Origin of the sequence: Mesorhizobium sp. B2-8-3, from assembly GCF_006440815.1 — a bacterium.
GTDB lineage: Bacteria > Pseudomonadota > Alphaproteobacteria > Rhizobiales > Rhizobiaceae > Mesorhizobium.
On sequence record NZ_VFTW01000040.1, the window covers coordinates 1 to 40,709 of the forward strand.

Sequence of the window (40,709 nt, forward strand, 5' to 3'; positions counted from 1 at the left end):
TTGCTCTCCTCGCAAAGGGCCGAAAGTGTAACCCATCTATCCGGAATGAACTGTCACCCATCTCTCGGGAAGGGCACCGCGAGTTGCCAAACATCACAGTGGGCTTCGCCATGGGCTGAGCTACGCCCGATCTGCGGTTATATTAGCAATAAACGATATGTTAACGGCTGAAGCGCAGCCTGTTCGAATCGGGAGGTCCCCGATCGACGATCCGGCACCCAGTATGCCGAGACGCCCGACCGATGCGGAGCAAACGCATGAGTGTCGAAACGGCATTGGCGCAGCTGTTGCGCATGATCCATCGTCGCGCGCTGAATTTGGCGACGATGCCGGACGATGAGAGAGATCCATACTACGACAGCATCCGCCGGTCATGCTGCGGAGCGGCCGAGCATATCGGGCAGTCTCCCGACAATGCAGCCATGACGGCAAACAGCATGGTCGAATTTACCCGGGCGATGGTCGGTATCATCGAGGCGGGACGTGGATAAATCGCACGTCGACACGCTCGCGACGAGCTCAGGAGGTGCCGAGAAGCGCGGCTACGGCGCGTTGCCTGCAGCTCGCGAGGTGATGATTGCGATGCGCAGGTCGACGATCGGGCTTCCGAGCGATCGCTGTCTCAGATCCCGCCCCAGATGTTCGAGGACAGATGCTTGGTTGTCGGCATCACCGGCCAGCAAATATCGAGCTGATTGTCGGACGGCATGCCGTTCCGCATCCGCGTTGGGTTGCGGGCATCCTGCGCATATTTCAACGCCGCGCCCATGCGGTTCAATGTCTTCAGGATCGACATAAAGTTATCCTCAATTCGCCATGGCTGTAACGGGGGGATCCCGCCTTCATGATCGCGCCTTAGATGACCGACGATCGTTTCCGCCGCATTGCACGCAAGCGCAAGGCTCGTAACGAGAACGGCTGCCTTTGAAACATTTGTATGCAAACAACCCGTCATATGTTGCGAGGCGTCCGGCAAGCTTGGCTACGGCCGTTGCCGTTTCGAAACAAATTTGCGCTCAAGCGCCATCAAACCGAAACCAAACTGCAGGAAAACCGCCATCGACCGGCTCGACCGGAATTTAAACATAGGAAAAATCGAAATGTCCAAGATTGTTCGCAATGCAATTCTCGCCATTGTTGCTGTCGCTGGCTTTGCTGGTTCGGCTTATGCTCAGCAGGCGGCCCTCAATTCGTGCAGCAACCATGACGATTACTATGCCATGTGCCTGGGCGCGAACAACGGCGGTCACCATGATGGTCGCGGAAGCGATCGTCGGTAACCGACACGTCCGCTGAAAGAGCCCCGCAGGCATCTCGCCGGCGGGGCTCTTTCTGTTCGAAGTGCTGTCGGGCCGCTCGCCGCCCTCACCCAGCAAGGCCAACCTCCCGGTCGGCATCGATATCTGGGCACGACCTGCGCGGCTGTCCGATGGGCAACGCCTCCACATGGATGCGGAGCAGCAGCAAATGAGCTGGCCCGGATCGCGAGATGGTGCCGGATTGACGGGGAATAGAGGGGGCATATTTCCCACCAGCGTCCCGCTGACGTCTCGCATTCAAAGCATGATGCGTGGACGCCAGTCGCCTTGCCGGCAGTTTGATCCATCGCCGCATTACAGCAATTTTTCCCAAGCCCGGAACCGGCAACGCTGCGAGGGTTGTCAGCGCATGGCCGCTGCGCTGCCGTTCCGTTGGAGAAAGATCATGCCAATGTCCTCGTTTTTCACCGCTCTTACCTCCGAAGGTCCTCCAACCGAGCGGCGGAAGGAGATGCGTCTCTACGGATGGCTGATCGGCAGTTGGGACATGGACACGGTCCATCATCTGGGAGATGGCGCTATCCAGAACTGGGATGGCGAATGCCATTTCGGCTGGGTGCTCGAAGGCCGCGCCATCCAGGACCTCTGGATTAGGCCCAAGCGCCCTGCCCGGTCCACCATGTACGGCACGACCCTGCGCGTCTTCGATCCCGGGATCGGCGGCTGGCACATCATCTGGAGCGATCCGCTCAACCAGGATTATTCGCGCCAGATCGGACGGGCCGAGGGCTACGACATCGTCCAGATCGGCGCGGACTCGCGCGGCCTGCAGGCGCGTTGGCGCTTCACCGAGATCACCGCCGACAGTTTTCACTGGATCGGTGAAGAGAGAGCAGTCGAGAGCGACCCATGGCGCGTGACCTATGAGCATTTCGCGTGGCGGACGGACTCGTGAAGCGTTGCCGGCACGGATCGGCGGTGGCCGTCCGGGAATTGCGGAGGGCTTCTGTGGATCGCTATTGGAACTCGGTCAGCGGCAGACTGATGTCATTGCATAGATTGCTGCAGAAGCTTTGCAGGGAGGGGCGGTCTATGCCGATCTGACGGGCGCGCGCGAAAGCCTCCTTCGCCTCTTTGGTCTTGTTCGCTTTCAGATAGTCGGACGATTTGACCAACCACGCGGTCGTCACCAGCGAACGGCTCCAGCCGGATGGATAAAGCGAATACGCCTTCTCTCCGTATTTGATGGCGCCGTCGATGTCGCGAAAGCGGAACAGCCTCAATCCCGCATAAGTGGCGTTGGCCGGGCCTGAGGTCGCGTTCACTTCCAGGTCGCGCAGGTAGATCCTGTCGGCGACATTGCGGTCGCCTCCCCAGTCATAGGCGAGCGCCAGCAGGGTGTCCTCGGGAAGCCTGCGCCTTTGGTAGAGGTTCATCACGTCGACATATCGGCCCTGCGCAAACAGCAGTTGCGCTTCGTGATAGCCGATCGTCGTGGCGTCGTAGCCTTTGAGCCCAGCTTCATCGAGAAGCCTGGTCATGGCCGCAACGTCGCCGAGACTGAGGGCCAGGTCATATCGGGTGTTCCATATTTTCTCCGCCAGTTGCGGATCACCCCCTATCTTGTCGAGGATTTCGGTTGCGGCCGCGACATAGTCCGGCCGGTATCGGGGCATGACGCCATCGTTGTACATATAGCCAAGGGTGAGATTGAGGCGCGCGACCTCGTACCAGAAAGTGTTTGACGGGGTCTGCTTGGCTTGAACCCGCTGAATGATCTCGGTCAGCACTTCCAGCAGACCGGGCTGGTAGTTGTAGCTCGACAGGCATCCGTCGATGACCTCGGCGAGCTTGTCCACGTCCGGTGCAAGCGCCTGTATCTGATCGGCCAGCGCAATTACCGCGTCGTGGTTGGTTGCACCCTGCAGGTTGGTGATCGCGAGGATTGCGCCGACCATCGCCTTGGTATTGCCGGCCGTCTTGGGCAGCGCCGTCTTCGCCCACACCAGCGCATCCTGACGGTGATCCAGCCGTTCAAGCATCAGGGACCAGGTGAGGTCGACCCAGGGGTTGGCGGCGTCGAGGGCGAGTGCCTTGTCGAGTTGCTTGCGCGCGCCGGCCGGATAGCCTGAATAAATATATGTCCGCGCCGCATAGACGTAAGCCGGCGGATAGGAAGGGTCGAGACGCTCCAGTTCCTCGAAGACGATGAAGAAGGATTTGCTCGACAGGGCTATCCCCATGCCGCTGGCAATCCTCATCCACTCCGCCCGAGTCGCCTCGACCTTGGCGGGAACGAAATCCGGGTGTGCGTCGACGAAGGCCTTGAGGTCGGCCTTGATCTTGTCAGCCTTGTCGGCTGTCCAGCCATCGACCGTGCCGACCAATTGCGTGAACTTTTGCCGGTCCGGCTCGCCGAGCTTTTCCAGCCACGGCTGCGCTGCCCGGGCGGCGCCCAACTGGGCGCCCAACACCAGGATGGATGCCAGGAAAGACGCAACCCATGTTTTGACTGTCAACAGACGCATGCGGTTCCCACGGATTTTAATGCGGCAAGAATGCACCGTGCCCCGTTAACGCCAACGCAAACCGATTGTTCGAGTTTTACTGAGTTATTCGTGATGGTTATTCTTTTGGCACAACAACCGTAACTATAGCATGTTCTAATATGCAGAGGCGCATGCAGGCTTGATTACAGGCTGGGGTATTGAAGGGATGTTCCTTCGCTCTTCAAACACGCTCGATGCCCTGGGACGGCCAGGTCATTTCACGCAGCTTTGAGAGAACCGCATTCTCGAATTGCGACGGCTGGTGAAACTCGCTGGTGACCACGCCCAGCTTTCTCGGCGGCAGGCCATCGCGCAAGGGAACAACGGCAAGGCCGGGCAGCGGGCACGATCTGGCGGCGATCTCGGGGACGACGGTCAGGCCGATGTTCTGCTGCGCGAGCTGGCAGCCGGTCATAAGCTGGCGCACCTCGACGACGGTTCTCGGCTGCAGGCCGGACCGCTCCGACATCATGGCCAGCCAATTGCCCGATGTCGTTCCCGAGGGAAAGCGGATGAAAGGTTCGGCAAGCACCTCTTCGTCGGCAAGCTCAGATCTGGCGGCGAGAGAATGCGATGTCGACAGGACGACGCAGGCGCCGTCCTGGCAGAGCAGCTCGAACAGCAGACCGGGCGACGGAACGAACACGCTGCTGATGCCGAAATCGATCTCGTTCGACCTCACGAGCTGAAACGTTTCCTCGCTGTCGATCTCCACGATATCGAGCACATGGTTCGGGAACCGGGGCCGCAGCGCATGGAAGGCGGGGCCAATGAACATCGCGGCGAAGGACGCCACACTTGCAACCCGCAGGATCTGCTCGGTGCCCAGGCTGAGCGAAGCGAGCTGATCGACGATCGCCTCGTTGCCCGCAACAAGCCGCCGCAGCCCGGGCAGCAGCGAACTGCCGGCGGGGCTGAGCCGAAGCCCTTCGCGGTCGCGGACCAGAAGCGTGAAGCCCAATTGCTTTTCCAGTTGCGTGACGTGCTGCGAAATGGCCGGCTGGGTAAGGCCCAGCTCTTCCGCGGCCTGGGTGAACGAGTTCAGTTCCAGCACCGTCAGCAGGCTGCGCACACGGCGCACGGATATCTCACCGCGTCGGGAAAGCATGACGGGCACCTTCATAAGCGTCTTTGGATGACCATAACGAAACGCTATTTCCTGGCGCATTCATAAGCAACTAGCTTCGCCGCAACGATGTGCGGAGATTTGGATGACGGCTCGCGATTCAGGGGTTCAACGAATTCATGCCCGCAAAAATCATTCCTGCTATGGAATGGGCCTTGGCATCATCATCCTGGACGAGGTGTATCCCGGGTTCCCCGGCGACGTGCGGAACGCCAGCGCCTATCCGTTCCCGATCCAATATGAAATCGCCGAAGGCGTCGACATCCAGAACCTCGTCCGCGGCGACGACAAGAAAGCCCTGCTCGAGCCGATCGTCAGGGCCGCGCGGAAGCTGGAACGCATGGGATGCCGGGCGATCGCCGCCGAATGCGGCTACTTCGCCTGGTTCCAGAAGGAGATTGCGGCCAGCGTCGATGTGCCGGTTTTCGCGTCGAGCCTGCTGCAGGTGCCTCTCGCCCAGATGATCATCGGTCCCGAAAGGGTCGTCGGCATTCTCGTCGCCGAGGGCGACCGGCTCAGTGACCGGCACCTGACTTCGGTCGGCGTGACGCTCGGAACGAACTATATCGTCCACGGCGCCAAGGATGACGGCAAGACCCCACAATTCGACAATCTCTGGACAAAGGACATCCGGCCCGAAATCCCTACCGCGGATTATGACCTGGCCGAGCGCGACATCGTCAAGGTCGCGAAGGATTTCGCCGCCGCCCATTCGGACATGGGAGCCATGGTCCTGGAGTGCACCGGGTTTCAGCCCTTTGGCCGGGCGATACAGCGCGAAATCGACATGCCCGTGTTCAGCTGGTCGACCTTGCTGGACTATGCCTATTCCGTCGCCGTGCACCGGGATTTCTACGGCCACGTCTGACCTGCGAGGTCAGTCCAAATGAAAAGGCGCGGCCGAGGCCGCGCCCTTCTTAAGCTTCTTCGGAGGCCTGGTTCGACCCGTGATGCCTACTCCGCCGCCTCGTACCCGGCGATACCCTTGATCTCGAGGAAATCCTCCAGGCCGTATTCGGCATATTCGCGGCCGTTACCGGACTGCTTGTAGCCTCCGAAGGGCAGGCCCGCGTCCCAGGCCGGGTAGTTGATGTAGACATTGCCGGAACGCATGCGGGCAGCCACGTCGCGCGCCTTCTCGATGTCCTTGGCCTGGATGTAGGAGGCAAGGCCGAAGACGGTGTCGTTGGCCTGCTCGACCGCCTGCTCGACCGTGTCGTAAGGCATGATCGACAGCACCGGCCCGAAGATTTCCTCGCTGGCGATGCGCATGTCGTGCGTGACATTGGCGAAGACGGTCGGGCGGACGTAGTAGCCGCGGTTGAGCTCGGCCGGGCGGCCGGGGCCGCCGGCCACCAGCGTGGCGCCCTCGTCGATGCCGCTCTGGATCAAACCTTGAATCTTGTCGAACTGGATCTGGCTGACCACCGGGCCGAGCTTGGACGCGGGCGCGTCGGCCGGACCGACGGTGAATTTCTCCGCCGCCTTCTTCGCATAGCCCGCCGCCTCGTCGTGACGGTCGCGCGGCACGAACATGCGGGTCGGCGCGTTGCAGGACTGGCCGCTGTTGCTGAAGCAGCCGGCAACACCCTTGGTGACGGCCCGCTCCAGATCGACATCGGGGAACAGGATGTTGGCCGACTTGCCCCCGAGCTCCTGATGCACGCGCTTGACCGTGTCGGCCGCCGCCTTGGCGACCAGGATGCCGGCGCGGGTAGAGCCGGTGAAGGACATCATGTCGACATCGGGATGGCTGGCCAACGCCTGGCCGACGCCCGGACCGTCGCCGTTGACGAGGTTGAACACGCCCTTCGGCACGCCGGCTTCGTCGATGATCTCGGCGAAGATGATGGCGTCGAGCGGCGCGATCTCCGACGGCTTCAGCACCATGGTGCAGCCGGCGGCAAGCGCCGGGCCGACCTTGCAGGTGATCTGGTTGAGCGGCCAGTTCCACGGCGTGATCAGGCCGACGACGCCGATCGGTTCCTTGACGATGAGCGAGGAGCCTTTGACATGACGGAACTGGAAGCTCTTCAGCACCTCTGCCATCTTTTCCAGATGCGCCTGGCCGACCCCGACCTGGCTGTCCAGCGCCATCTGACGCGGCGCGCCCATCTCGCGCGAAACGGCGAGCGCAAGGTCCTTGCTGCGCTTCTTGTAGACTTCGATGACGCGGTTGAGGATATCGAGCCGTTCCTCGACCGAGGTGAAGCCGAAAGTGGCGAAAGCGCGCTTGGCGGCGGCCACCGCCTTGTCGACATCGGCCTTGGAGCCGAGTGAAATCTGGGCGAAAGCGTCTTCGTTCGAGGGGTCGATGACGTCGAGAGTATTCGGCACCACGGGATCGACCCAGGCGCCGTCGATATAGAATTGCAGATCGTGTGACATGGTTTCGCTCCCTGCGGGCCGCTTTTGGTCGATTGTGGTGAGGTGGTCGTCGTATATCGCCAGAAATAACGATGCGACATGTGCTCTGTCAAACGCAAGCTTGAAGTGTTTGAGCCAGCGCGTCAGGCGTTGCGCCAGAGCGAATGCCGCCGCCACAGAGTTAGAACAGTGTGTGTCCTGCTTCGCCCAGCAACCGGATCGCCGCGGCCCCGTCCGAGGCCTTCACCAACAGGTGGTCGCCGTCGAAGGTAGAGACGACGAAGATGCCCAGAGCATTTTCCGACAGCGGTCTGATTACCGACAGCACGATGCCGGTTTCGCCGAAAGCAAATGGGCCTTCGAATTTGAAGGCGACCCAGTCGTTGTCCTGCCTGACGGCAGCCGGGACACGCTCCTGCAAACAGGCGATCGACAGTTCGTCGTCCGTCCTGCTGATGCTGACGAAGCCTGGTCCGTCTGCCCAGTCAGGAATAGTTTCTCCAGCTTCAAGCCGTGCAATCGCATAAAGACCGGGAAGTTGCTTCAATCTGATCCGGGCAGGCATTCGTCGAATTCCGTCTCTGGTTGCCGTGGTCATGGAAGGCTCTTGCTCATATAGACCGTCGTGCCGTTCATGAACGGCTCCTCACGATCGATGGCATAGCCGAGCCTTTTGTACAGCGACACATTTGTCACGAAGGCACTGTTGGTCAGCAGGCGAAGCTCGCGAAGGCCTGCTTCAACGGCTTTGCGCTCGGCGCTGTCGAGCAGCTTGCGCCCGATGCTCCTGCCCTGCGCCTCGGGAGCCACGGCGACATTCTCGATCCAGATATGATCGTCACGCGCAATGGTTTCGATCAGGCCGATGATGCGGCCGTTCTCGACAGCGAGCTCGAACCGATGCTCGCGGATGGCCTTGTCGTAGTCGGCGCGCATCGGCAAGGGCTCGCGGCCGATCACCGGCACCCATTTGGCATAGGCTTCGCGCACGACGGCCTTGATTGCCGCGGCGTCCGCCGGCTCGGCCGGCCGAAACTCCAGGGAAGAGACGACGCTCATTCAGACACTCCAAGATGCAAAAAACCCGCCGATCGTTGCGATGGGCGGGGCTGGGACGGACGAACCGGGCGACTTGCTAGCCGGCCTTTGTCTTCACGCAATCAGCTTGCCGCTCCTTCGAACGGCGGCGTCGCTGCGGATTTGCGAAAAAGGCGGTCATGACCGGAAATTGGACCGGGAGCCGAGACGCTGTCAAGCCGGCAGCGTCGACACGGCAGGCACCTCGCCCGATCCGGCGAACCTCTCCCGCATCGTTCGTAAAAATCGATCATTATAACCCGAATAATTCGTTGGAAAGATTGGTTCTGGAATGGCATTCCGGCTGCGAAGCGCCTGGAGAATTGAATTGTCCTTCCTCCCCGCCACCGCGAACGATCTTCCAAATCGCCTGAACTCGGCCAACGCCGAGCGCAAGCGCCCTGCCCCAACCTCGATCTCAACCGGCGTCGTGCCGGGACTGGTGCTGGTGGCGATGATCACCAGTGTCGCCTACTCTGCGCGCGGTTTCTCCGGCCTCACCTTATTCAGCCCGATGATCCTGGCGGTCGTCGCCGGCATGGTCTATTCCAACGTGCTCGGCCTTCCCGCCCATGCCAAGGCCGGCATCGCCTTTTCGCAAAAGCGCCTGCTGCGCTTCGCCATCGTGCTGCTGGGTTTCCAGCTCACGCTCGGCCAGGTAGCGGGCATCGGCCTTGGCGGCGTCGGCATCGTCGCCGCCACGCTCGGCGCCACCTTCCTCTTCACCGTCACGCTCGGCCGGCTGATCGGCGTCGACCGGAAGCTCGCGCAGCTCATCGCCGCCGGCACCTCGATCTGCGGCGCCTCGGCGATCGTCGCCACCAACATCGTCACCGATGCGCGCGACGAGGACGTCACCTACGCCGTTGCCGCGATCACGCTGTTCGGAACCGTCGCCATGCTCGGCTTTCCGCTGCTGGCGCCGGTTCTTGGGCTCGATCAGCACGCCTTCGGTCTGTGGGCAGGAGCCTCGATCCACGAGGTGGCGCAGGTGATCGGCGCCGGCTTCCAGAACGGCACGCTCTCCGGCCAGACCGCGACCGTCGCCAAGCTGACGCGGGTCGCCATGCTGGCGCCGATGGTGATCGCGCTCGGCCTGATGGCGCGCCGTGGCAGCACCGACGCATCCGGAGCCAAGCCGCCGATGCCCTGGTTCGTGGCTGCCTTCGTCGCGGTCGTGGCGCTGAACAGCCTGGTCGCGATCCCGGCTCAGCTCCACTCAGCAATTGCTTTGGCCGCGCAGGTGATGTTGACCATGGGGCTTGCCGCCATGGGCCTTCAGGCCGACATTTCCGAGCTGCGCTCGCGCGGTCTTCGGCCGCTGATGCTGGCCTTCTCCGCCTTCATTTTCATCGCGGGCTTCAGCCTGGTGCTGGTGAGGTTCGCCTGAGGCAGGCCGGGGCCGGCCTCACCTCTCAGTCGCCGTCATCGTCCTCGAACGAGCACGCCGCGACATAGATCGCGGCGAGTTTCTCGATGCCGGCCTGGTCATCCTTGTCGAAGCGCCCGGGCAGCGGGCTGTCGAGGTCGAGCACGCCGAACGCGCCTTCGGCATCGCGCAAAAGCACCACCAGCTCGGAACGCGAATCGGCATCGCAGGCGATGTGGCCGGGAAATTCGTTGACGTCCTTGACCAGCATCGACATGTCGAGCTCGACGGCCTTGCCGCAGACGCCCTTGCCGACGGCGATGCGAACGCAGGCCGGCTTGCCCTGGAAGGGCCCGAGCACCAGCTCGTCCTCGGAGGCGAGGAAATAGAAGCCGGCCCAGTTGAGACCGGGCACCATCTGATAGATCAGCGCCGCCGTGTTGGCGGCATTGGCGACGGAATCGCCCTCGCCTTCCAGCAGCGCTTTCAATTGCGTGGCCAACTCCTTGTAGAAGGCCGGCTTGTTGCTTGTGTCGATTGCCGTTGCCGCGAACATCGTTTGATCTCTCCGTTGCAAGCCGGCCGCGCGGCCGGCTACAGTTCACCTCTCTGTGCCACCAAAACCGCCGTCGGGAAACAGCCTATCGTGACCTCCAGTCATTCCAGATCAGCGAGGGCCAGGACGATCCGCATCGCCGCCGCTGTCATCCGCGACGACGACGCCAGGCTGCTTCTGGTGCGCAAGCGCGGTACCAGCGCCTTCATGCAGGCCGGCGGCAAGATCGAGCCGGGCGAGTTGCCGGCCGCCGCCCTTGCGCGCGAATTGCGCGAGGAGCTGGGCGTTGCCGTCGATCCGGCCGAGGCCTTCCATCTCGGTTCCTTCTCCGCGCCCGCCGCCAATGAGCCTGACGCCCGCGTCGAGGCCGAGCTGTTCGAACTCTCCATCACCGGCGAGCCAGTCCCGGCGGCCGAGATCGAGGAGATGATCTGGCTGAACCCGGAACTGACAAGCGGCATGGAGCTGGCGCCGCTCACCGCCGATATCGTACTGCCGCGCTACGGCCGCCAGCCATGAGTTCACGCAACCAGCCAAAACAGGCGGCGGGCAGCGCCCCCCTCACCTTCGCGGTGCTGGTCTTTCCCGGCTTTCCAATGATGGCGTTTTCTTCCGTCATCGAGCCGCTGCGCGCGGCCAACGTGCTTGCCAGGCGCGAATGCTACCGCTGGGTGATCGTCGGCGCAGACCGGGGCACGGTCGAGGCCTCCAACGGCGTCGTCATCCAGCCGGGCTTCTGCGCCTCCGACGCGCCGAAGGTCGACCGCATCGTCGTCTGCTCGGGCGGCGATGCCGATCATGTCGTGGCCGACGAGGCGATGAGCTGGATCCGCAAAAGCCTGCGTGGCGGCGCGCATATCGGCGCTGTCGCCGATGCGGCGTTCTTCCTCGCCCGCGCCGGCCTGCTCGACGGCCATGCCTGCACCTTGCACTGGACCAGCCAGGCCGCCTTCACCGAAGCTTTTCCGGATATCGAGCTTCGGCGCGATCTCTTCGTCATCGACCGCAAGCGCTTCACCTCGGCCGGCGGCGTCGGCAGCCTCGACATGATGCTGGAGATCATCACGCGCGACTGTGGTGCCGAGATCGCGGCGGGCGTCGCCGAATGGTTCGTACATTCTCCGTTGCGCTCCAGCGTCGACCGCAAGCTGATGCCGCTCAGGCTGCGCACCGGCGTCCAGAACGAGCTGGTGCTGTCGGCCATAGCCATTATGGAGGATGCTGTGGAAGAGCGGCTCGGCATGGCCGAGTTGGCGGCAAGGCTCGGCGTGTCGTCCGACAAGCTCGAGCGCAATTTCCGCGCCGAACTGGATGTCTCGCCCAACGGATATTACCGGCGGCTGCGGCTGAAGCGCGCGGCCGACCTGTTGGCGCATTCGACGCTGATGGTGCGCGATGTGGCGCTGGCCTGCGGTTTTGCGTCGATGTCGAGCTTTGCAAGGGCGTTTCGCGAGGAGCACGGGCACGCGCCGAAGGCGATGAGGCGGCATTAGTGTGTTTGTGCGCGCTGACGCGATGAAACGCTGGCGGGACAGCGCCCCCCTCTGTCCTGCCGGACATCTCCCCCACTTGGGGGGAGATTGGCAGTTCCGGCGCCAACGCGTCCTTTCGACGTTGGAGATTGGCGAAGCGATGCGCGACATCTGATCTCCCCCCTTGTGGGGGAGATGTCCGGCAGGACAGAGGGGGCGCGAAGGATCACGGCGTTGCCCGTTCGCCTGCGGCACCCGGCACGACATCTGCGGAATTCCGCACAGCGATCTTACAGCGTCCGGCTATGGTCTCCGCAACAGGAGACCCCGCCATGAGCATCGTCGTATTCGACCCCGACAGCACCGAGGATGTGGACTTCAAGGACCGCATGCGCCATCCCGTCGCGGCCGATCCGGCCGGCGGCATGTGGCTGTCCGACACCGAGCCGTCCTTCATCGATGCCGACGCGCTGCGCAAGGGGCGGCTGGCCAAGTTGCGCACTTGGATGCGCGAGGTGGGCTATGGCGGCATCGTGCTGTTCGACCCTTACAACCAGCGCTACGCCACTGGCTCGCGCAACATGTTCGGCTATTTCCTGCGCAATTCGACGCGGTACTTCTTCATCCCGACCGAAGGACCGATCGTGCTGTTCGAATATCCGCAGAGCTACCACGTCTCGATGGTGCTCGACACGATCGACGAGGCGCGGCCGTCCAAGCTCGTCTGGTCCTCCGTCTCCGGCCGCGATGACGAGACTGCCGGGCCGTTCGCCGACGAGATCGCCGAGCTGTTGAAGAAGCATGGCGGCGGTTCGATGAAGCTCGGCCTCGACCGCTGCAGCCATCTGCAGGCGCTGGCGCTGGAGAAGCGCGGCTGTGAGGTCAGGGACTGCCAGGGCGAGATCCTGGCCGTGCGCGCGGTCAAGACGCCTGAGGAAGTGAAATGCCTGCTGGCGTCGATGGCGGGCGCCGAGGCCGCGGTGGCCGCGGTGCGCGAGGCGATCAAGCCCGGCGTTTCAGAGAACGAGCTGTTCGCCATCATGTATGGCGAGGTGATCCGGCAAGGCGGCGAGTTCATCGAGACCCGGTTGCTCACCTCGGGACAGCGCACCAATCCATGGTTCAACGAGGCGAGCGGCCGCAAGATCAGGCCGGGCGAGTTGCTGGCGCTCGATACCGACACGATCGGCTGCTACGGCTATTATTCCGACTTCTCGCGCACCTTCCGCTGCGGCCCGGGCAAGCCGACGCCCTATCAGAAATCGCTCTACCGCATGGCGCACGACCAGGTGCAGCACAACATCTCGATCGTCAAGCCCGGCATGGCGTTCCGCGAGATTGCCGAGAAGGCGTGGAAGATCCCGGACCGTTTCGTCGACCAGCGCTACACCTCGGTCATGCACGGCGTCGGCATGCATGGCGAAACGCCGTTCATCGCGCACTCGATGGACTACGAGACCTATGGCCGCGACGGCATCATCGTGCCTGGCATGGTGGTGAGCGTGGAAAGCTATATCGGCGAGAAAGGCGGCCGCGAAGGCGTCAAGCTCGAGGACGAGATCCTGATCACCGAGACCGGCACCGAACTGCTCTCGCGCTTTCCTTATGAGGATGAGTTTCTGGAGCCGCAGCTTTGATGCAGGCAAGCACGATGGGCGGCGGTCCGGCATCGCAAGCCTTGGCGATTGGCCGCAACACCTGTGCCGTCGTCATTCTAGGGCGAAGCAAGGAGCGAAGCGACGCGGCGCAGACCCTAGAAGCCATGCCGTTCCGTCTCCGCTTCGCCGCGGTGCGGAATTCTGTTAGGCAGCAATTGACGATCAAGGTAACGGCATGGATTCCAGGGTCTTCGCGACGCCGCTGCGCGGCTGCGTCGCCCTGGAATGACGAAGTTTGAGCATACGCATGAAAACGCCCATTTCCATTCGACGCGGCACGGTGGCCGCGGTGTTCATCGATCTCCAGGAGGAGCATCGCAAGGACAGACGCTATCTGGTCGAGGGGTTTGCCGACATCCTCGCCAATGTGCAGCGCCTGCAGGAGGCGGCGCGGCGCAATTTCGTGCCGCTCCACCACTGGGCCTATATCGTGGATCTTGCCGAGGCGCGGCCTTTCCACCCGGTGGACGAAAGCGGCAAGTCGGCCTTCTCCGACAAGGACGATCCGCTGACGGCGATCTGCCATGAGGTGGCGCCGCAAAACGGCGAAGCCACTCTGGTCAAGCAGGAAGCCAGCGCCTTCGGCAAGAACGATTTCGGCGACAAGCTCAAGGCAGCCGGCATCGAATGGCTGGTGATCGCCGGCGTCTGGACCGAGGCCTGCATCGACGCCACGGTGAAGGACGCGGTGGCGCGCGGTTTTCACGTGCTGCTGGTCAAGGACGCCTGCGGCAGCGCAAGTGCGGCCATGCATCAGACCGGCATCCTCAACCTCGCCAACCGGCTCTATGGCGGCGCCGTCGTCAACACGCTCGATGCCTGCCGGCTGATGGCAGGCGATACGGTAAGCGTATGGCAGGTCGAGGGCTCGGTGCCGCTGCGCTTCACCTTCGAGAACGCGGCGCGGCTCTACGCCGAGCTCTGACGGCAGTGGCCAGCAACCCAAGCAATTCGGCGAGGCGCGGCAAATACGCCGATCGGCTCGACCCGGAGCTGTGGGACTATATCGGCAAGGTCGACAGCTGGTACCCGCCGGAGATCGTGGCCGCGCCGATCGCCGAGCAGCGCGCCGTGTACGACAAAATGTGCGTGGCTTTCCATCAAGGACACCCCGAAGGCGTGACGACCAGCGACGGTCTTGTCGCCACGGCGGCGCATGTCATCCCAGTCCGGCTCTACCGCATGGCGGGCAAGGCGGCAGCGGCGATCGTCGTCTATTATCATGGCGGCGGCTTCGTGCTCGGCGATCTCGACAGCCATGACGACATCTGTGCCGAAATCTGCGCCGGCACCGGTTTCGAGGTGGTCTCGGCCGACTATCGGCTGGCGCCGGAGCATCTGCATCCAGCTTCCTTCGACGATGCTCTTGCCGTGTTCGAATGGGTCGCCGCGACCAGCACGCTGCCGATCTTGCTTTGTGGCGAGAGCGCCGGCGGCAACTTCGCCGCCGCAGTGGCGCAAGCGACGCGACATCATGCGCGGCATGCCGTCGGCCAGATGTTGATCTATCCTGGCCTGGGCGGCGACGGGAGTGGGCGTTCCTATGTCGAGCACGCCAAGGCGCCGCTGCTGACGCTCGCCGACATCGAGTTCTATCGCCGCATTCGTTCCGCCCCCGGGCAGGCTTTGAACGATCCGACGCTCTCTCCGCTCATGGCTCGTGATTTCTCCGGTCTGCCGCCGACGGTGATCGTCACCGCCGAATGCGATCCGCTGTCGTCGGACGGCGAGGCCTATCGCGACCGCATCCTTGCCGCCGGCGGACAAGCGTGGTGGCGCGAGGAGCCGCGGCTGGTGCACAGCTTTTTGCGCGCCCGGGCGACGGTGCCGCGCGCGGCGGCGGCGTTTCGAAGGATTATCAGCGACATTGCAAGGCTGGGTGCCGGTGGCGGAGCGCTAATCTCCCCACTCGTGGGGGAGATGGCCGGCAGGCCAGAGGGGGGCGCGAAGGATCGCGACCCTTCGGTTTCCTAACGTCCGACATCTGCCTGAGAAGACATCTCCAATCCGCTGAGACGTATGGCGGGACAGCGCCCCCCTCTGTCCTACCGGACATCTCCCCCACAAGGGGGGAGATCAGCTGTCCCCTGCGGAACAGCGCACAAGAACTGCGGAAAACCAAACATTTCCCTGCGGAAAGCGGACCTATCATCCTTCGCAGGCAATGGCGCTCCGGCGGTCGCATCCGCCCCCGCGCATGGCGTCCCCGGGGCGCCCAACAACAGAGGGAACGACGATGAAGTTCATCCTGACCGACAGAAAACTGCACCCGCGCGCCAGGCCGATCGCCGACGATTTCAGGAAGGGCGCGATCAGCCGGCGCGAATATCTGGCTTTGATGGCCGGCTTTGGCGTCAGCGCCGCCGGCGCGATGGCGCTGGGCGGGATCGCTCCCTCGCCTGCCCGCGCCGCCGAGCCAAAAAAGGGCGGCGTGCTGCGTGTGGCGATGAACGTCAAAGGCTTCAAGGATCCGCGCACCTTCGACGGCGTCGAGATGTCGAATGTCGCGCGCCAGTGCAACGAATATCTGGTGCGCTGGAACACCGACTTTTCCTTCGAGCCCTGGCTGCTGGAAAGCTGGGAAACCAGCGATGACGCCAAGACGATCACGCTTCACGTGCGCAAGGGCATCACCTGGTCGAACGGCGACACTTTCAACGCCGACGACGTGATCCACAACCTCAACCGCTGGTGCGACGCCTCGGTCGCCGGCAATTCGGTTGCCGCGCGCATGGGCGCGCTGGTCAACGCCGACACCAAGAAGCCGGTCGACGGCGGTATCCAGAAGATCGACGACCATACCGTCAAGATCAACCTGCCGAAGCCCGACATCTCGCTGATCGCCGGCATGGCCGATTATCCGGCGCTGATCATGCACCGCTCCTATGAGGGCGATGCCGATCCGAAGAAGGCTTTGGCCATCACCACCGGCCCATGCGAACTGGTGAGCTGGGACGCCGAGACGGGCGCGGAGGTGAAGCGCAAGGACAAGCCCTGGTGGAAGGGCGAATTCTATCTCGACGGCATCAAATGGGTCGACTACGGCTCGGACCCCAACGCCATGCTGTCGGCCTTCGAATCCGGCGAGATCGACACCGATCACGAGACCGCTTCGGACGCCGTGTCGCAGACCGACCAGATGGGCCTGCAGAACTCCGAGATCGCCACCGGCTCGACCATCGTCGCGCGCTTCAATGTCTCCAACGCGCCCTATGACGACGTCAAGGTGCGCCGCGCCGCCCAGTTCGCCGTCGACAATGCAGCCGTGCTGAAGCTCGGCCTCGACGGTCACGGAAAACCCGCCGACAACCACCATGTCGGCCCCATGCATCCAGAATTCGCCGATATCGGCCCTGCGGTGCGCGATGTCGATCAGGCCAAGAAGCTGATTTCCGAAGCCGGCAAGGCCGACCACGAATATGAGCTGATCTCGGTCGACATCGAATGGCAAAAGAGCACCGCCGATGCGATCGCGGCGCAAATCCGCGAGGCGGGCCTCAAGGTCAAGCGCACGGTATTGCCGGCCGCGACTTTCTGGAACGACTGGAGCAAGTTCCCCTATTCCTGCACCGAATGGCTCGGCCGGCCGCTCGGCGTCCAGGTGCTGGCTTTAGCCTACAAGTCCGGCGCGGCCTGGAACGAAAGCGCCTATTCGAACAAGGAGTTCGACGAGCTTCTCGACAAGGCGCTGGCAACGCCCGACGCTGCGCAGCGCAAGGAGATCATGGCCACGATCGAGACCAATCTGCGCGATTCCGGCATCATCATCCAGCCCTATTGGCGCTCGGTCTACCGCACTTACCGCAAGGGCGTGCAGGGTTGCGAACAGCACCAGGCGCTCGAGCAGCATTTCGAAAAAGTCTGGCTGGAGTCCTGATCCTCCCAGGACCGAGCGGCCGGCGCGGCGTTCAAGGCCGCGCCGGCCGTTTGCTGTTTGCCAAGCCAACGCATTTCGGCACAGAGTGCTCCGACCGGCTGTCCGCCGGGGGAATGCGAGAAGCAGCAAGGCATGGACCACTTCGATCTCGGCACCTATCGCCGCCCCATCTCCACATCGTCGGCCGAGACGCAGCGCTGGTTCGATATCGGGCTGAACTGGTGTTACGGCTTCAACCACGAGGAAGGGATAAAATGCTTCGAGAAGGCGCTGGAGACCGATCCCGGCTGCGCCTTCGTGCATTGGGGCATCGCCTATGCCGCCGGGCCTTTCTACAATTTGACCTGGAAGGAACATGGCAAGGCCGAGGCCGACCATGCCGCCAGGCGCTGCTTCGAGCATGCGCGGCTTGCGCAAGCCAACGCGGCCCAAGCAAGCCCTGTCGAACGGCGGCTGATCGAGGCGCTGGCCGCCCGATTCCAGCAGCCGCATGGCGTGAGCGCGGCCGAGTTCGAAAAATGGGACGACGCCTATGCCACTGCCATGCGAAAGGTCTATCGCGACTTTCCAGACGACCATGACGTGATGGCGCTGACGGTCGAGGCGCTGATGATGCGCACGGTGCGGCGCCTGTGGAACCTCAAGACCGGCGCGCCGGCGCCGAATTCCGACGTGCTCGAAGCGCTGGAGATCTGCGAACGTTCGATCCGGCTCTCGGACGAGGCAGGTGCCGCGCCGCATCCGGCGGCGCTGCATCTTCACATCCACCTGCTCGAAATGTCGACGCAGCCCGAGCGTGGCACGCGCTCGGCGGAGCGGCTGGGCACGATGTGCCCCGATGCCGGCCACATGAACCATATGCCTGGGCACATTTACGTGCTCTGCGGCGAGTATGAGAAGGCGAAGATCGCCAGCGAGAAGGCGGTGCGCGCCAACGATCTCTACCTCGCCTATGCCGGCGAGCCGACCTATTACCTGCTCGGCTGCTGCCACGACCTGCATCTGATGATGTTCACCTGCATGTTCCTTGGCCAGTACCGCCATGCTCTGTGGGCGGCCGACAAGGTGCGCAGCCTGGTGACACGCGACGTCGTCAGCATTGCCGGGCGGCCGAAACTGACGCAGACGGTCGAGGGCTACCACGCGATGAAATCGCATGTGCAGGTGCGCTTCGGGCGCTGGCGCGAGATCATCGACGAGCCGATGAATGGCGAGCCTGAACTCTATGTGGTGACCACCGCATTGCAACACTACGCCAAGGGCGTGGCGCATGCGACGCTGCGCGAATTCGCGGCGGCCGAGCGCGAACGCGAACTATTTAGCCGGCAAATCGACAGCATTGCACCGGAGCGCCGCTTCCTCAGCAACCCGACAAAAGCCTCGCTCGCGGTCGGCGCCACCCTGCTCGACGGCGAGCTTGCCTACCACAAGGGCCGGCATGATGAGGCCTACGAGCACCTGCGGCGCGCGGTCGAGCTCGACGACAATCTCTCCTACACCGAGCCGTGGGCCTGGATGCACCCGCCGCGCCACGCGCTGGCAGCACTCCTTCTCGACCAGGGCCACGCCGCGGAGGCCGAGCAGGTCTATCGCGACGATCTGGGCCTGAGCGGCGCCGTGCAGCGCTGCGCCCAGCACCCGGACAATGTCTGGGCGCTGCACGGGCTGGTCGAATGCCTGAAGCGACGCGGCGAGAAAGAGGAACTGCTGGGGTTGCAGGCGAAGCTGGCGGCAGCACTTGCCAAGGCGGACGTAGCGATCACCTCGTCATGCCTGTGCCGGACCAGCGTGCAGGCAGACCATTGCTGTTGTCATTGAGGCTGCGGAGGTTCGGCGCCCCTCGATCGAGCGCAGCTCCGCAGCGTTCCTTACGAGAATATCTCCGCCAGTTCGTCGATGCTTGCACCTTCCTTCGCCTGGCGCAGTTCGACGTAGCTCACCGCCGTGGCGATCGACAGCACCATCGACACCACGGTCTGCACCAGCGCGGCTCCGATCTCGGCTATGATGCCGCCGAACAGCACAAGAACGAGCAATATTCCCCACTGGATGATCATCGCGATGATGATGAGAATGAGGAACAGGCCGAACAGCGCCCAGCGGCTGCCCTTGGTCAGAACCCGGCTGCGCGACATCGAGCCGAACACGCCGCGCCGCTCCTGGATGAGAACCGGCACCGACATCGACCAGCCGAGCCAGAGGATGATGCCTGGCACGATCAACAGCATCAGGCCGATACCCGCGCCGAGACCGACGAGAAGGCCGATGCCGAGCGTCGGCAGCAGAAAGCGGATCGCAATCTGGATGCAGTCGCCGAAGGACGGGCGCTTGCCGTTGAGGTCCTCGATGGTCGCCCGCACCAGCGCCGACTGCAGCAGCAGCGCGCACACAAAGGAGATCAGCCCGGCGATGATGGTGATGTAGGAATTGCGAAACATGGCGCCCGGGTCGGCCATGGTGGCGGGGTCGCGCTGCATCATTGCGTCGATCTGCGGCTGGGTCCACAGCCTGACGAGCAATGCCGGCAGGCCCGCAAACAAAGCCGCCAAGCCCACGCAAAGTCCGATGTTTCGGCCAATCACGCCGAAGGTGTTGCTGAATACCCTGCCGATCTCGAATCTGCCGGGTTGTCCCAATGTCGCAGTAGTCATGATAATTTCCCCCGAGTCACCACCGTATCCGACCGATGACTTCAAAGTAAATTTGCCAAGGTTGAAGGGCTAAGTCCAGTGCGCTTGCAATTGTCATGGCGTATTGCCAGTGTCGGCCCCGAACCGCAGGTTGCAGGGGGAACGAGCGGGTGACAGCCGCAGCGACGGATGAGGCCGGACGGCTGGCGCAGTTGCACAAGCAGCTGCTGGCCGACGATTCGATCCAGTTCGGGCTGCCGACCTATGTGCGGCCCGAGCCTCCCGAATGGCTGAAGCCTGTACTGGAGGGCCTAGCTAAGCTCGGCCCTTACATGATCTATCTGTTCTGGGGGGCGGTAATCATCGGCGTCGCGATCATTGCTTTCCTGCTTTTTCTCGAGGCCAAAGGCGTTGCCTGGCGCCTGCCATGGCGGCGGAAACGCGAAGAAACCGAAGCGAGGGAAGAATGGCGCCCTGACGCGGGGGCCGCCCAGATCCTACTCTCCGAGGCCGATGCGCTCGCGGCGCGCGGCGAGTTTGACGAGGCGGTGCATCTTCTGTTGCGCCGCAGCGTCGCCGACATAGCCACCCGGCTGCCCAACTTCCTGCGCCCGTCGCTCACCGCGCGCGATATCGCCGCCGCGGGCTCTATCCCCACGCGGCCCCGCGCCGCGTTCAGCGAGATCGCCCGCATCGTCGAGGCAGCCTTGTTTGCCCGCCGTCCCGTCGGCGCCGAGGGCTGGCGGCAGGCGCGCGGCGCCTATGAGCGTTTCGCCTTCCGGGATGCCTGGGCATGAGCGCGCAGCCCGCCGAGACGACCGAGGCGCCGTTCAGCCGCAGAACCCTGTTCTGGGGCATCTTCGCCAGCCTGCTGGCGGCGGCCGGTTTTTTCCTTTTGTCCACCTATGCGCCCGATTTCCGCCAGCCCGAGGGCGGCGCCACGCCGTTTTCGAAGGGTGGCACCGGCTATGCAGGGCTTGTCGAATGGCTGAAGCTCGCCAACGGACAGGCGCCACCGATGGAGCGCGGCGAGAAGGACCTGGCGTCGCCGCCGCTGGCCTCGACTTTTCTGCTCATCGTCACCATCGCGCCGGGCAGCGACCCGGCCGCGCTCGACCGCATCATCAAGCTGCGCTCCGGCAAGGACACGCTTTTCGTCCTGCCGAAATGGCAGACCTTTCCCTTGTTCAGCCATGACGGCTGGGAGACCAAGGTCGAGCGGCTGCCCAATACGGTCGTCAACGACTGGCTCGGCCGCATCGCCAAGGCGAAGCTCGGCGAGGCGAAGAACACGCTCTCGCAGATCAATATCGCCGGCCGAACGGTGCCCGCGCCGGAGGAACTGCAATGGGTGGCGGACGACCATCCGCTGATCGCGGCCGGAAACGGCAGGGCTATCCTGACCGAGCTCGACAACGAACCCTTCTACATCCTCACCGATCCCGATTTCATCAACAATGCCGGGCTCAAGGACGAGCGGACGGCAGCCGCCGCGCTCGACATGATCGCCATGATCGAGCCCGCCAAGGGCGCCGTCATGTTCGACCTGACACTGCACGGCATCGGCCAGAAATACGATCTTGCCAAGCTTTTGGTCGAACCGCCCTTCCTGGCGCTGACGCTGTCGGTGTTGGTGGCGGCCGCGCTCGCCTTCCTGCACGGGCTCGGCCGCTTCGGCCCGCCGCGCGCGGAAGGCCGCGCCATCGCCTTCGGCAAGCAGGCGCTGGTCGACACGACGGCGATGCTGCTCAGGCGCGCCGGGCGGCTGCAGGGGCTCGGCGACCGTTACGCATCGCTGATGCGGGCACGGGCCGCGGCGCTGCTCGGCGCGCCGCACGGGCTGCAGGGCGAAGCGCTCGACCACTGGCTCGATTCCCGCGACAAGGGCGAGACGCATGGCTTCAGCCGGCGCTTCAAGGCCGCGAATGAATCCAACAATTTGGCCGCAATGCATGAAGCAGCCGAACAGCTGCATGACTGGACGGCAAGGAGGCTCGGTGAACGTCGATGAAGTGAAAGCCCTGGCGGGCGCGATCAGGGAAGAAGTCGCGAAAGCGATCACCGGACAGCGCGATACCGTCGACCTGATGCTGACGGCTTTGTTTGCCGGCGGGCATATCCTGCTCGAAGGCCCGCCGGGCACCGCCAAAACCATGACGGCGCGCTGCTTCGCGCAGGCGCTCGGCGTCGCCTATGGCCGTATCCAGTTCACGCCCGACCTGATGCCCGGCGATATCGTCGGCTCCAACATCTACAATTTCCAGACCGGGCAGTTCACGCTGACGCGCGGCCCGATCTTCTGCGATCTTCTGCTTGCCGACGAAATCAACCGCACGCCGCCGAAGACGCAAGCGGCGCTGCTCGAAGCCATGCAGGAGCACGCCGTCACCTTCGACGGCACCACGCATTCGCTCGGCGGTAATTTCATGGTGGTGGCGACGCAGAATCCGATCGAGCATCAGGGCGTCTATCCGCTGCCCGAAGCCCAGCTCGACCGCTTCCTGTTCAAGCACAGGGTGAGCTATCCCGACCTCAAGGAAGAGCGCGCCATCATTGTTCATCACGGCGGCGGCTCGGCCTCGCACGATATCGAGCAATACGGCATCAAGGCGCGCACCGACCGCAAGACGCTGGAAGCTGCGCTTGCCACGGTCGGCGACGTCACGCTGGTCGACGATGTCGTCGGCTATATCGCGGCGCTTGTGCGCGGCACGCGCGAAAGCCCCGACCTCGAGGTCGGCGCCAGCCCGCGTGCGGGCGCCATGCTGGCGAGAGCCGCGCGCGCCAGGGCGGCGCTCGACGGCCGCAACTACGTCATCCCGGACGACGTCAAGGCGCTGGCCGTGCCGGCGCTGCGCCACCGTGTGGTTCTCTCGCCGGCGGCGCAGATCGACGGGCGGCTGGTCGAGCAGATCGTCTCGGACCTCGTCGACCATACGGAAGCGCCGCGTTGATCTATCCGAGCGGGCGAGCGGTCTGGGCAGCGGCGGCGGGGGCGATCCCCGCCTTCCTGATCGCGCTCGCTTTGCCACATGTCTGGTATCTCGGCCTGTTGTGGATCTGCGTGCTGCTCGCCTTCCTGGCGGTGGACGCGGCCGCGGGCAGAGGCCGCGCCTCGCTCAACGCAACGCTGACGGCGCCGCCGCAGGTCGGCGTCGGCGGGCGCTTCACGCTGCATATCGCGGCGGGTTTCGGCGCCGAGCTCCGGCGCCTGCAGGCGCGTGTCGGGCATGACCAGCGGCTGCAGCCGGTCGCCGGCACCGGCGGTGCGCTGCCGGCCAATGGCGGCACGCTCGATCTCGAATTCGAGGCCATCCGCCGCGGCATCGCCAGTTTCGACCGGCTGTGGCTGCGCTGGCAGGGCCCATTCGGGTTGATCTGGAACCAGGTCGTGCTGCCCGTCGACCGCAAGGTTGTGGTGCTGCCCGATGTCAGCAGCGCGCGCGACGAGGCGATCACGCTCTTGCAGCGCTCCGCTCTTGCCGATGGTCATGCGCAGAAGCGCGCCGGCCAGGGCCGCGAGTTCGAAGCGCTGAAGGATTATCAGCCCGGCATGGGCCGGCGCATGATCGACTGGAAGCGCAGCGCCCGTCATGGCAAGCTTTTGGCGCGCGAGTTCCGGATCGAGGAGAACAACAACATCGTTCTGGCCATCGACAGCGGCCGGCTGATGTGCGAGCCGGTCGATGGCGTGCCGAAGGTCGACCGGGCAGTGACGGCGGCGCTCCTGTCGGCCTTCATCGCGCTCAAGGGCGGCGATCTCGTGAGCCTGTTTTCCTTCGATGCCAGGCCGCGCGTCTCCAGCGGCGCGGTGCGCGGCTCGCCGAGCTTCATCATGATCCAGAAGCGCGCCGCCGAGATCGACTATTCGGCCGAGGAGACCAACTTCACCCTGGCGCTGACCACGCTTTCGGCCAAGCTCGACCGGCGCTCGCTGGTCATCGTCTTCACCGATTTCGTCGATCCGATCAGCGCCGAATTGATGCTGCGCACCGTCGGCCGGCTGACCGAGCGCCATCTGGTGCTGTTCATGCTGATGAAAGACGTGGAGCTGGAGACTCTGGCCGACATGGCGCCGGCGGCGCCGGAGGACGTCGCCCGCTCCGTCACCGCCGGCGACCTCCTGCGGCAGCGGCAGGTGGTGATCGGCCGCCTGCGCCTGCTCGGTGCGCATGTCATCGAGGCCGACCATCAGCGGCTCGGCCCGGCGCTGGTCGAGCGCTATATCCAGCTCAAGGAGGAGAACCTCTTATGACGCTGCCGGCCGGCACCGATGCCGTGCGCCAGTCGCTGGCAAGCTTCCGCCAGGAGCGCGAAGCCGACTGGAAAGCCTTCGAGGCGCTGCTGGCGCGCGTCGAGAAGCGCGCGCCGCGCGCGCTGTCGGAAGACGAATTGCTGTCGCTGCCGCTCCTCTACCGTTCGGCGCTGTCATCGCTTTCGGTGGCGCGCGCGACCTCGCTCGACAGCGCGCTGATCGCCTATCTCGAGGCGCTGTGCCTGCGCGGCTATTTTTATCTCTATGGCGCGCGGCGGAGCCTGCGGACGCGCATCGGCGACTTCTTCCTGCACGATTGGCCGGCGGCGATCCGCGACCTGTGGCGCGAGGTGTGGACATCCGTCGGGCTAACGGTGATCGGCGCCATTGCCGGCTATTGGCTGGTCGCTTCCGACAAGCGCTGGTACGACGCCATCATCGCGCCGAGCCTGGCCGGCGGGCGCAACCCGGATTCGTCGGCCGAAACGCTGCGCAGCGTGCTTTACGGCGGCGGCGACCATTTCCTGTCGGGGTTCGCCGCCTATCTCTTCACCCACAACACGCAGGTGTCGATCCTGGCCTTCGCGCTAGGCTTCGCGTTCGCCGTGCCGAGCGTGCTGATCATCCTGATGAATGGCTGCATGCTCGGCGCCATTTTCCAGATCTATGCCGCCAAGGGGCTCGGCTTCGCGCTCGGCGGCTGGCTGTCGATCCACGGCACGACCGAACTGTTCGCCATCGCCATCGCGGGCGCGGCCGGCATGCGCATCGGCACCAGCATCGCCTTTCCCGGCGAACTGACCCGCATGGCGGCCGCCGCCCGGGCCGGTCGCGTGGCGGCGACCGCCATGATCGGCGTCACGGTGATGCTGCTTTTTGCCGGACTGCTCGAAGGCATCGGCCGCCAGACGATCACCAGCGACATTGTCCGCTACTCGATCGGCGGCGGCATGCTGGCCTTATGGCTCAGTTATTTCTACCTGTTCCGGATGGTGCGGCATGGCGAGCGCTAGGACAGCGAAGGTCAAGAACCCGGCAGCGCTGATTCGTCCGCTTGTGACGCCGGAAGGCGTCGATCTCAGGGTCAAGCTGGCCGACGCCGGCACCCGGGCTTCGGGCTTCCTGCTCGACGTGGTAATCATCCTCACCGCGGCCGTGGTCGTCTCTCTGGTGATAATCTTTGGCTTGGCGGGCCTCGGCTTCCAGGACGCGCAGCCACTTTTCATCGTCTGGATCGTCTTCATCTTCTTCCTGCGCAACGTCTATTTCATCGCCTTCGAAGCGGGACGGCGGGCAGCCACGCCGGGCAAGCGCATGGTTGGCGTGAGGGTCGCGTCGCGCAGCGGCGCCGGCCTCACGCTCGACCAGGTCATCGCGCGCAATCTGATGCGCGAGATCGAAGTGTTCCTGCCGCTGTCGATCCTCGCCGCGCGCGCCAGCGCCGATGTCGCCGACACGCTGACGACCATCTTCGGCCTGGTCTGGGCGCTGCTGTTCTCGCTGTTCCCGCTGTTCAACCGCGATCGGCTGAGGATCGGCGACCTGCTCGCCGGCACCTGGGTGGTCGAGGCGCCGAAAGTGGCGCTGCTCGAGGACCTTTCGCGGCGCAAGGATCCGATCGCGGCGCGCTTCCAGTTCAGCCCCGCGCAGCTCGACGCCTACGGCATCGCCGAGTTGCAGAAGCTGGAGGAAGTGCTGCGCCGCGACGATTATTCGGCGCTGAAGGCGGTGGCGGAGACCATCGGCCGCAAGATCGGCGCCAGGGTCGAGCCGATCGATTCAAAGGCTTTTCTCACCGCCTATTACGCCGAGCTCCGGGCGCATCTGGAACGCAAGCTGCTGCTTGGGAACCGCAAGGCGGATAAGTATGCGCGGTAGTGAAGCGTCCCTCGCCTACCCCACCCACTTCTCGTAGTCCGACACCAAGAGATGCAGCGGCGCGACGTCCTCGTCGATGTTGGAGAAGCGGCCGATCGGCTCGCGGAAGACGTTGTCGGTGAGGTCGTCATTGACGGTCGAGACCTCGCCGATCAGCACGTCCTTGCCCTCGGCCCAGAAGGCGTGCCAGACGCCTGGCAGGAGCGTCACGCTCTGGCCCGGATCGAGCTTCAGCAGGCCGCCGGCCGGCATCCGGTGGATGGTGCCGTCGACCGGCACCGATACTTCGGCCTTCGGGTCGATGCCGCCGTCACGGTCGTGCATGAAGAGTTCCAGCACCAGCTTGCCGCCGCCGCGGTTGATGATGTCCTCGGCCTTGATGTTGTGGCGGTGCATCGGCGAGAGCTGGTCCTTGCGCGAGATCATGATTTTTTCGGCGTAGAGCATACCCATGCCGAGCTTCATGTCCTCGTAGCGGCCGTTGCGGACGGTGAACAGGAACAGGCCTAGCTCGTCGAACTTCTCCTGGCCGTAATCGGTGATGTCCCAGCCGAGGCGCGAGGTGAAGATGGCCGAGGAGTCCGCTTTATGCGTCTTCATCTCTTCCGGCGACCAATAGGCGAAGGGTGGCATGATATAGCCGAAGGAGCGGATGAAGGCGTCGGCTTCGCGGATGATGTCGTTGATCTTGGAGCGCTTCATGGTCGTGTTTCCTCCCGGCCGTTGCCTGCTGAAATCTGCCCATCCGAATAGCCCAATGCCTGCCCGCTGTCGACGCAAACTGACGGGTTGGCCCCGTGACATGGGCGGCTTTCGGGGCCATAAACCCAACTGATTTGTTTTAACGCAATGTCTTATCCCGCAGCGGTTGCCGCTCGGAAGACATGCTTTGGACGGTGATCCCATGGCAAGCATAGACGACCTCGACACCCCGGCGATCCTCATCGATGCGGCCCGCGCCGAAGCCAACATCAAAAAGGCGCAGGCGCATGCCGACGCGCATGGGTTGAAGCTCAGGCCGCATATCAAGACGCACAAGCTGCCCTACTGGGCAAAGAAGCAGGTGGCGGCCGGCGCCGTCGGCATCACCTGCCAGAAGATCGGCGAGGCGGAGGTGATGGCCGATGCCGGGCTGACCGACATTTTCCTGCCCTACAACATCCTCGGCCGCGCCAAGCTGGAGCGGCTGAAGGCGCTGCATGGCCGTGTCACGCTCTCGGTGACGGCGGACAGCCACGATACGCTGGAAGGGCTTGCCGCGACCTCTACCGATGCCGGTCATCCGCTGTCCGTGCTGGTCGAGTGCGATACCGGCATGGGCCGTTGCGGCGTGCAGAGCGCCGACGAGGCGCTGGCGCTGGCGAAGGTGATCGATCAGGCCAAGGGCCTCAGCTTCGGCGGGCTGATGACCTATCCGGCCGCGGGGCGCGCCGGCGAGGCGGAAGCCTGGCTGAAGACCGCGCGCGACGCGCTTGCCGCGGCGGGACTCGAATGCGAACGCATCTCCAGCGGCGGCACGCCGGACATGTGGCGCTCCGGCGAAGACAGCGTCGTCACCGAATACCGGCCCGGCACCTATATCTATCTCGACCGCTACCAGGTCGCCAAAGGCGTCGGCACGCTGGACGATTGCGCGCTGACGGTGCTTGCCACGGTGGTCAGCCATCCGACTGCGACCCGCGCCATCCTCGACAGCGGCAGCAAGGCGCTGTCTTCCGATACGCTCGGGCTGCCGGAGTTCGGCGAGTTGCTCGGGGTGCCGGGCGCGCGGGTCACCGGCTTGAGCGAAGAGCATGGCACCGTGACACTCTCGGACGGCGCGGGCCTTGGCATCGGCCAGCGCGTGCGCGTCGTGCCCGATCATTGCTGCGTGGTGACGAATTTGTTCGACCAGGTGCACCTGATCGACGGCGACAAGGTGCTGGAAACGCTGCCGGTGGCGGCAAGGGGACGGATGGGGTGAGCAGCGCATTTCCTTCTCCCCTTGTGGGAGAAGGTTAAGCCCGCTCCGCCTGTCGCGCTGCAACCCTGCGCATCGCGGTCACCCGGCGGCGGAAAATCTCCGTGCGCATCGCCATCAGGTGCAGCGCGAAGAACAGCACGGTGAAGCCGAGCGCCATCACGGCGAGCGGCCACAGCATCGAGGGATCGATGGTCGGGCCGCCGAGGCGGAAGACCGAGGCAGGCTGGTGCAGCGTGTTCCACCAGTCGACCGAGAATTTGATGATCGGGATGTTGATGAAGCCGACCAGGGTGATGATGGCGGCGGCCCAGGCGGCGCGGCCGGCATCATCCAGCGCGCGGGTCAGCGCGATGATGCCGAGATACATCAGGAAAAGCACGAAGACCGAGGTCAGCCGCGCGTCCCACACCCACCAGGTGCCCCACATCGGCTTGCCCCAGATGGAGCCGGTGATCAGCGCAAGTGCCGTAAAGGTGGCGCCGATCGGGGCCGCCGATTTCAGCGCCACGTCGGCCAGCGGATGGCGCCAGACCAGGGTGCCCAGCGCCGCGATCGCCATGATCGTGTAGCACATCATGGCCAGCCAGGCGAAAGGGACGTGGATGTACATGATGCGCACGGTGATGCCCTGCTGGAAATCCTCCGGCGCGGTGAAGCTCATATAGAGGCCGACGGCGAGCAGGATCGCCGCGACCGCCGCCAGCCACGGAATGATCTTGTCCGCCAGCCCAACGAAGCGCGTCGGGTTGGCGAGATCGGTCCAGGCGGCTAGCCGTGAGGTGGTGTCGCTCATGCCGACCTAAATAGACCGGCATGAGGTTTGGGGCAATTGGACGGATGTCGCAGGCGGGAGCGCGCCCTTGCCTTCTCCCCTTGCGGGAGAAGGGGGAGCTCTAGGATTACGCCGCTTCCGTAACCGGACGGCTGAGGCGGCGGACCTCTTCGTCGTTGAGCAGGCCGCCGGCGCGCAGCAGGGAGGCGAAGCGGCCGTTGCGCAGCGACAGTTCGGTGAAGCCACCGGACTCGACCACCTTGCCCTTGTCCATGAAGACGACGAGGTCGGCGTCGCGGACCGTGGTCAGGCGGTGAGCGATGATAAAGGTCGTGCGGTTGCGGCGCAGCTCGTCGATCGCTTCCTTGACGCGGTCCTCGGTTTCCACGTCCAGCGCGCTGGTCGCCTCGTCGAGCACCAGGATCGGCGCGTCCTTCAGCACGGCGCGGGCAATGGCGATACGCTGGCGCTCGCCGCCCGAGAGCTGGCCGCCGCGCTCGCCGACGACGGTGTCGTAGCCGCAGCTCTTGGAGAGGATAAAGTCCTGCGCGGCGGCGGCATTGGCGGCAGCGTGCACCTCGTCATTGCTCGCATCGGCGCGGCCGACGCGGATGTTGTCCTCGATCGAGCGGTTGAGCAGGCCGGCGTCCTGGAAGACGGTGGCGATCGAATGGCGCAGCGACTTGCGGGTCACCGTGCGGGTGTCTACGCCGTCGATCAGGATGCGGCCGCTGGACGGCGTGAAGACGCGCTGCAACAGATTGATGAGCGTCGTCTTGCCGGCGCCGGTCGGACCGACGATGGCGACCGTCTGGCCGGCCTGGACCTCGAACGAGACGTCCTCGATGCCGTGACCGGAATTGGCGAACTCGAAGCTGACGTCCTCGAAGCGCACATGGCCGGTGACGTTGGCGAGCTCGCGCAGGCCATCGGGCTCGACGGTTTCGGCGGCCGAGTCCTCAAGGCGATAGAAGTCCTCGAGCTTGGCGCGCGCCTCGGAAATCTGGGTGGTGAAGGCCGACATCTGGTCGAGACGGGCGATCAGCATTCCGGCAAAGCCAGTGAAGGCGACGACGTCGCCGACGCGGAGCTGGCCCTGGGTAACGAGATAGGCGCCGATCGACAGCACGATCATCATCGAGATGGTCGACGACAGGCGGTTCAGCGCGTTGGCGATCGCCCACCAGTCGAGCACAGGGTTCTGCGCGTCGAGCAGGTCCTTGACATAACGCTTCAACGTCGCGGTCTCATGGCCGATGCGGTTGTAGCTCTGCAGCACGGCGACATTGCTGACGCTGTCGGAGACATGGGCAAAGACGGTGTGGTAGTGGCGCTCGACGGCGGTCTGCCCCGACTTGGTGCGACGCATGACGATGCGGCCGATGCCAACGTAGAGCACGCCGAGGCCGAGCAGCACGATGGACATGCGGATATCCATGGCGAGCGCGGTGGGCACCAGCAGCACCAGCGCGATGGCGGTCGAGAGATGCACGCGCATGAATTCGAGCCACAGGCTGAACAGGGTCTCAACGGCGCGCAGCAGCGTGTGCAGCGAATTGGACGTGCCGCGCTGGTGATGCCAGGCGAGCGGCATGGTGATCACGCGCTCGAAGGACTGGCACAGCACTTCGGAGCGGCGGGCATGGGCGAAGCGATCGGCGCCGCGCGCCACCAGCACGAAAGCGACGACGTTGAAGATGCCGAGCGCGGCCCAGACGGCGAGCGTCGAAAACACCGGGCCTTTTTCCGAAATGGCACCGATCACCCGGCCGAGCAGGATCGGCTCGAGGATTGCGATCGCCGCGAGCGCGACATTGGCGCAGCAAATCAGCGCGACGCGCTTCTTATCGGCCGCCAGATAACCCAGCGCTCTAAAGTAGATCTGCAGAAGTGACACTTCAGCTACTCCGCCAAACTCTTGTCCGTGCTCAATGCCCGTATTGTGCACCGCACCATTTTTTGACACGTATCGGTTAATGTGTCGCGAAACAATGCGTCGTCTATCCCTTCCGTTCCCATTTAGCGAACAAAAGATGACGACGGTACGAAATCTGACGTGATCGCCTAACGGTTTGAGATAAAAGGTGAAATGTCAGCCTTGCGGCAAAATAATGGCACTTGCCCCGCGCTGCCACATTTTTAATCACAAGCTCTTGCTTAGCCTGCCCTAAAGTAAGGCACGCGCCCGGGCGCGGGAGCCTCGCCAAGTAAAAAACGGCGATCGGCCGCACATCCCGAGGGACGCGCGGCCGATAGGCCAAGCCTTTGATTTTACGCTGGTATCCTGACGACGACCGCGGCCTTGCCGCCGGCCTTCGGCTCAAAAGAGGCCGATTTTTTCTTCGAACCGTCGACTTCTAGCGAGATCGACTTGGTCTTTTTGTCGCGGATGACGCGAAGCTTGATTTCGCCGTCGAACATCTTGAGCGTCGCGGCGTAGCCGTCCCAGTGCGCGGGCAGCTTCGGCCTAAACGTGATCTCCTTGCCGCGCCGCTCGATGCCGAGGATGCCTTCCACCGCGGCGCGGTAAAGCCAGCCGGCCGACCCCGTATACCAGGTCCAGCCGCCACGGCCGCCCTTGCCTTCGCCGGCATAGATGTCGGCGGCCACGACATAGGGCTCGACGCGGTAGTGTTCGGCCGCTGCCTCGTCAGCAGCATGATTGACCGGGTTCAGCATCGAGAAGCAGCGGTAGGCCTCGTCGGTGCGCCCCATTTCGGCCAGCGCGATAACGAACCAGGTGGCGGCATGGGTGTACTGGCCGCCATTCTCGCGCACGCCTGGCGGGTAGCTCTTGATGTAGCCGGGGTCTTTCTCGCTTTTCGAGAAGGGCGGCGTGAACAGCTTGACGATCTTGAGATCATCGTCGACCAGCATCTCGGTCGCCTGTTCCATGGCCGTCGTCGAGCGCGCGGGATCGCCCTCGCCCGACAGCACGCTCCAGGACTGGGCGATGGAATCGATCTTGCACTCGTGCGAATTGTGCGAGCCGAGCGGCGTGCCGTCGTCGAAGCTGCCGCGCCGGTACCACTGGCCGTCCCAGGCGGTGCTTTCCAGGGCCCGCTTCAGCGCGTCCGCGTGCTTCAGCCACGCCTGCGCCCGCTTGGCGTCGCCCTGTCCCTTGGCGACAGGCGCGAAGTCGGTGAGCGTCTTCAGCAGGAACCAGCCAAGCCACACGCTCTCGCCCTTGCCGCCCTCGCCGACACGGTTCATGCCGTCGTTCCAGTCGCCGCCGAGGATGAGCGGCAGGCCGGCAGGACTGCTGCGCTTGATCGCCAGATCGAGCGCCCGCGCGCAATGGTCATAGAGCGGCGCGGTGTTCTTGGTGATCTCGGGCGTGAAGAAGGCGTCATGCTCGTCCTCGCCGAGCTGCTGCCCGTCGATGAAGGGCAACTGCTCCTTGAGGATGGCGGCGTCGCCGGTCACCTCGATGTAGCGGGCCGTCGCATGCGCCAGCCAGACGACGTCGTCCGAGATCATGGTGCGCACGCCGGCATCGGTGCGCGGCAACCACCAGTGCTGCACGTCGCCTTCCGGGAACTGCCGGCGCGCGGCATTAAGGATCTGGTCACGCGCCAGCTTCGGGTCGTGCGCCAGAAGGGAGAGCGTGTCCTGCAACTGATCACGGAAGCCGAAAGCGCCGCTCGCCTGGTAGAAGGCCGAGCGCGCGCGGATGCGGCAGGCAACGGCCTGATAGGGCAACCAATGGTTGACCATGGCGTTCATCGCCTCGTCGGGCGTCTCGACCTGGATGGTGTCGAGGAAGCCGCGCCAGGCCTTTTCATTGTCGGCCAGGCGCTGGTCGAAATCCTTGCCGCGATGGGTCTGCACCAGGGCGCTTGCCTCGGCGGGCGTGGCCGCGTCGCCAAGCAGCCAGAGCAGCGTCACGTCGCCACCGGCCGGAATGTCGATGTCGCTGGCGACAACCGCGCAAGGGTCGTCGCCCGCTTCGATCCGCCCCGAAAGCGCAAGCCCGCCGAGCACGGCTTGCGGATACTCCGTCGTGCCGTGCCTGCCGACGAATTCGGAGCGGTCGGCGGTCACCGAATGGATTGGATGGCTGGCTCCCAGGAAGGCGACACGCTCGCCGAAGTCGAGGCCATAGGGATTCTGCGCCAGAAGCGCGCCTGTCGCCGCGTCGCGCGAGGGCACGATGGTCGCAGCGGTGCGCGAGCGGTGGCCGCCGAGCACCCATTCGGCATAGGCATAGACGCGCAGACGCGCCGGCACGGAGCCCGAATTCTGGATGCGCAGTCGGGTGATCTTCACCGGATCGACAGGATCGACCACCTGCGTCAGGTCCATCGACAGAGGCCCGCGCTTCGAGCGGAAGGTGGAAAAGCCCTGGCCGTGCCAGGTCTCATAGGTCATCGACGGATCGCGGACCGTCGCGGCCATCGGCGAGAACGCCTTGCCGCTGGCGTGGTCGAAGACATAGAAGCCCTCGCCCGGCCGGTTGGACACCGGGTCGTTCGACCACGGCGTCAGCTGGTAGTCGCGGCTGTTACGGCTCCAGGTGAAGCCGGCGCCTTCCGCCGAGACGTGGAAGCCGAAGGCAGCGTTGGAGATGACGTTGATCCAGGGCTGCGGCGTCGAACGCCGTCCGGTGAGCCGCGTCACATAGTGGCGGCCGTCACCGTCGAAGCCGCCAAAGCCGTTCCACAGGCTGAGACCGCTGCCGTCGGCGGCGATATCGCTTCCACCATGGCTTGCCGGCACCGGCAAAGGCAGCGGCGGAACAGGTTCGCGCGGCGAGCCGCCCTCGGCCTGAAGCAAGGCATCGCGGGCCTGGAGGGCCGCGGTCTCGGCGCGTTCGAGCTGGTCGAAGATCGTGCCGTTGCGCGTGTGCAGCACGACGCGCGCCACCGACAGCAAGGTCTTGTAGGTCGGCTCATCCATCAGGTCGCGGCGCACCGCGAAGATGTGCTGGCGCGGCCCGAGCTCGCGGCCACGCAGGCGGCTGTTCTCGCACAGCGTCTCCACGGCGCGCTGCAGGTCCTGCACATAGGACGAGGCCTGTTCGTTGACTACGACGAAGTCGATCATCATGCCCCGCGCCCGCATATATTCCTGGAAACGGAGCGCCTGGGCGACGATCTCGAGATCGGCGACGTCGCCGATGCGCACGAGGAAGATCGGGAAATCGCCCGAGATGCTGGTCGGCCACAGGCTCGACTGGCGGCCGAGGCCCGACGCGATGGATTCCGCCGGCAGGCGCAGGAACGGATCGGGATAGATCAGGTAGCGCGCCAGCTTCTGCACATTGGCGGCGTCGGTCAGGCTGAGGCCCAGATGGCGCGTCTGCACCTGGCTCCGCGTCCAGGCCAGCATGGCCTGGCGGGCGAAGCTCTCCTGGTGGTCGAGGCGGGCGATCGCCTCGTCGAGCTCGGCGCGATTGGCGCCGACGGCGGTCCAGAAGGTCAGCGAGATCTTCTTGTTGGCCGGGACGCGCACCTGGCGGCGAAGTGCTGCCACCGGGTCGAGCGTGAAGCCCTGGCTGCCCGAAAGCCTGACGCCGGGATCGAAGGCGGCGGCATCGGCGATGGTGCGGCCACGGCCGATGAAGGCTCGCCGGTCGGTCTCGGCCTCGGCATCGCGCGACGGGCCCGACGGGTCGGTGACGAAATGCACCATGGTGAGGTCGGGGTCGTTCTTGTCGCGCTTGCGCCGCGTGGCGAAGATCGCCCCGTTGTTCGGCGCGATCTCGGTCTCGACGAACATCTTGGAGAACGCCGGATGCGCGTTGTCAGAGGCTTCGTTGCCGAGCACCAGTTCGGCGAAGGAGGTCACCTCGATATGCCGGTCGGCAGCGCCGTCATTGTAGAGGGTGATGCGGCGGCCTTCGCCATTGCCTTCGGAAATGACGATGCATTCGACTTCGGAACGCAGCGAGCCCAATGTCTTGGTGAAGCTCGCCTTGTCGTCGCCGAACAGCGTCTGGACGCGTTCGCCCTCGGCGCGCTTCGGTTCCGCCGTGGCCGACCACCAGTCACCCGTCGCGGTGTCGCGCAGGAAGATGTAGGAGCCGAGGCGGTCCTCGCTCGGATCCGGCTGCCAGCGGGTGACGGCAAGCTCGCCGAAGCGGCTGTAGCCGGAGCCCGTCGCGGTGACCATGACCGAATAGCGGCCGTTGGACATGACGTTGGTCGCCCGCAGCGCCTTGATCGGATCGAGGATGACGCGGCTGTCGGGGCTCTCGGTCTCGGTTTCGTCCTTGGATCGTTCGTCCGCTTCCGTCCTCACGGTTGCGGTCGGAATGTCGCGCGGCGCCTTCTCCTGCAAGAGAAGCTCGGCCGACTCGATCACCGGATCGCTGTGGAAACGCTCGCGCAGCCGGCCCTCGAAAATGGCGTCGGCGACGGCGGCGATCGACATGCCGGAATGGTGCGCCATGTAGTTCTGCACCACCGCGTGGTCGGTGCCTTCGGGCACGCGCTGCGGCGTGAAATCGACAGCGTCGTAGAAGCCGTGGCGGCCAAGCGCGCCGATCGAGCGCAGCCGCTGCAGGTTCTGCACCGCCTCGCGCGGACTGAACTGCGCGGCCAGGATCGTCGCATAGGGCGCGATCACGGTGTTCTGGCCAAGGCCGCGCTTCAGGCCGAGCCCGGGCACGCCGAAATTGGTGTACTGGTAGGTGAGCTCGCGGTCGCGGGCATTGTAGGCCGCTTCCGAAATGCCCCAGGGCACGTTCTTGGAACGCGCATACTGTATCTGGCGCTTGATGATGAGCTTGCTGGTCTGGTTGAGGATCGAGCCCTGCGGCTCCTTCATCACCAGCGGCGGCATCAGATACTCGAACATCGAGCCCGACCAGGACATCAACGCGCCCTGGAAGCCGATCTCGACGATCGGTCGTCCGAGACGGAACCAATGCTCGGTCGGCAGGTCGCCCTTGGCGATGGCGAACAGGCTGGTGAGCCGCGCTTCCGAGGCAAGCAGGTCGTAGCAGCTCTCGTCGAGCTGGCGGTCCTCGACCCGGTAGCCGATCGAGAGCAGCTTGCGCTCCTGGCGCATCAGGAAGGAGAAATCCATCTCGAAGGCATAGCGGCGGCAGCGCTCGCGCAGCGCAAGCAGCTTGGCGCGCAGAGCGGCGACCGCGCTCTCGTCATTGTGCGAATCGTGCACATGCGCCTCGCAGGTCGCTTCCAGGCGCTCCGCCCAGTCGGCGATGACATCGCTCTTCGGCGAGGCCGCCTCGGTGTGGATGGCGGTGGCGAGCTTGCGGATCTCGCCAGCCAGCACGGCAAGGTTGATGGTGCGGATCGACGCCATCTCAGGCTGTGCCTTGATGGTCGCAACCGCCCGACGCATCCCGTCGAGACGGTCGGCTAGGCGCTGGCGCAGCGGCCGCAGCTGCCGACGGTCGTCCGGCAGCTCGTCCAGGCTTTCGTCGAGAATGGTGACGGTGTCGATGATGCCTTCGAAATCGCCCTGCAGGTGCACCGACGGCGCTTCGGCCCATTCGGCGCATGAGGCGGCCACCGCAACCAGATGTCCAGCGAGATTGCCGCTGTCGACAGCGGAGATGTAGAGCGGATAGAGCGGCTTCAGCGTCGTCGTGTCATACCAGTTGTAGAGATGGCCGCGATCGCGCGGCATGTTCTCGATGGTCGTCATCGTGGCGTCGATGCGGGTGATGGCATCCGACAGGCTGATCCAGCCGAAATCGCGCGCCGAAACCACCGAGAGCAGATAGACGCCGATATTGGTCGGCGAGGTGCGCGGCGCCACCACCGGCGCCGGGCTTTCCTGGAAATTGTCCGGCGGCAGATGATGCTGCTCGGCCGTCACGAAGGTCTCGAAATAATGCCAGGTGCGGCGCGCGAAGGTGCGCAGCGCGTGGATGTCGGCGCTCGAGATGCGCAGCCTGTCCTCGGTCTCGGCCGAACGGCTGATCCAGCAGGCGACGGCGGGCGAAGCGATCCAGAAAATGGCGAAGAAGAAAGCGACGAAAGCGCCGGTGGAATCGGCCAGCACCGGAATCGCGAGGCCGACGACGCCGATGATCACCGCGCCATACATCATGCCGTAATAGGCGCCGAGATCGCTGCCGCTGTTCTTGGCGGCCTGCGAGGCGGTGCGCCATTCGAGCAGGTTCTGACGGCTGACGAAGAGCCGGTAGATGGTGCGGACGATGGCATCGCCCATCATCCAGGCGAGATGCGCCATCAACAGCACTTTCAGCGCCACAAGCGCGGTGCCGAACACGGTGTCGCGCGCCAAAGCGGAGAAATGGCCGCGCGGCGTCTGGTCGCCGCTCTTCGGCAGGATGCCGTTCACGATGTCGAAGGTCGGCGCCATGAACAGGCTGAGGATCAGAAGGGCCTGCCACTGCGCCGCCTGGGTGAAGGGCAGCAGCGTCCAGCCGGCGATACAGGCCATCACCCAGAAGATCGGGGTGACCGAGCGGCGCAGATTATCGACCATCTTCCAGCGCGACAGCGCAGGCACGCCGGAGCGCGGGTCGAAGATGTAGCCGAGCAGCTGCCAGTCGCCGCGCGCCCAGCGATGGTGGCGCGAGGCGTCGACCGAGTAGCGGGTCGGATAGTCCTCGACCAGTTCGACATCCGTCACCAGCGCGGCCCGCGCGAGCGCGCCTTCGAGCAGATCGTGGCTGAGGATGGTGTTTTCGTCGATGCGGTTCTTCAGCGCCGCCTCGAAGGCGTCGACATGGTAGAGACCCTTGCCGGTGAAGGAACCGTCGCCGAAGACGTCCTGATAGACGTCGGAAACGGCGAACACATAAGGGTCCAGGCCGCGATTGGCCGAGAAGACGCGCTGGAAGAAGGAGGCGTCGTCGCCGCTGGTGAGCGAGGCGGTGATGCGCGGCTGCAGGATGGTGTAACCGGCGGTGACGACGCGCTTGACCGGATCGAAATGCGGGCGGTTGAGCGGGTGGGCAAGCTTGCCGACCAGGTCCGAAACCGCATCGCGCGTGGTGCGCGTGTCGGCGTCGAGCGTCATCACATAGACGACATTCTCCGGCAGCGGCACGTTGAGCGGCAGGAAGGTGGTGTCGCTGTCGCCGCGCAGCAGGAGGTTCAGCTCATGCAGCTTGCCGCGCTTGCGCTCCCAGCCCATCCAGCAGCCCTGCGCCTGATTGTAGAGCCGGCGGCGATGCAGGAGATAGAAGCGCGGCGAGCCCTCCGACGGATAGCGGGCGTTCAGCCTGGCGATCTCGTCGCGGGCATATTGCAGGATCTCGATATCGGCGGCGTCGATCTCGGTCTTGGAATCCGGCCAGTCGGACAATAGCGCGAAGTGAATCTCCTCGGCCGTGTTGGCGAGATGATGCACCTCGATGTTGCGGATATTTTCCTCGACGTCGTCGCGCGAGCCGATCAGCGAAGGCACCACGACCAGGGTGCGCGATTCAGCCGGGATGCCGTGCTTGTTGTAATCGTAGCCGACAAGCCTGGTCGGTTTCAGGAACAGTGCCACCACGGTGTTGAAGAAGGCTAGAGCGCCTTCGCTTGCCGGCACCGCGAACAGCGCCAGCATCAGCGTGATCGATTCCACCGACAGGCCGAGATTGGCGAGCGCCCTGCCCGACAGCACGAGCAGCAGCGCCGTCAAAAGGAAGACCGGCACGACGATGCCCAACCAGCCGGCGCTGGCAAAGCCGCGCTTGAAGGTCACATAGAAAGGCGGCCGGTAGCCGATCGCCTTTTCCAGTTCCTGGCGGCGCGGGCCAACCAGGAAGAAGCCGACATCGGTATGCACGTCGGGGTCGGCGGTTTCGGGCACGCCAGACGCGTCGGTGACGCCGGGCGTGTGGCCGGCAAGCTCGATCGCCTTTTCGGCCACCCGGTATTCGGACAGATCCGAGCGGCGCGCCAGCTGCTCGATCGCGGTGCGGTACTGGTCGCGCGAGAAGAAGTCGAGGTCGGCGAAATCGGTCTTCTGGCGCAGCAGCGTGTCGATGCGGCTGACGCCCTCGAACCAGACCGTCCAGTCGACGTCGTTGATGAGGCGCAGGCCGCGGATGATGTTGCCGGTCGTGACGTTGCCGCTGGAGAGCGTCTGATGCTCGGAGATGATGATCTCCTCGGCGTCGGAGCCGGTCTTTTCGAGCTCGCCTTCCAGCCATTCCAGCGCGCGCCCGGCGTTCTGCGACCCGTCGCGCAAGCGATAGAGCAGTTGGGTGGCGAAGGTGGTGTCCTGCGCATGCGTGCCGTAGTTGGACAGGATCCTCGTGCGGTCGGCATTATCGTCGGTCGCCAGAACGCGGTCGGCGACCTCGTTGGCGATGTGGCGCATCTGCCTGGTGCGATCGACGCGCACGGCGATGCGGCGCAGGTTCTCGATCAGCACGAAGCGCAGCAGCGACGGCAGCGCCCAGAGCTCGCCGATCTTCATCGGCTCGACCGACTGGAAGCCCTCGACGATCGCCTTGAACATATTGGCCGAGACGGAGCTGTCGGAATGCTCGACATAGCCCCAGGCAACGACGAAGGCGCGCGGCAGCACCGTGCCGTCGCCGAGTGTCAGCGTCGGCAGTTGGCGATAGAAGCGGCGCGGCAGGTCGCGCTTGACCTGGAAGATGGTCTCTTCGACCAGGTAGTTGTTGTCGAGCAGCCATTGCGCGGCCGGCGTGATGGTCTCGCCCTTGGCCTGGGCGGCGTTGGTCGAGCGGTAGACTTCGAGTATTTTCTTGGCGCTGTCGCGGATGCGGGCCTGGAACTCGAACGGAGCGAGCCCGAACAATTCCTTGACTTCGCCCTTGGCGAGCGCAACGCCCAAGGCGCGCAGCCGGTCCTCGGGCAGGAAATTGGAGCGTATCGGCGCTTCCGTCACCACCGGGAAGCCGGCGCTTGTCTGTTCGATCTTGTTCGGGTTCGTCTGAATGTTCATTGAAAATTCCGTAAGCGGGGGCGCAATGCGGCGTCACCGCCACGGCAATGCCCCTAAAACCGGTTCAATTGCAATTGGTTGCATGACTGGTTGGCCGAAAGTTTGTCTTGCGCACCACAACAGGGCGTGCCCTTTCGACAGCTCGTGGGCGAACGCCCCTCGCTCTCCGCCCCGATTGGATCAGGGCAAGAATTCAGGCTTTTTCGTGATACATGCAAGGGGCCGGGCGATAATTCACCCAAGCCGCGATCATGTTTGGCAACAGCCGTTAATGGTTGGCGGCGAGGCGATGGAGTTCGATCACGAAAAGCCGGCCCTGCCCCTTGGGTTGAAGCCGCAATTCCGGGCTGTCGCGGTCGAGGATCAGCGTGTCGAGCGGTCCCAGGCTCGGCGCATCGCCCGTGAAGAGCGTGAAGCTTCCGCCGACGGCCAGAACCAGCGTCGTGTCGGCGCGCGGCGTGATGCGAATCTCACTGGCAAGCGGCCGACACTCGACCTTGTGGGCCATGCGACCACGCCGGGTCATGACGTTGAGATCGGTAATCGGACCGCCAATCAGCGCTGCCCCGGTCGGCACATCGCCCGGAAAGGCGAGCGGCACTGAAGCCGTGGTCAGCCGCGCCGGCGGCTGGCCGGCGATGTCGAGGATAACCCCCTCGCCCTCCAGCACCGACAATGTGCGGTCAATGCCGGCGAAGCTGGAGAACGGCCCGCTGGTCTCGACGCGGGCCATGGAGATGCGCCAGTCGAAATCCTCGAGCCCGGCGTCGGCCGGGGAAACGGCGATTTCGGTCGTCGTGCCGCCGCGATTCTTCCACGGCATGACGCGGTAATCGGCGGCACGAAGGATGCGCATCGGCCTAGCCCCGGACGATTTCAAGTCGATTCGACCTGAAATCATCCGGCTCTGTCTTTTTGGTTGGGAGCATGATGTTGTCCGAAAACCGCTTCACACTTTTCGGCATCATGCTCTAAGGTTTGTTGATATTCAGGATTCCCATCTTGGCTTGGTCGTGATTCAAGCTTTTGATGGAACGATTCGTGCTG

At 64.4% G+C, this 40,709-nt stretch carries 32 protein-coding genes; 19 read left to right on the top strand and 13 right to left on the bottom strand.

Annotated features, from left to right (window positions below; all coding sequences use genetic code 11):
• Window positions 1-257: 257 nt before the first annotated feature.
• Window positions 258-491 carry a hypothetical protein gene (locus FJ418_RS30535; protein WP_127306973.1) on the top strand — a complete coding sequence of 78 codons (234 nt, stop codon included), beginning with the start codon at window positions 258-260 and terminating at the stop codon, window positions 489-491.
• 131 nt (window positions 492-622) lie between these two features.
• On the opposite strand, the gene FJ418_RS32135 is transcribed toward FJ418_RS30535, so the two are convergent.
• Window positions 623-796, bottom strand: coding sequence for a hypothetical protein (locus tag FJ418_RS32135; RefSeq protein ID WP_181164972.1), 174 nt, complete (start codon window positions 794-796; stop codon window positions 623-625).
• A gap of 304 nt (window positions 797-1,100) precedes the next feature.
• Between FJ418_RS32135 and FJ418_RS30540 the strand changes: the two genes are divergently transcribed.
• Together FJ418_RS30540 and FJ418_RS30545 are read left to right on the top strand one after the other, a co-directional pair.
• The gene (locus FJ418_RS30540) at window positions 1,101-1,280 is read left to right on the top strand and encodes a hypothetical protein (RefSeq protein WP_140871944.1); all 180 of its coding nucleotides are present in this window, start codon (window positions 1,101-1,103) and stop codon (window positions 1,278-1,280) included.
• A 490-nt stretch (window positions 1,281-1,770) separates the two neighbouring features.
• Window positions 1,771-2,214, top strand: coding sequence for a hypothetical protein (locus FJ418_RS30545; RefSeq protein ID WP_140871946.1), 444 nt, complete (start codon window positions 1,771-1,773; stop codon window positions 2,212-2,214).
• A 61-nt stretch (window positions 2,215-2,275) separates the two neighbouring features.
• Here FJ418_RS30545 and FJ418_RS30550 read toward each other — a convergent pair whose 3' ends face one another.
• Window positions 2,276-3,787, bottom strand: a complete 1,512-nt coding sequence (locus tag FJ418_RS30550; protein ID WP_140871948.1) for a hypothetical protein — start codon at window positions 3,785-3,787, stop codon at window positions 2,276-2,278.
• A gap of 202 nt (window positions 3,788-3,989) precedes the next feature.
• The gene (locus FJ418_RS30555) at window positions 3,990-4,916 is read right to left on the bottom strand and encodes a LysR family transcriptional regulator (RefSeq protein ID WP_181167155.1); all 927 of its coding nucleotides are present in this window, start codon (window positions 4,914-4,916) and stop codon (window positions 3,990-3,992) included.
• 103 nt (window positions 4,917-5,019) lie between these two features.
• On the opposite strand from FJ418_RS30555, the gene FJ418_RS30560 reads away from it, so the two are divergent.
• Window positions 5,020-5,802, top strand: coding sequence for an aspartate/glutamate racemase family protein (locus FJ418_RS30560; RefSeq protein WP_140871952.1), 783 nt, complete (start codon window positions 5,020-5,022; stop codon window positions 5,800-5,802).
• An 86-nt stretch (window positions 5,803-5,888) separates the two neighbouring features.
• On the opposite strand, the gene FJ418_RS30565 is transcribed toward FJ418_RS30560, so the two are convergent.
• From FJ418_RS30565 to FJ418_RS30575, 3 genes are all read right to left on the bottom strand, one after another.
• On the bottom strand, window positions 5,889-7,322 hold the full coding sequence (locus FJ418_RS30565; RefSeq protein WP_140871954.1) for an aldehyde dehydrogenase family protein: 1,434 nt from the start codon (window positions 7,320-7,322) through the stop codon (window positions 5,889-5,891).
• A 160-nt stretch (window positions 7,323-7,482) separates the two neighbouring features.
• Window positions 7,483-7,866 carry an ACT domain-containing protein gene (locus FJ418_RS30570; RefSeq protein ID WP_140659762.1) on the bottom strand — a complete coding sequence of 128 codons (384 nt, stop codon included), beginning with the start codon at window positions 7,864-7,866 and terminating at the stop codon, window positions 7,483-7,485.
• A gap of 29 nt (window positions 7,867-7,895) precedes the next feature.
• A complete protein-coding gene (locus FJ418_RS30575; protein ID WP_140871956.1) occupies window positions 7,896-8,360 on the bottom strand; it encodes a GNAT family N-acetyltransferase in 465 nt (154 codons plus the stop codon).
• Window positions 8,361-8,748: 388 nt separating this feature from the next.
• Here FJ418_RS30575 and FJ418_RS30580 point away from each other — a divergent pair, with 388 nt between their 5' ends.
• The gene (locus tag FJ418_RS30580; protein ID WP_246683283.1) at window positions 8,749-9,768 is read left to right on the top strand and encodes a YeiH family protein; all 1,020 of its coding nucleotides are present in this window, start codon (window positions 8,749-8,751) and stop codon (window positions 9,766-9,768) included.
• Between the two features lie 25 nt (window positions 9,769-9,793).
• On the opposite strand, the gene FJ418_RS30585 is transcribed toward FJ418_RS30580, so the two are convergent.
• Complete coding sequence (locus tag FJ418_RS30585) at window positions 9,794-10,303, bottom strand: GAF domain-containing protein (protein ID WP_140871960.1); 510 nt, start codon at window positions 10,301-10,303, stop codon at window positions 9,794-9,796.
• Window positions 10,304-10,393: 90 nt separating this feature from the next.
• Here FJ418_RS30585 and FJ418_RS30590 point away from each other — a divergent pair, with 90 nt between their 5' ends.
• From FJ418_RS30590 to FJ418_RS30620, 7 genes are all read left to right on the top strand, one after another.
• Window positions 10,394-10,822, top strand: coding sequence for an NUDIX domain-containing protein (locus FJ418_RS30590; RefSeq protein ID WP_140871962.1), 429 nt, complete (start codon window positions 10,394-10,396; stop codon window positions 10,820-10,822).
• Window positions 10,819-11,796, top strand: a complete 978-nt coding sequence (locus FJ418_RS30595) for a GlxA family transcriptional regulator (protein WP_140871964.1) — start codon at window positions 10,819-10,821, stop codon at window positions 11,794-11,796. The genes FJ418_RS30590 and FJ418_RS30595 overlap by 4 nt, the downstream gene beginning before the upstream one ends.
• 311 nt (window positions 11,797-12,107) lie before the next feature.
• Window positions 12,108-13,412: a Xaa-Pro peptidase family protein gene (locus FJ418_RS30600; protein WP_140871966.1), complete on the top strand. Its 1,305-nt coding sequence runs from the start codon at window positions 12,108-12,110 to the stop codon at window positions 13,410-13,412.
• Window positions 13,413-13,680: 268 nt separating this feature from the next.
• The gene (locus FJ418_RS30605; protein ID WP_140871968.1) at window positions 13,681-14,358 is read left to right on the top strand and encodes an isochorismatase family protein; all 678 of its coding nucleotides are present in this window, start codon (window positions 13,681-13,683) and stop codon (window positions 14,356-14,358) included.
• 5 nt (window positions 14,359-14,363) lie between these two features.
• The gene (locus FJ418_RS30610) at window positions 14,364-15,407 is read left to right on the top strand and encodes an alpha/beta hydrolase (protein ID WP_246683281.1); all 1,044 of its coding nucleotides are present in this window, start codon (window positions 14,364-14,366) and stop codon (window positions 15,405-15,407) included.
• 262 nt (window positions 15,408-15,669) lie between these two features.
• Complete coding sequence (locus FJ418_RS30615) at window positions 15,670-17,310, top strand: ABC transporter substrate-binding protein (protein WP_140871972.1); 1,641 nt, start codon at window positions 15,670-15,672, stop codon at window positions 17,308-17,310.
• 132 nt (window positions 17,311-17,442) lie between these two features.
• Window positions 17,443-19,128 carry a hypothetical protein gene (locus tag FJ418_RS30620; RefSeq protein WP_140871974.1) on the top strand — a complete coding sequence of 562 codons (1,686 nt, stop codon included), beginning with the start codon at window positions 17,443-17,445 and terminating at the stop codon, window positions 19,126-19,128.
• A 50-nt stretch (window positions 19,129-19,178) separates the two neighbouring features.
• Here FJ418_RS30620 and FJ418_RS30625 read toward each other — a convergent pair whose 3' ends face one another.
• Entirely contained in the window at window positions 19,179-19,961 is a 783-nt protein-coding gene (locus FJ418_RS30625; RefSeq protein WP_140641295.1) for a hypothetical protein, read from the bottom strand.
• A 149-nt stretch (window positions 19,962-20,110) separates the two neighbouring features.
• Between FJ418_RS30625 and FJ418_RS30630 the strand changes: the two genes are divergently transcribed.
• The 6 genes from FJ418_RS30630 to FJ418_RS30655 are packed head-to-tail and all read left to right on the top strand — an operon-like array spanning window position 20,111 to window position 26,073.
• The gene (locus FJ418_RS30630) at window positions 20,111-20,737 is read left to right on the top strand and encodes a DUF4129 domain-containing protein (protein ID WP_246677179.1); all 627 of its coding nucleotides are present in this window, start codon (window positions 20,111-20,113) and stop codon (window positions 20,735-20,737) included.
• Complete coding sequence (locus FJ418_RS30635) at window positions 20,734-21,951, top strand: DUF4350 domain-containing protein (protein ID WP_140871976.1); 1,218 nt, start codon at window positions 20,734-20,736, stop codon at window positions 21,949-21,951. Before FJ418_RS30630 ends, FJ418_RS30635 begins: the two co-directional genes overlap by 4 nt.
• The gene (locus tag FJ418_RS30640) at window positions 21,938-22,894 is read left to right on the top strand and encodes a MoxR family ATPase (RefSeq protein ID WP_140871978.1); all 957 of its coding nucleotides are present in this window, start codon (window positions 21,938-21,940) and stop codon (window positions 22,892-22,894) included. The genes FJ418_RS30635 and FJ418_RS30640 overlap by 14 nt, the downstream gene beginning before the upstream one ends.
• The gene (locus FJ418_RS30645) at window positions 22,891-24,195 is read left to right on the top strand and encodes a DUF58 domain-containing protein (RefSeq protein ID WP_140871980.1); all 1,305 of its coding nucleotides are present in this window, start codon (window positions 22,891-22,893) and stop codon (window positions 24,193-24,195) included. Before FJ418_RS30640 ends, FJ418_RS30645 begins: the two co-directional genes overlap by 4 nt.
• Window positions 24,192-25,208 (top strand): stage II sporulation protein M, encoded by a 1,017-nt coding sequence (locus tag FJ418_RS30650; protein ID WP_140871982.1) that lies wholly within the window; start codon window positions 24,192-24,194, stop codon window positions 25,206-25,208. The genes FJ418_RS30645 and FJ418_RS30650 overlap by 4 nt, the downstream gene beginning before the upstream one ends.
• Window positions 25,195-26,073: an RDD family protein gene (locus FJ418_RS30655; protein ID WP_140871984.1), complete on the top strand. Its 879-nt coding sequence runs from the start codon at window positions 25,195-25,197 to the stop codon at window positions 26,071-26,073. The genes FJ418_RS30650 and FJ418_RS30655 overlap by 14 nt, the downstream gene beginning before the upstream one ends.
• 15 nt (window positions 26,074-26,088) lie before the next feature.
• Here FJ418_RS30655 and FJ418_RS30660 read toward each other — a convergent pair whose 3' ends face one another.
• Complete coding sequence (locus FJ418_RS30660) at window positions 26,089-26,775, bottom strand: D-lyxose/D-mannose family sugar isomerase (protein WP_140656358.1); 687 nt, start codon at window positions 26,773-26,775, stop codon at window positions 26,089-26,091.
• A gap of 202 nt (window positions 26,776-26,977) precedes the next feature.
• On the opposite strand from FJ418_RS30660, the gene FJ418_RS30665 reads away from it, so the two are divergent.
• Entirely contained in the window at window positions 26,978-28,036 is a 1,059-nt protein-coding gene (locus tag FJ418_RS30665) for a D-TA family PLP-dependent enzyme (RefSeq protein WP_140871986.1), read from the top strand.
• Between the two features lie 34 nt (window positions 28,037-28,070).
• Here the strand turns inward: FJ418_RS30665 and FJ418_RS30670 are convergent, their stop codons facing one another.
• From FJ418_RS30670 to FJ418_RS30685, 4 genes are all read right to left on the bottom strand, one after another.
• The gene (locus FJ418_RS30670) at window positions 28,071-28,829 is read right to left on the bottom strand and encodes a heme ABC transporter permease (RefSeq protein WP_140641277.1); all 759 of its coding nucleotides are present in this window, start codon (window positions 28,827-28,829) and stop codon (window positions 28,071-28,073) included.
• A gap of 106 nt (window positions 28,830-28,935) precedes the next feature.
• Window positions 28,936-30,705: a glucan ABC transporter ATP-binding protein/ permease gene (locus FJ418_RS30675; protein ID WP_140656366.1), complete on the bottom strand. Its 1,770-nt coding sequence runs from the start codon at window positions 30,703-30,705 to the stop codon at window positions 28,936-28,938.
• 374 nt (window positions 30,706-31,079) lie between these two features.
• The gene (locus FJ418_RS30680; protein ID WP_140871988.1) at window positions 31,080-39,662 is read right to left on the bottom strand and encodes a glucoamylase family protein; all 8,583 of its coding nucleotides are present in this window, start codon (window positions 39,660-39,662) and stop codon (window positions 31,080-31,082) included.
• A 268-nt stretch (window positions 39,663-39,930) separates the two neighbouring features.
• Window positions 39,931-40,518 carry a HutD family protein gene (locus FJ418_RS30685; protein ID WP_140641270.1) on the bottom strand — a complete coding sequence of 196 codons (588 nt, stop codon included), beginning with the start codon at window positions 40,516-40,518 and terminating at the stop codon, window positions 39,931-39,933.
• Window positions 40,519-40,709 lie beyond the last annotated feature (191 nt).

What these genes read in the sequence shown, in the direction of transcription:
- FJ418_RS30535 (WP_127306973.1), top strand. Translation starts at nt 258, where the DNA reads ATGAGTGTCGAAACGGCATTGGCGCAGCTGTTGCGCATGATCCATCGT.
- FJ418_RS32135 (WP_181164972.1), bottom strand. Translation starts at nt 796, where the DNA reads ATGTCGATCCTGAAGACATTGAACCGCATGGGCGCGGCGTTGAAATAT.
- FJ418_RS30540 (WP_140871944.1), top strand. Translation starts at nt 1,101, where the DNA reads ATGTCCAAGATTGTTCGCAATGCAATTCTCGCCATTGTTGCTGTCGCT.
- FJ418_RS30545 (WP_140871946.1), top strand. Translation starts at nt 1,771, where the DNA reads ATGCGTCTCTACGGATGGCTGATCGGCAGTTGGGACATGGACACGGTC.
- FJ418_RS30550 (WP_140871948.1), bottom strand. Translation starts at nt 3,787, where the DNA reads ATGCGTCTGTTGACAGTCAAAACATGGGTTGCGTCTTTCCTGGCATCC.
- FJ418_RS30555 (WP_181167155.1), bottom strand. Translation starts at nt 4,916, where the DNA reads ATGCTTTCCCGACGCGGTGAGATATCCGTGCGCCGTGTGCGCAGCCTG.
- FJ418_RS30560 (WP_140871952.1), top strand. Translation starts at nt 5,020, where the DNA reads ATGACGGCTCGCGATTCAGGGGTTCAACGAATTCATGCCCGCAAAAAT.
- FJ418_RS30565 (WP_140871954.1), bottom strand. Translation starts at nt 7,322, where the DNA reads ATGTCACACGATCTGCAATTCTATATCGACGGCGCCTGGGTCGATCCC.
- FJ418_RS30570 (WP_140659762.1), bottom strand. Translation starts at nt 7,866, where the DNA reads ATGCCTGCCCGGATCAGATTGAAGCAACTTCCCGGTCTTTATGCGATT.
- FJ418_RS30575 (WP_140871956.1), bottom strand. Translation starts at nt 8,360, where the DNA reads ATGAGCGTCGTCTCTTCCCTGGAGTTTCGGCCGGCCGAGCCGGCGGAC.
- FJ418_RS30585 (WP_140871960.1), bottom strand. Translation starts at nt 10,303, where the DNA reads ATGTTCGCGGCAACGGCAATCGACACAAGCAACAAGCCGGCCTTCTAC.
- FJ418_RS30595 (WP_140871964.1), top strand. Translation starts at nt 10,819, where the DNA reads ATGAGTTCACGCAACCAGCCAAAACAGGCGGCGGGCAGCGCCCCCCTC.
- FJ418_RS30600 (WP_140871966.1), top strand. Translation starts at nt 12,108, where the DNA reads ATGAGCATCGTCGTATTCGACCCCGACAGCACCGAGGATGTGGACTTC.
- FJ418_RS30605 (WP_140871968.1), top strand. Translation starts at nt 13,681, where the DNA reads ATGAAAACGCCCATTTCCATTCGACGCGGCACGGTGGCCGCGGTGTTC.
- FJ418_RS30615 (WP_140871972.1), top strand. Translation starts at nt 15,670, where the DNA reads ATGAAGTTCATCCTGACCGACAGAAAACTGCACCCGCGCGCCAGGCCG.
- FJ418_RS30620 (WP_140871974.1), top strand. Translation starts at nt 17,443, where the DNA reads ATGGACCACTTCGATCTCGGCACCTATCGCCGCCCCATCTCCACATCG.
- FJ418_RS30625 (WP_140641295.1), bottom strand. Translation starts at nt 19,961, where the DNA reads ATGACTACTGCGACATTGGGACAACCCGGCAGATTCGAGATCGGCAGG.
- FJ418_RS30635 (WP_140871976.1), top strand. Translation starts at nt 20,734, where the DNA reads ATGAGCGCGCAGCCCGCCGAGACGACCGAGGCGCCGTTCAGCCGCAGA.
- FJ418_RS30650 (WP_140871982.1), top strand. Translation starts at nt 24,192, where the DNA reads ATGACGCTGCCGGCCGGCACCGATGCCGTGCGCCAGTCGCTGGCAAGC.
- FJ418_RS30655 (WP_140871984.1), top strand. Translation starts at nt 25,195, where the DNA reads ATGGCGAGCGCTAGGACAGCGAAGGTCAAGAACCCGGCAGCGCTGATT.
- FJ418_RS30660 (WP_140656358.1), bottom strand. Translation starts at nt 26,775, where the DNA reads ATGAAGCGCTCCAAGATCAACGACATCATCCGCGAAGCCGACGCCTTC.
- FJ418_RS30665 (WP_140871986.1), top strand. Translation starts at nt 26,978, where the DNA reads ATGGCAAGCATAGACGACCTCGACACCCCGGCGATCCTCATCGATGCG.
- FJ418_RS30670 (WP_140641277.1), bottom strand. Translation starts at nt 28,829, where the DNA reads ATGAGCGACACCACCTCACGGCTAGCCGCCTGGACCGATCTCGCCAAC.
- FJ418_RS30680 (WP_140871988.1), bottom strand. Translation starts at nt 39,662, where the DNA reads ATGAACATTCAGACGAACCCGAACAAGATCGAACAGACAAGCGCCGGC.
- FJ418_RS30685 (WP_140641270.1), bottom strand. Translation starts at nt 40,518, where the DNA reads ATGCGCATCCTTCGTGCCGCCGATTACCGCGTCATGCCGTGGAAGAAT.